General features: G+C 63.9%; 49 protein-coding genes (1 of these 49 running past the window's edge). 36 read left to right on the forward strand and 13 right to left on the reverse strand.

All coding sequences use genetic code 11. From position 1 onward, the window contains the following. Both ABFD92_15640 and ABFD92_15645 read left to right on the forward strand, forming a co-directional pair. Positions 1–184: hypothetical protein (locus ABFD92_15640; GenBank protein MEN6505970.1), on the forward strand; the 184-nt coding region annotated here is incomplete at its 5' end. A gap of 85 nt (positions 185–269) precedes the next feature. Next, complete coding sequence (locus ABFD92_15645; GenBank protein MEN6505971.1) at positions 270–1,856, forward strand: hypothetical protein; 1,587 nt, start codon at positions 270–272, stop codon at positions 1,854–1,856. Positions 1,857–1,920: 64 nt separating this feature from the next. Here the strand turns inward: ABFD92_15645 and ABFD92_15650 are convergent, their stop codons facing one another. From ABFD92_15650 to ABFD92_15665, 4 genes are all read right to left on the reverse strand, one after another. Beyond that, entirely contained in the window at positions 1,921–2,241 is a 321-nt protein-coding gene (locus ABFD92_15650) for a hypothetical protein (GenBank protein MEN6505972.1), read from the reverse strand. Between the two features lie 158 nt (positions 2,242–2,399). Further along, positions 2,400–4,805: a DNA translocase FtsK 4TM domain-containing protein gene (locus tag ABFD92_15655; GenBank protein MEN6505973.1), complete on the reverse strand. Its 2,406-nt coding sequence runs from the start codon at positions 4,803–4,805 to the stop codon at positions 2,400–2,402. Between the two features lie 107 nt (positions 4,806–4,912). Then, the gene (gene dut / locus ABFD92_15660; protein ID MEN6505974.1) at positions 4,913–5,368 is read right to left on the reverse strand and encodes a dUTP diphosphatase; all 456 of its coding nucleotides are present in this window, start codon (positions 5,366–5,368) and stop codon (positions 4,913–4,915) included. A 263-nt stretch (positions 5,369–5,631) separates the two neighbouring features. Further along, a complete protein-coding gene (locus ABFD92_15665) occupies positions 5,632–7,989 on the reverse strand; it encodes a PDZ domain-containing protein (GenBank protein MEN6505975.1) in 2,358 nt (785 codons plus the stop codon). A 422-nt stretch (positions 7,990–8,411) separates the two neighbouring features. On the opposite strand from ABFD92_15665, the gene ABFD92_15670 reads away from it, so the two are divergent. The 6 genes from ABFD92_15670 to ABFD92_15695 all read left to right on the forward strand — a co-directional run bounded on the left by ABFD92_15670 (position 8,412) and on the right by ABFD92_15695 (position 15,407). After that, positions 8,412–8,840, forward strand: a complete 429-nt coding sequence (locus ABFD92_15670) for a hypothetical protein (GenBank protein MEN6505976.1) — start codon at positions 8,412–8,414, stop codon at positions 8,838–8,840. Positions 8,841–8,945: 105 nt separating this feature from the next. Beyond that, complete coding sequence (locus ABFD92_15675) at positions 8,946–10,694, forward strand: right-handed parallel beta-helix repeat-containing protein (GenBank protein ID MEN6505977.1); 1,749 nt, start codon at positions 8,946–8,948, stop codon at positions 10,692–10,694. A 100-nt stretch (positions 10,695–10,794) separates the two neighbouring features. Then, complete coding sequence (locus tag ABFD92_15680) at positions 10,795–10,962, forward strand: hypothetical protein (protein ID MEN6505978.1); 168 nt, start codon at positions 10,795–10,797, stop codon at positions 10,960–10,962. Between the two features lie 401 nt (positions 10,963–11,363). Then, complete coding sequence (locus ABFD92_15685) at positions 11,364–13,979, forward strand: GH116 family glycosyl-hydrolase (GenBank protein MEN6505979.1); 2,616 nt, start codon at positions 11,364–11,366, stop codon at positions 13,977–13,979. Positions 13,980–14,064: 85 nt separating this feature from the next. Further along, positions 14,065–14,625: a hypothetical protein gene (locus ABFD92_15690; protein ID MEN6505980.1), complete on the forward strand. Its 561-nt coding sequence runs from the start codon at positions 14,065–14,067 to the stop codon at positions 14,623–14,625. Continuing rightward, on the forward strand, positions 14,622–15,407 hold the full coding sequence (locus tag ABFD92_15695; GenBank protein ID MEN6505981.1) for a carbon-nitrogen hydrolase family protein: 786 nt from the start codon (positions 14,622–14,624) through the stop codon (positions 15,405–15,407). The genes ABFD92_15690 and ABFD92_15695 overlap by 4 nt, the downstream gene beginning before the upstream one ends. 126 nt (positions 15,408–15,533) lie before the next feature. On the opposite strand, the gene ABFD92_15700 is transcribed toward ABFD92_15695, so the two are convergent. From ABFD92_15700 to ABFD92_15715, 4 genes are all read right to left on the reverse strand, one after another. Then, entirely contained in the window at positions 15,534–15,908 is a 375-nt protein-coding gene (locus ABFD92_15700; protein ID MEN6505982.1) for an STAS domain-containing protein, read from the reverse strand. A 211-nt stretch (positions 15,909–16,119) separates the two neighbouring features. After that, complete coding sequence (locus ABFD92_15705) at positions 16,120–16,479, reverse strand: STAS domain-containing protein (protein ID MEN6505983.1); 360 nt, start codon at positions 16,477–16,479, stop codon at positions 16,120–16,122. Positions 16,480–16,548: 69 nt separating this feature from the next. After that, positions 16,549–16,962, reverse strand: coding sequence for a hypothetical protein (locus ABFD92_15710; protein MEN6505984.1), 414 nt, complete (start codon positions 16,960–16,962; stop codon positions 16,549–16,551). 302 nt (positions 16,963–17,264) lie between these two features. After that, positions 17,265–19,094 (reverse strand): carbamoyltransferase, encoded by a 1,830-nt coding sequence (locus ABFD92_15715; GenBank protein MEN6505985.1) that lies wholly within the window; start codon positions 19,092–19,094, stop codon positions 17,265–17,267. Positions 19,095–19,238: 144 nt separating this feature from the next. Between ABFD92_15715 and ABFD92_15720 the strand changes: the two genes are divergently transcribed. The 11 genes from ABFD92_15720 to ABFD92_15770 all read left to right on the forward strand — a co-directional run bounded on the left by ABFD92_15720 (position 19,239) and on the right by ABFD92_15770 (position 30,493). Next, a complete protein-coding gene (locus tag ABFD92_15720; protein MEN6505986.1) occupies positions 19,239–19,529 on the forward strand; it encodes a hypothetical protein in 291 nt (96 codons plus the stop codon). Next, positions 19,516–20,094, forward strand: coding sequence for a hypothetical protein (locus ABFD92_15725; GenBank protein MEN6505987.1), 579 nt, complete (start codon positions 19,516–19,518; stop codon positions 20,092–20,094). The genes ABFD92_15720 and ABFD92_15725 overlap by 14 nt, the downstream gene beginning before the upstream one ends. A gap of 62 nt (positions 20,095–20,156) precedes the next feature. After that, positions 20,157–21,194 (forward strand): diguanylate cyclase, encoded by a 1,038-nt coding sequence (locus ABFD92_15730; GenBank protein MEN6505988.1) that lies wholly within the window; start codon positions 20,157–20,159, stop codon positions 21,192–21,194. A gap of 258 nt (positions 21,195–21,452) precedes the next feature. After that, positions 21,453–22,535, forward strand: coding sequence for a hypothetical protein (locus ABFD92_15735; GenBank protein ID MEN6505989.1), 1,083 nt, complete (start codon positions 21,453–21,455; stop codon positions 22,533–22,535). Between the two features lie 76 nt (positions 22,536–22,611). Continuing rightward, positions 22,612–24,468 carry an ATP-binding protein gene (locus ABFD92_15740; GenBank protein MEN6505990.1) on the forward strand — a complete coding sequence of 619 codons (1,857 nt, stop codon included), beginning with the start codon at positions 22,612–22,614 and terminating at the stop codon, positions 24,466–24,468. Beyond that, positions 24,458–25,153 (forward strand): response regulator, encoded by a 696-nt coding sequence (locus ABFD92_15745; GenBank protein MEN6505991.1) that lies wholly within the window; start codon positions 24,458–24,460, stop codon positions 25,151–25,153. The genes ABFD92_15740 and ABFD92_15745 overlap by 11 nt, the downstream gene beginning before the upstream one ends. A gap of 2 nt (positions 25,154–25,155) precedes the next feature. Continuing rightward, the gene (locus ABFD92_15750) at positions 25,156–25,590 is read left to right on the forward strand and encodes a TrkA family potassium uptake protein (GenBank protein ID MEN6505992.1); all 435 of its coding nucleotides are present in this window, start codon (positions 25,156–25,158) and stop codon (positions 25,588–25,590) included. Then, positions 25,587–26,249, forward strand: coding sequence for a TrkA family potassium uptake protein (locus ABFD92_15755; protein ID MEN6505993.1), 663 nt, complete (start codon positions 25,587–25,589; stop codon positions 26,247–26,249). Before ABFD92_15750 ends, ABFD92_15755 begins: the two co-directional genes overlap by 4 nt. A 9-nt stretch (positions 26,250–26,258) precedes the next feature. Then, on the forward strand, positions 26,259–27,734 hold the full coding sequence (locus ABFD92_15760; protein MEN6505994.1) for a TrkH family potassium uptake protein: 1,476 nt from the start codon (positions 26,259–26,261) through the stop codon (positions 27,732–27,734). Between the two features lie 87 nt (positions 27,735–27,821). Beyond that, entirely contained in the window at positions 27,822–29,021 is a 1,200-nt protein-coding gene (locus ABFD92_15765; GenBank protein ID MEN6505995.1) for an acetate kinase, read from the forward strand. A 161-nt stretch (positions 29,022–29,182) separates the two neighbouring features. Then, positions 29,183–30,493, forward strand: a complete 1,311-nt coding sequence (locus ABFD92_15770; GenBank protein ID MEN6505996.1) for a LysM peptidoglycan-binding domain-containing protein — start codon at positions 29,183–29,185, stop codon at positions 30,491–30,493. 25 nt (positions 30,494–30,518) lie between these two features. Here the strand turns inward: ABFD92_15770 and ABFD92_15775 are convergent, their stop codons facing one another. From ABFD92_15775 to ABFD92_15785, 3 genes are all read right to left on the reverse strand, one after another. Then, on the reverse strand, positions 30,519–32,795 hold the full coding sequence (locus ABFD92_15775) for a tetratricopeptide repeat protein (GenBank protein ID MEN6505997.1): 2,277 nt from the start codon (positions 32,793–32,795) through the stop codon (positions 30,519–30,521). Next, the gene (locus tag ABFD92_15780) at positions 32,792–35,155 is read right to left on the reverse strand and encodes a tetratricopeptide repeat protein (GenBank protein ID MEN6505998.1); all 2,364 of its coding nucleotides are present in this window, start codon (positions 35,153–35,155) and stop codon (positions 32,792–32,794) included. The genes ABFD92_15775 and ABFD92_15780 overlap by 4 nt, the downstream gene beginning before the upstream one ends. Positions 35,156–35,310: 155 nt before the next feature. Then, complete coding sequence (locus ABFD92_15785; protein ID MEN6505999.1) at positions 35,311–35,979, reverse strand: PEP-CTERM sorting domain-containing protein; 669 nt, start codon at positions 35,977–35,979, stop codon at positions 35,311–35,313. Positions 35,980–36,357: 378 nt separating this feature from the next. On the opposite strand from ABFD92_15785, the gene ABFD92_15790 reads away from it, so the two are divergent. The 6 genes from ABFD92_15790 (at position 36,358) to ABFD92_15815 (ending at position 46,915) form a co-directional block, all read left to right on the forward strand. Then, a complete protein-coding gene (locus ABFD92_15790; protein ID MEN6506000.1) occupies positions 36,358–38,079 on the forward strand; it encodes a flagellar basal body P-ring protein FlgI in 1,722 nt (573 codons plus the stop codon). 104 nt (positions 38,080–38,183) lie between these two features. Then, positions 38,184–41,798: a chromosome segregation protein SMC gene (gene smc, locus ABFD92_15795; protein MEN6506001.1), complete on the forward strand. Its 3,615-nt coding sequence runs from the start codon at positions 38,184–38,186 to the stop codon at positions 41,796–41,798. A gap of 39 nt (positions 41,799–41,837) precedes the next feature. Next, positions 41,838–42,371, forward strand: a complete 534-nt coding sequence (locus tag ABFD92_15800; protein MEN6506002.1) for a hypothetical protein — start codon at positions 41,838–41,840, stop codon at positions 42,369–42,371. Positions 42,372–43,253: 882 nt separating this feature from the next. After that, positions 43,254–44,207 carry an ankyrin repeat domain-containing protein gene (locus tag ABFD92_15805; GenBank protein MEN6506003.1) on the forward strand — a complete coding sequence of 318 codons (954 nt, stop codon included), beginning with the start codon at positions 43,254–43,256 and terminating at the stop codon, positions 44,205–44,207. 1,026 nt (positions 44,208–45,233) lie between these two features. Continuing rightward, positions 45,234–45,968 (forward strand): MBL fold metallo-hydrolase, encoded by a 735-nt coding sequence (locus ABFD92_15810; protein MEN6506004.1) that lies wholly within the window; start codon positions 45,234–45,236, stop codon positions 45,966–45,968. 548 nt (positions 45,969–46,516) lie between these two features. Continuing rightward, on the forward strand, positions 46,517–46,915 hold the full coding sequence (locus ABFD92_15815; GenBank protein ID MEN6506005.1) for a hypothetical protein: 399 nt from the start codon (positions 46,517–46,519) through the stop codon (positions 46,913–46,915). Between the two features lie 96 nt (positions 46,916–47,011). Here the strand turns inward: ABFD92_15815 and ABFD92_15820 are convergent, their stop codons facing one another. Beyond that, entirely contained in the window at positions 47,012–47,917 is a 906-nt protein-coding gene (locus ABFD92_15820) for a DUF1559 domain-containing protein (protein ID MEN6506006.1), read from the reverse strand. Positions 47,918–48,053: 136 nt separating this feature from the next. Then, the gene (locus ABFD92_15825) at positions 48,054–48,800 is read right to left on the reverse strand and encodes a HEAT repeat domain-containing protein (protein MEN6506007.1); all 747 of its coding nucleotides are present in this window, start codon (positions 48,798–48,800) and stop codon (positions 48,054–48,056) included. A gap of 187 nt (positions 48,801–48,987) precedes the next feature. Between ABFD92_15825 and ABFD92_15830 the strand changes: the two genes are divergently transcribed. The 11 genes from ABFD92_15830 to ABFD92_15880 form a co-directional block, all read left to right on the forward strand. Continuing rightward, positions 48,988–49,410: a prepilin-type N-terminal cleavage/methylation domain-containing protein gene (locus tag ABFD92_15830; protein ID MEN6506008.1), complete on the forward strand. Its 423-nt coding sequence runs from the start codon at positions 48,988–48,990 to the stop codon at positions 49,408–49,410. A 148-nt stretch (positions 49,411–49,558) separates the two neighbouring features. Next, a complete protein-coding gene (locus tag ABFD92_15835; GenBank protein MEN6506009.1) occupies positions 49,559–49,981 on the forward strand; it encodes a prepilin-type N-terminal cleavage/methylation domain-containing protein in 423 nt (140 codons plus the stop codon). Between the two features lie 119 nt (positions 49,982–50,100). After that, complete coding sequence (locus ABFD92_15840) at positions 50,101–50,523, forward strand: prepilin-type N-terminal cleavage/methylation domain-containing protein (protein MEN6506010.1); 423 nt, start codon at positions 50,101–50,103, stop codon at positions 50,521–50,523. Between the two features lie 453 nt (positions 50,524–50,976). Then, positions 50,977–52,458 carry a hypothetical protein gene (locus ABFD92_15845; protein ID MEN6506011.1) on the forward strand — a complete coding sequence of 494 codons (1,482 nt, stop codon included), beginning with the start codon at positions 50,977–50,979 and terminating at the stop codon, positions 52,456–52,458. Positions 52,459–52,462: 4 nt separating this feature from the next. Further along, positions 52,463–53,008, forward strand: a complete 546-nt coding sequence (locus ABFD92_15850; protein ID MEN6506012.1) for a GspMb/PilO family protein — start codon at positions 52,463–52,465, stop codon at positions 53,006–53,008. Then, the gene (locus ABFD92_15855; protein MEN6506013.1) at positions 53,001–53,636 is read left to right on the forward strand and encodes a hypothetical protein; all 636 of its coding nucleotides are present in this window, start codon (positions 53,001–53,003) and stop codon (positions 53,634–53,636) included. Before ABFD92_15850 ends, ABFD92_15855 begins: the two co-directional genes overlap by 8 nt. Beyond that, a complete protein-coding gene (locus tag ABFD92_15860) occupies positions 53,633–55,357 on the forward strand; it encodes a GspE/PulE family protein (GenBank protein ID MEN6506014.1) in 1,725 nt (574 codons plus the stop codon). Before ABFD92_15855 ends, ABFD92_15860 begins: the two co-directional genes overlap by 4 nt. A 12-nt stretch (positions 55,358–55,369) precedes the next feature. Beyond that, positions 55,370–56,494: a type II secretion system F family protein gene (locus tag ABFD92_15865; GenBank protein ID MEN6506015.1), complete on the forward strand. Its 1,125-nt coding sequence runs from the start codon at positions 55,370–55,372 to the stop codon at positions 56,492–56,494. Between the two features lie 9 nt (positions 56,495–56,503). Further along, complete coding sequence (locus tag ABFD92_15870) at positions 56,504–56,833, forward strand: PilZ domain-containing protein (protein ID MEN6506016.1); 330 nt, start codon at positions 56,504–56,506, stop codon at positions 56,831–56,833. 157 nt (positions 56,834–56,990) lie between these two features. Continuing rightward, the gene (locus ABFD92_15875) at positions 56,991–57,413 is read left to right on the forward strand and encodes a prepilin-type N-terminal cleavage/methylation domain-containing protein (protein ID MEN6506017.1); all 423 of its coding nucleotides are present in this window, start codon (positions 56,991–56,993) and stop codon (positions 57,411–57,413) included. 150 nt (positions 57,414–57,563) lie between these two features. Continuing rightward, positions 57,564–57,671: the 5' portion of a PilZ domain-containing protein gene (locus tag ABFD92_15880; protein ID MEN6506018.1), read on the forward strand. 660 nt of this gene lie beyond the right edge of the window; the window shows 108 of its 768 coding nt (coding positions 1–108); its start codon is at positions 57,564–57,566; its stop codon lies off the right edge, out of view.

Below are 57,671 nucleotides of genomic sequence, written 5' to 3' on the forward strand. Positions count from 1 at the left end.
CGTCGCCGTCGGCGTTAATCTGAAAAACAGACTGTCCATGCGCCCCGCTTCGCTAGTTTTCTGTAAGTCTTTTCGCTCAAAATACCTCTGCGGCCTCTGCGATCTCCGCGGTGAAATATCCGGGCTAAATGAAGAAGTAATTCGTTGTGTGAATTACTTCTTCATTTGGGGCCGTGTACCCTGACCAGCGCAAGTCCGCCGCGACTTTTCCCCAGGACTTCAATCCTGCGTCTTCTGTCTGCGCCGTCGACGAGCTATAATCCCGCCCCATGAGCGAAAAAACCATCATCGTCCCCGTGGACGGCGCGACCAACATCAAGCTCGAAACTCTGGACTTCGACTCGCTGGCCACGTTGGCGTCCGCCTCGGCGGCCTCGCCGGCCTGCACGCACGAGGGGCTGCTGTTCAACGATACCGGAGCCGAACTGGCCTGGTTCGACTCAGCCATCGCCGCTCTCCCCGAGGCGCTGCGGGCGGCTGCCGTCATCGCCCCGGTGGCCCGCGGATGTTCCGGCGGGTTGGTCGATGCGGACAACCGCTTGTGCGAAGTGCCCGGGCGGGACCTGACGCTGTCTTACAGCCAGCGCTTCGACGAGGAAGTGGAGCAGCGTTTCGCCGCCCTGGCGGGCCAGCGCGAGGAGTTCTTCGTCGAGACCGGCTCGATCCGCGACTTTCCCGGAAGCTTGACGCTGCTCAAGCGGTTCGTGTTCGAGGAGATGCGTCGCGGCGAGGCGCTGGCCCGCGCCAAGGCCTTCGGAATCTACGGCGTCCTGATGAGCGGGCACTATCTCGGCGGCGACTACCTCGGCGCCATCGCCGCGGCGGGCAACGAGCACAGCTATTGGATGTGCCACAGCGGCACGCGGAATGTTCAGGCCGCTCCCGGCACGCCCAGCACGGCCGCGGCGAAGGTGCCAGCGTTCGGGCGGCTGGTGCCTGCGCGGGCCGCCGTCGCGTATCGCGCGCTGGGGCAGATGCCCCAATCGCAGGCCGATGCGTTGGGTCTGTCCTGCAGGCCGACAATTGTTCCCGGCGGGCACGACACGTGCCTGTCTCACATCCCGATCATGTCGACGTTCCGCCAGGCGTTTCCGGAGATGGCGGATCGCCCTGTGATCCAGGTCGAGGGCGGGACGTGGACGATGATCGCCCAGATCGGCGGACGGGCGAAGCTCCCGGGCGACGGGTACGCGCGGGACATCCTCGTGCAGGGAACCGTGGACGGACAACCGGTGGTGACAGCGCGGTATGGCGGCGGGAATGATTTCAAACACGTTAAGGAATTGATCGCTCGGAGGACTGGTCCCTCAAGTGACCAGTCCAACGATCAGGGTGAGCGATTGATTGCGGAGATCGCCGCTGCTGCGGACTGCTTCGTCATTCCCAACATCGCCCCGGCGAATCATGGGACCGGACCGTTCCCGGACGTCAAGGGGCGGATCGTCAACGAGCAGGCGTTCTATGCAGATGCTGCGCGAGCAAGCGTCGTGCTTAACCTGACCACGGCGACTATGACCGCCCACCAGGTGCAGGCGATCGCCCAGGACGCGTCCGTCCCGCTGGTGCTGACGGCGGGGGCGTCGAAAGATCCATATTTCGGGCGATTGCTGGCGACGCTGACCGGCCGGGCGACCTACGCGATGTTCGACCGCGATGGCAATACCGTCGCCGAAACTACCACGCTCGGCGCGGCGATCTGCGCCAAGGCCGCCCTTGGGAATGTGCATCCGTATGACATGGATGTCAGCTCGCTGGGCGTGACGTATAAAGCCATGGCGCCGCTGGGAGCTTCCGCCGCCGAGGCGGTGCGGAGGTATCGCGGAAAGTTGATGACCCACGTATGCGCAGCGCCGTAGTCGTAGCTGCGCTTTGCTTTTCGAAAAGCTTCCAAAGCGGCAGCTAAGGCTGCCGCACTCCATATCAGCACAGCGGCCAGGCGTCGGTGGCTGGCGCCAGTTCGGCCACTTCTGCCACCTGTTCGACGAACATGATGACCGGTTCGCCCTTTACGCCGGCTCGCTGGATCATATCCTTGACCGAGTCGAGGTTCATGAACTCCTGTGCCCGCTGCTTGTCCTGGCACTGGAGCATGACGGTGACCCATTCGGGTGCGGCCTCGTCGCGGAATATCCATCCGCGACCGATGCCATACTCGCGCCTCAACTCATCCGACTCCTCGAAAACCCTCTTCCACTGTTCGAAATCGCCTATCTGGTGTCTGACAACAAGAAAGGTGTTCATGGCTCTACCCTCCTTAGAAATTCTAGGAGGATGAATGGATGGATGGATGGATGGATGGGGGGTGGCATGGCGACCCGCAAGAAACAACAACGCGTGTCGCCCATGCCACCGGGGCGGTTTCTTCAATTGGAAATTGGAAATCGGAAATTGGAAATGCTTCAGACGCTGGTCGGCGTGCCATCGGCGCTGCTGGCGCCGCTCTGGTCAGCCGCGATCGAATCTTTCATCTGGTGCCACTCGTCGATCGTCATGGTGACCTCGCGGGCCTGGCTGCCCTTGTATTCGCCCAGCAGTCCGGCCATCGCCATCTGGTCGATGATGCGGCTGGCGCGGGTGTAGCCCACGGCCAGACGCCGCTGCAGCAGCGAGACGCTTCCGCGTTTGGAGGCCAGGACGATCTCGACGGCCTGGTCGAACAGGTCGTCGCGCTCTCCGCTGTCGTCGCCGGAGGGGGAGGCGGACATGTTGGCCAGTTCGACGTTGTATTCGGGTTTGCGGGTCTTGCGAAGCTCGTTGACGACGGCCTTGATCTCGCTGTCGTCCACGTACGTGCCCTGGGCACGGGCCAGGGCGCTCTGACCGGGTTCCAGCAGGAGCATGTCGCCCTGTCCCAGGAGCACCTCGGCGCCGTTGTGGTCGAGTACGATGCGGCTTTCCTGGCGGCTGGCCACGCGGAAGCTGATGCGGCAGGGCATGTTGCTCTTGATGAGGCCGGTCACGACGTTGGCGCTGGGGCGCTGGGTGGCCAGGATCAGGTGGATGCCCACCGCGCGGGCCTTCTGGGCGATGCGGATGATGTGGCCTTCGACTTCCTTGGTCGAGGTCATGATCAGGTCGGCCAGTTCGTCGACGATGATCACGTAATACGGCAGGTGCGTCGTGGCGGTGGCCTTTTCCTCTTCGCTCTCGATGCCCAGGCGCTCGTAGATCTCCTTGGCGGTGAGCTTATTGAAACCGGCGATGTTCTTGACGTTGCATTCCTTGAGCAGCTCGTAGCGCTCGTCCATCTTGGTCGCGGCCCATTCGAGAATGCTCTCGGCCTTGGGCATCTCGTGGACGATGGGGCACAGCAGGTGGGGCACTTCTTCGAAGGCCGCCATCTCGACCATCTTGGGGTCCACCAGGATCAGCCGCACGTCCTCCGGCCGGCGCGTCATCAGCAGCGACATGATGATGGTGTTGATGCAGACGCTCTTGCCCGAGCCGGTGGTTCCGGCGATGAGCATGTGCGGCATGCGGGACAGGTCGGCCACGATCGCCTCGCCGCCGGCGTTCTTGCCCAGATACAGCGGCAGGGCCATCTCGCCCTCGGCCTCGGGCGCCAGGTCCATCAGGCTGCGGATGCGGACGATTTCCTTGTCCATGTTCGGCACTTCGATGCCGATGGTGTCTTTGTTGGGCAGCGGCGAAACCACGCGCACGCCGGGCACGGCCAGCGCGCGGGCGATGTCATTGGCCAGGCTCTGCACCTGGCTGACCTTGACGCCGGCCGACAGCGACAACTCGAACAGTGTGATCACCGGTCCGGTCTGGTACCCGACGACCTGGGCGGCGACGTTGAAATCGTCGAGCGTCTGCTGCAGCACCGCCTGCTTGATCTGGGCCTGGGCGTCCTGCTCGCGGGAGTAGTTCTGCGTGGGCTTGGCCAGCAGATCGGCTGAGGGCAGGATGTAGTCGTCTTTCTTCTTATCGGCCTTGGCGGGCTTGGGCGCCGGGCGAGGCACCTGCACGCGCGGTGCGGGGACCGGGACAGGGCGCAGCGGCGCAGGCGCGGGGCGCTCGACGAGCGGAACCTCGGCGGCCCTGGCCGGACCTGCCACAGCCGTTATCGCCGCGGGCTCGGCGGCCTTGGTCGCAGGCGTCGGGCGGGGCTTGAGCGTGACGATGGTCTTGTCAGCCGCCGGCACGGTCTGGGGCTGCGGGGCGGCCTTGAGGGCCGTCAGAACATCGGGCAGTTGCGGGCGGTTCTGCCAGGCCTTCTTGCCCAGGCCCGGAAGGCGAAGCACCAGGTTATCCGCCGCCAGCATCATCCCCGTACATAGCGAGACGACGACGACGATCCACGCGCCCCACGAGCCCAGGTGGGCCTTGAGCAAGCTGCCCAGACCCATGCCCAGGATACCCGCCGCCGCGTGGAACGGATCGCCCGCCGCGCCGGGACGCACCAGATGGGCGGCCGAACTGGTCGCCGCCACCAGCAGCAGCGTTCCGGCGATGCGCCAGGGCAGGTCCTTGATCTGACCGCCCAGGATGAGAATGAATGTCGCCACCGAAGCGAACAGCAGCCCCATGTACGCGCCGCCGCCGACCCAGTACCGCAGGAACCACGCCAGGTACGAACCGATAACGCCCGCGGCGTTGTGAACTTCAGGAGGATACTTCTGCCCGGACGGCTGATCGGTCGGGCTGAAACTCAGCAGGCTCAGCCATGCCAGCAGCACCAGGCCGCTCATGGCCAGGATGAAGCAGTATCGCACGAAGCGATGCTGCCCCTGCGGCGCCGGCGGAGCCGGCAGCTTTGCCGGCGCGGCGGGAGATTTCGACTTCTTGTCTTTCGTAGCCATCCGTGACTCTATTTCGGATTTTGGATTTCGGATTGCGGATTAGTACTCGGAGCCTGTCCGCAGCGGCGGGATCTAATCCGCAATCCGCGATCCCAAATCCGCAATTCTCACACACCTGTATGCCCGAACCCGCCGGCGCCTCGGGCGGTGGCGTCGAGATCGTCGACCACCTGCACCTGGGCCCGGGTCACCGGGGCGATCACCATTTGGGCGATCCGCATCCCGCGGCGAACCACGAACGGCTCGCTGCCGACGTTGCCCAGGATCACGCACACCTCGCCGCGGTAATCGGCGTCGATCGTGCCCGGCGCGTTGGGCAGCATCACGCCGTGCTTGAGCGCCAACCCGCTCCGCGGCCGAACCTGCGCCTCGTACCCGACCGGCATGGCCATGTAAAATCCGCACGGCACCAGCCGCACCTGGCCGGGGGCAACAGTCACATCCTCGTCGCAGGCGGCGCAGAGATCCATCCCGGCCGCGTGATCGCTCATGTACTGCGGCAGGGGCACGTCAAGGCAACCATCCTTGCGTTTGATCCTTATTTCTATCGGACTGACAGGCATAATCGCTCCAGACAAGGTTCGCTGCCAAACAACCGCGTCGAGCAAACTCGACCGCTAACTCTTCAATCCTCTTAATCGGTTCTTAATCCCGTTAATCCCGCACTCTCCGTCCCTGATCGTTCGCTTGCCCATGGCGACCCGCCGTGCGTGTCGCCATGCCACCCCTCCCGTTAGCGGCGGGGCTTGCCCCGCGCGGTTGTTTCCCCGATCCTGCGTCAGAGAAGAAACGCGCGAGGCAAGCCCCGCCCGTACTTCAAACTTCCTCAAATCGCTGCTTTGATCGTGATCATCTCGCCGCTTCGGCGGCGGAGGGAAATTGTGACGGTCTTGCCGGGCGGGGCGGCTTTGGTCAGCGCCGTCAGCGTGTTGATCGGCTTGCCGCTGATCTTGAGGATCACATCCATCGGCACGAATCCCGCCTTGGCGGCAGCGCTGTCGTCAGGCACCTTCGTCAGCGCCACGCCGATCTCTTCGCTGCGGCCCAGCGACGAGAGGATCTCGTAGCCCTTGACCGGCCGGACCGTGGCGTCCATCCAGGCGAGGGTTTCGGGTTCCTCGTCGGCCCCAGCCCTGGCAGGTGTGGGCAGCTTAGGAGTAGCGGCCTTGGCTTTCAGCGCGGGGCTGACGACGCCGAACTGGTCCATTGGGAAGTTCTTGAAGCCCAGCTTCAATGCCGGCGAGCCCTCCCGCACGCGGTAGTCGCCGGCCGCGGGGTCAACGAACATCGCATCGCCGGTCATCGAATGCTCATCGCGGGCCGATCCGGTCTTGGTCCACGGCTTGGGCTTTTTGCCCGGCGCGTGCAGGAGGTTGTGGTCCACTTCCTTGCCCCAGGGGGAAGCCACGTGGATGGGCTTGTACGGGCGCGAGACGATGTTGCGCCGGAAGACGTCGCCGCTGTTGGCGAACCACACGTGCGGGTGGAAGGAGTTGTCGACCATGATGTTGTTCTCGGCCGTGCGGTAGTAGCCCTCGCGCAGCTTGAGCCCGCCGTGGAGGCAGAGGTTGTTGTAGATGTGGTAGTTCGACGAGCCGTCGTCGAGGTCGATATCCCATCCGTGGTCGCAGCGGAAGCGGTTGTTTCGGATGATCGTGGTTTTACGGGCGTCCCAGAGCGACATTTCGGCAGGACCTTTGGGCCAGAAGCGGTCGCGCCCCCAGGAGTTGAACGAGCCGTGGTCGCCGGTCTCCAGCACGGTGTCGAAGACGTCGTTGAACTCCAGCACGTGCCCGCCCCAGCAGCCGTCGCCGATGTTGATACCCGCCCGCGGGATGCGATAGATGCTGTTGTGGGAGACGGTGATCTCCTCGGCCATGGCGATCTGAACGCCGGCGACCTGCTTCTCGAAGACGCCGATGTCGTGGATGAGATTATCGTGCGCGCGGCATTGCGCGGGGTAGAGATCGGCCTTGGGGCCAGGCGTTCGGTCGATCCGAGGCGCGGCGTCGTGGTCGAAATTGTAGCCCGCTTCGCGCACGGCCTTGGGGCTGCCGACGAAGCAGATCGCGCTGGCGCCGGCGGCGAAGATATGACAGCCGGAGGCTTCGAATCGCAGGTTGTGCTTGTTGACGAAGATCGCGTTGCCGCCGACGCTGTCGAAGGTGCAATTGCGCACGGCGCAGTCATGTGTGTTCTCGGCCAGCACGGCCCCGCAGCGATAAATCGTCCAGTCGCTTCGCAGCAGGGGCTCGCGGGTCTTCATGAACGTGCGGTTGGCGTGCGTGAACGTCAGCCCTTCGAAACTGACGAACTCGACGGGCTTGTCAGCCGAGCCGGCCATCTCGACGAGCGTCTCGAGCACGGGGGCTTCGATGACCGCGTCGGACAGGTCGATCGGCTTGCCGGTTCGCAGGGGCGGCATGACGTACAGCGTGCCGCTGGTGCGGTCGAGGTACCACTCGCCGGGGACGTCGAGCTCTTCGAGCACATTCTCGACAAAGCGGTACAGGTCGTGCGGCGGCGTGATGCGGTTGTTCTGCCAGCCGCCGTCGAGCACGGCCTGCCCGTCCTTCACGCCAGTGATGACGTAGTGCTGGCTGCCCCAGAGGTGCTTCTGCAGGGCGTGCATGTATCCGCCGGCCGGGTCGCGCCAGGTCTTCACCCGCTCGGGCGCAACGACGTCGGCAGCATGCCCGCCCCAGTTGCCGCCCTTGGGATCATAGTTGGGATAGCGAGCCAGAATCTGCCGCTTGCCGTTGACGAACAGTTCTTCAAACGGCCAGGCCCCGTCTTTGGCCTGCGGCACGGCGGCCTTGAAGATGCCGTTCTTCCAGGGCTTCCACGCCAGTTCCAGCCGCCGCCCGCCGCTGAGGACGACCTTCGCGCCCTCGGCCGCGCGATACATGACAGGCGAGTCTTTGCTGCCCGAGTCCGCCGCCGTCAGCTTGAACGTCTGCGGCAGGTAATACGTGCCGGACAGGAGGCTGACCGTGACCGGCTGGGGGGCCTTTCGCTTGATGGAGCGGACCATCGCCCGCGCCTTGTCCAGCGTCGCCAGAGGTTTCTCCCGGGAGCCGGGATTGGAATCGTCGCCGCGCGTGGATACAAAAAGTTCTTGTGCCATGGCCGAGGAAGATAGCAGAAGCAGACCCGCGATTGCCAACGCAATTCGGAGCATCATGCTCTCCTTTCGCCTATGTTCAACCCGCGCTCCTGCGCCGTGTGGCGGTGGGATAGTAAGCCCCAGAGGTCCCGAGTCTCTGACCCGGGATCGCGGTGACGTTGCACATTCATGGCACATTGTTGCACTTTTCACAGCGGTTTTGCGAACGTCCGCATGTACGAGAAAGATCGCTGCGCAGATCCCAATTTGGTGAGTCTCAAAAACCAGATGTCCAGAGGAAGAAGAATATTTTCTTGCTCCGCGCAAAAGCCGGTTTTCATGCTGCGCCAGGCCAAAAGAAGTTTCTGCCTCGGCGAGAATTCTTCTCCAGGCTGTCCAGGAACTATAATAGAGATGTAGAGGCAAGAGCAGGCGCCAAGGAAAGTCTTGGTGCCTTTTTTATTGTCTTGGCACGGGGTTCTATCTGAAGGAGTCTCTCGATGTCGGTATCTGAAGTCGTGCATGATGACAGGCTGTTGGTGCAGATGCTCGCTGACGGCGCGCCTTACCGTCAGATCGCCAAGATCACGGGGCTGTCGGTGTCGATGATCGGCAAGATCGCCCGCGGCGACAATCGCAGGGTGGTCTCGCACCAAGTCCATGAAGTCAAAGAGGCCCGCCGCCAGGCTCTTCGCGACGCGGCCGCCCGACGCGCCGCAGACCTGATGAACGCCCACGTGGAGGAGGGCCTCAAGGCCGGCGGCGAAACGGCGCGCAAGTGCCGCGAATTTATCATCGGCCACCTTCTGGAGCAGGACGACAACCCCGCCGACCTGTTCGACACCCTCCTGGCGGGCCCCGTCGACGCGGCGCGCCCGGCGGCAGGCATTAAACCCAAGGAAGCTCTTTGCTCCCAAGGGGCGGTCTAGATTAAGGGCAAGCGGGCGTTGCTTCTGGAGAATTTTCCCCCGTCCGATATCACGGGGTGCCGGGTTTCATCTGCTGGAATCGTAATTACTCAAGAGGCTGACAAGATGACGAATGGAACCATGCGGGTTTGGGCAGGACTTCTGGCTGTTGCGATTGGCTGCACGATGGCCGCCACGGCCGGGGCCGGCGAGTTGTACGTCAGCACCAAGGGCGCCGACACGGCTGCGGGCACCAAGGCCGCGCCGTTTGCCACCGTGAGCCGCGCGCAGCAGGAAGTCCGCAAGCTCATCGCGGCGGGGCTCAAGGAAGACGTTACTGTCCGGATCGCCCCGGGTGTGTACGAACTGGCGGCGCCGCTGGTGCTGGGGACCGAAGATTCCGGCACGGCTGAGCATAGCGTGACTTACGCCGCCGACGGCGGGGCGGTGGTGATCAGCGGCGGACGGCGCATCGGGGCTTTCAAGGCCGAGGGCAAGGTCTGGACGGCCGACGTGCCGGCCGCCCGCGAGGGCAAGTGGTACTTCCGCCAGCTCTTCGTCAATGGCCGGCGCGCGGTCCGCGCCCGCTCGGGCCAGACGAACATCCGCAAGGCGATCCTCCCACGCAGCCTCAGCAGCTATCGCATCTGGTTCAATAGCGGCGTGGCCGACTGGAAGAATGTCGGCGACGTGGAACTGATCTTCTTCGGCCATTGGGACGTCGGGCGCAAACGCCTGGAGTCGGCGTCGGCGGGCGGGCAGATGGTCGCGTTGGCCGGGCCTCACTTTCCGGCGCTGCTTCAAAACGCGGCCGTGCCGACGCTGCGGGCATACTTCGAGAACGCCCGCGAGCTGCTCGATGAACCCGGCGAGTGGTACCTCGACCGCACCAGCGGGCAGTTGAGCTACATGCCGCTGGCCGGGGAGTCGCCGGCGTCGGCCGAGGCGGTCGCCCCGGCGCTGGACCGCCTGGTGGAGCTCGCCGGCACAAGCGAAAAGCCCGTGCGCAACGTACACTTCCGCGGGCTGTCGTTCCAGCATGCCGACTGGGCGCCGCCGCCGTTCGGTTACCACGGTTTCCAGGCCGGGCGCTACGTCGCCGCTCGCAACGCTGAGCAGCGGCCGCACCCGGGTATCGAGGCGGCGCTGCGCTGGCGCGGCGCCGAGGGGTGCAGCCTCAAACAGTGCAGCGTGAGCTTCGTCGGCGGGGCCGGCGTGGACCTCGGCGAACGCTGCCGCGGCAACGTGATCGAGGGCTGCACGTTCCAGGACATCGGCGGCGGGGCAGTGTGCGTGGGGTCGGCCGTCAGTGACGAGGCCACCGTGGCGACGGGCAACCGCATCGAGGGCAACCTCGTCGAGCGCTGCGCGCTGGACTACCAGGGCGCGGTGGGGATCTGGGCGGGGTTCAGCCGCGGGACGGTGATCCGCCACAACGAGGTGCGCGAGTTGCCGTACACGGGCATCTCGGTCGGCTGGCAGTGGGGCGACAGCCCGACGGTCTGCCGCGACAACATCATCGAGTTCAACCTCGTGCATCACGTGATGAACATGCTCGGCGACGGTGGCGGCATCTACACGCTTGGGGCCCAGCCGGGTTCGGTGATCCGCGGCAACGTGATCCGCGACGTGCCTCGCAGCCCCTACCCGCGCGGGTACGCCAACTTCGGCCTGTACCTCGACCAGGGTTCCAAGGGCTTCAATGTGGCGGACAATCTGGTCTACAACATCGCCCAGGGCCCGCTGCGGATGAACCGGATCCCCAAGGAGAACCAGACCTGGGGCGAGAACGTCTTCGAAAATGGTCCCGCCCCCGAGACGCCCGCCGCGAAGGCGATCCTGAAGAAAGCCGGCCTGCCGGCGAAGCAAAATTGAAAAGACTCACCGCAGAGGTCGCAAAGAACGCAGAGAATGAAACATGGAAACACCGGTTCGATCGGGAGTGGGGTGGATAGACGCGGCATTTGATCTTTGCGTGCGCTTTCTCATGTGGCTGGCGGGCGTGCTGGGCATCAGCTACAACGAGATCAACGTCTGGATATTCTGCGTGCTCTGGCCGGTCCTCACGCTGGTGCTGATCGTGGCCGTCATCTGGCAATGGCGAAAGATTCGAGGCCTGAAGATGCAGCTCAGCAAAGTCTAGAATGGGGGCGCTTTGTCCGGGGAAGAAACAACGTCAGCCGCCGAAGAGCAGCAGGATTTTGTGTAATCCCGCCGCACGATCTCTTGCGTCCGAAGGACGCATATTCGTCGGCCCAGGGCAGAGCGCAGCGCCGCCCTGGGGAGTCGTTGCCCAATATGTTCTGAGCCCTGAAAGGGCGAAACATCATCGGGTGCCGCCCTTTCAGGGCTCGGACCGTGAGGCGAGCGAACCCAGGGCTGCGTCACTCGCTTCCGCTCGCGACTGCGCCCTGGGCTGGCGAATTGCAGGCCTTCGGCCTGCGTTATTCCATTATTCCATTACTCCATTATTCCATTTTTCCTGCCAACGGTGTAGTGTGGCCGCCTTGACCGCTGAGCGGTCTGTATAAAAGGATGGCATCGATGAGCAACTACTTCACGTACACCGGTTCGCGGCTGAACACGATCTCGTTTCCCCTGGGCGGCATCGGCACGGGGTGCGTCGGGTTGTCCGGCACGGGGCGGCTGGTCGACTGGGAAATCTTCAACAAGCCCAACAAGAACAGCATGCTGGGCTTTTCGCACTTCGCCATCAAGGCTGAGGCCGGCGGGCAACTGCTCGACAGCCGCGTCATGAACGGCGATCTGCCACCGCCGTACATGGGCGGCGGAATGGGCCCCGGGCGCGAGACGCTGGCCGGCGTGCCGCACTTTTCCAAGTGCGAGTTTCAAGGCGAGTTCCCCATCGCCAGGCTCACGCTGACCGACCGCAAGTTCCCCGGCGCCGTCACCGTCAAGGCGTTCAACCCGTTCATCCCGCTCAACGAGGACGACTCGGGCATCCCGGCGGCGTTCTTCGAGGTCGAGGTCAAGAACCCCACCAAAAAGAAGATCAACTACACGCTGTGCCTGACGGTGCAAAACCCGCTGGCCGGCGGGACGGCCAACACATTCGCCGCCAATGGCAAGATCAAGCAGATCAACCTGTCCAGCGTCTCGCTGCCCAAGGAAGACGTCAAGTACGGCGACATGACGGTGGCCACCGACGCGGCCGACGTGAGCTACCAGGAATACTGGTTCCGCGGCGCGTGGTTCGACAACCTGGGCGTCTACTGGCGCGACCTGCGAGAGCAGGGCAAGCTCAAGAACCGCACCTACACGCCGTCCGACAAGGCCGGCGGCGACCACGCGACGCTGGCGGCACACGTCACGGCAGCGCCGGGCAAGACCGTCAAGGCCCGCTTCGTCATCGCCTGGAACTTCCCCAACTGTGAGAACTACTGGAACCCGGTTCGCTGCGACAGCGGCGCCTGCTGCAACGACAGCACCAAGTGCGGCGACGGGATCAACCATGAGGCCAACCGCTGGAAGAACTATTACGCCACGCTCTTTGCCGACTCCAAGGCCACGGCGAACTACTGCCTGACGCAGTGGGACCGGCTCGAGAGCCAGACGCAGGCGTTCAAGGATGCGCTGTTCGGCTCGGACCTGCCCGCGGCGGCGATCGACGCGGTGTCGGCGAACATCTCGCTGCTCAAGAGCCCGACGTGCCTGCGGATCGACGACGGGACGTTCTACGGTTGGGAAGGCTGCCACTGCAACAGCGGTTGCTGCGAGGGAAGCTGCACGCACGTGTGGAACTACGCCTACGCCATGCCGTTCCTGTTCCCGCACCTGGAGCGGACGGTTCGCGACGCGGACTTCCAGTACAACTACGCCGACGACGGGAGTATGGGCTTCCGCATCCAACTGCCGCTGGGGCGAGCGCGCTCGACGATGCGCCCCTGCGTCGACGGGCAGTTCTGCGGCGTCGTCAAGGCGTATCGCGAATGGAAGATCTGCGGCGACGACGCCTGGCTCAAAGGCCACTGGCCCAAGATCAAGAAGAACATCGAGTGGGCCTGGTCGCCTGAAAATTACGACATGTGGGACCGCGACAAGGACGGCGTGCTCGAAGGCCGCCAGCACCACACCCTCGACGTCGAGCTGTTCGGCCCCAGCAGTTGGCTCAACAGCTTCTACCTCGCGGCCCTGAAGGCGGGCATCGAGATGGCCGAGTATCTCGGCGACGCGGCCGCGGCGGCCGAATATCGCGAGGTCTTCGACAAGGGCAAGGCCTGGGTCGACAAGAACCTCTTCAACGGCGAGTACTACCACCAGAAGATCGACGTGTCCGACAAGGGCATCCTGGACAAGCTCGCCGCCACCGGCCTGGAGCAGCACAAGGGCATCGACTATTACTGGGACGGCGAGCACGGCCAGATCAAGTACCAGATCGACCACGGCTGCGCGCTGGACCAGATCCTGGGCCAGTGGCACGCGAACCTCTGCGGCCTGGGCGACGTGCTCGACCCGGCGCAGGCGCGCAAGGCCGCCAAGTCGCTCTATCGCTACAACTTCAAGAAGTCGATGCGCGACGTGTTCAACGCCTGCCGCATCTACAGCCTCAACGACGAAGGCGGGCTGATGATCTGCGAATGGCCCAATGGCGCCGAAAAGCCGGCCTGCCCGCTGACCTACGCCGAAGAGACGATGAACGGCTTCGAGTACAGCGGCGCCATCACCATGATCCAGTACGGCCTGGTGAAGGAAGGCCTCGAGGCCGTCGCGGCTGTCCGCCAGCGGTATAACGGCGAGAACCGCAATCCGTGGGACGAGATCGAGTGCGGGCACAACTACGCCCGCTCGATGGCCAGCTTCGCCCTGCTTCCGGCGCTGAGCGGGTTCCAGTTCGACATGCCGCGCAAGACCATCGGCTTCAATCCGGTCATCGAGGGCAAGGGCGGCAAGTTCGACTGCCTCTGGTCGCTCGAAGGCGCCTGGGGCATGTTCCGCAAGTCGCGCAAGAGCGTGGCCGTCGAAGTTACCGCCGGCAAACTCACGCTGGCGGCGCTGAACCTGCCCTTCCTGGTCAAGAGCAAAATCAAGAGCGTGACGCTGGGCAAGAAGAAGGTCGTCTGCACGATCGAAGGCGGCCGGCTGGTCTTTGCCACGCCCGTGACCATCGATCCCAAGGCCGCACTGACAGTGACGATGTAATCGCCCCGACTGCGGTGCGGAAACGGTCTCTGGCGTTGCCTTGGGGCTTCGCTATAATTAGGCCGCCATAAGGTGGAGAACAGCAATGATCAGATTTGCATGGGTTCTGTTGGCCGCTGCGGCGGCGACCGGGTGCGGACAGGCGCCGCTGGAAGTGGGGCAGACGCGCCCGCTGGGACCGGTTTCGTATGATGACGCGTTCGAGGCCGCCAAAGCGGTCATGAACGAGTACTACACCGTGGAAACGGCCGACCCGGTCAGCGGGACGATCACCTCGGCGGGCAAGAACATCGAGCTGCCCAGCGAGCGGCTGATCTCTGGGGCTGTTGGGGCGCCGGGTTCGCCGGCCAGACAGCAGGCGCGGTTGATCATCACGCGCAGCGGCGACCTGGTCGAGGCTCGGGCGGTTGTGGCGATCCAGCGCCAGCAGGGGGAGATCTTCCGCCTGTATTCCGCCCAGCGCGAGAACTACAGCGGCTCGCCGGGCAATCGCAACCCCGGCGAACTCTACGGCGCGCCCTCCCTGCAGCAGCAGGAAGTGTGGGAGACTACCGGCTACGACAGCGAGACGGCCGACCGCATGCTCCAGAGCCTCTACGACAAGCTGCATCGCAAAGCCCCGACCACGCAGCGGTATACAAAGTGAGCATCAAGATCGCCGTCGTTCAGATGCCCATCATTCCCGGCGAGCCGGACATGAATCGCCGCAAGGCTCTGGACATGACGGCAGAGGCTCTGGCCGGCGGGGCGGATATCGTTCTACTGCCCGAGGGCATGCTCATGGGCTACACTTCCCGCATGCCCGATCTGGCCGAGCCCGTCAACGGCCCGACTACCCAGGCGTTTCAGTCGCTGCTGGCCGGGTCGCGCGCCATGGTGCTCTACGGTCTGACCGAGCGTGCCAACTATGACTGCTACCTCGCCGCCACCCTCGTCGGCGCCGGCGGCGTGATGGCGCACTATCGCAAGACGCACCTGTGGTGGGCGTCTGACGGCCTGCGCGAGGAAGCGGCATTCTTCAAGCCCGGGCACCACCTGACGACCTTCGACGTCAAGGGCTTCAAGGCCGGCGTGATGATCTGCTACGACGGCGACTTTCCCGAGCTGACCCGCACCTACGCCACGATGGGCTGCTCGATGGTCTTCTGGATGAACAACCGCGGCAGCCGCGGACACGGCGAAACAGCGCCGCTGTCGCTGGCCAATTCAATGATCATGGCCGCCTCGTGCCCCTGCGGCAAAGACGAAGCGGACCGCCCCTGCGGCGGCGGCAGCAATATCACCGGTCCTTACGGGAACCTGCTGGCCGAGATCTGGAACGATGAAGGCGTGATCTATGCCGACGTGGATCCCCAGGCCGCCCTCGATCACCGCAAGAGCAACCCCTGGTACCGAGGCCGCCGGCGGGAACTGTATAGACAGTTGTGAGTGGTGAGTGGTGAGTGGTGAGATTTCGGCCCGAAGGGCCGGCGGGGGGATAGTCGAGGGCAAGCGCAGCGCCCGCGCCGCCCCCTGAAAAGTTCACAACTCACCACTCACCACTCACCACTTTTCTTAATGAGCGATATACACGTCGAGCACGCGGAAGGCGCCGGTTCGGGTGTCGGCGAACTTGAGCAGTTTGTCGGGCTTGGTCATTTCAAGCATTTCGCGCATCTGCGGGCGCATGCCCAGGATCACGACGCTGCCGTCGATGGTGCGGGCCTTGTTGGCCAGCACCAGCAGCACGCCGATCATGCTGGAGGAGAGGAACTGGACGGAACTGAAGTCCAGCACGATGCGCCGGCACCGTTCCTGGTCGACGAGTTTGAACAGGTCGTTGCCCATGGTCTGCGCAGCGAGCGTGTCCAGGATCGACGTCTCGATGAACTTCACGACCGTCAGGTCCTGGTAGCGGGTCACCTGTAATGGATTGGTTGCTGTAAGCATATTGCCTTTCGTAGCGGCCCCGTAATAGCGGCGGTTGAACCCCGTAATGCAGCCTGAGCCTGCAGCGTTATCGCAGTGTCTTATGCGGAACCCCGTAACGTATGGCGGGTGCCCCCCGGGAACTCAGGCAGGTTTAGGGCAATACTATAACCGTGCCCTGGATGATATCTACCGCAGGAAGATATTTTTTTTCGTGCCGGCGACGCGAGCCTCAACCCTGCAGGCGCTTGAGCGCTTCTGGGCCGTCGGCGGCGAACGTCAGCACGCGGTCAAGATTGGCGATCTGGAAGACCTTCATCAATTGCGGCTTGAGCCCGCAGAGCACCACGCGCCCCTTGGCGGTCTGGGCTTTCTTGTGTACCGTCAGGAAGACGCCGATCATGCTCGAAGAGAGGTTCTGGAGATTGCGCAGGTCGAGGATGACCTTCGGGGTGACCAGGTCGGCCAGGGCGGCGTCGATCTCGCGACCGATGATATCGATTTCTACCGCGTCGAGCACGGAGGCGGATTTTAACGCCACCACCGTGACGCCGGAGGTTTGGGAGACGCTGATTTTGTTCTTGTCGGACATTTCCTGAATCCTCGGCTGCAGATAACGCTGGAAGGCGGGATTGTATCATCGTCAGATAGGAAGTGCGCCTCAAAATTGACGGAAGTATCGCCCGCTTTCGGCCCCGGCGTGGGCGCGCCAGTAGGTCGGGGCGCTTCGGTCGAACCGGCGGCACATCGGGTCGCGCCCGAGCAGGCGCATCAGCAGGCCGATCGGCGTCAGCACCAGGAAGTACACAGCCGCCAGAACCGCCGTCGAGACCGCCACGCCGATCGGATACGCCGCCAGCGTCAACGCCAGATAAGCCCCTCGCATGATCGGCGGACACAGCCAGCCCGCCGCCGGCACGAGGACAGCGAGGGCGGCCAGCACGCTCGCGGCCGCCGGGCTGTGCCATCGCCACATCGCCACGGCGGCCCAGACGCCGGCGAATACCAGCCACGCCAGGCCGAACTGGTCTAGTTGTTTGCGGGTCGGGGCAAGATTCAGTCGAATCAATGACATTTATACGGTCCCTTAGCGGTCGAGCCCGCCACGGCGGATCTTCGACTTGCTCGACGCGGTTGTTTCCCTGGTGCATCGCCGGGGAAACAACCGCGCGGGGCAAGCCCCGCCGCTAACATAGCAATCCTACATCCATCCATCCATCCATCCATCCATCCATTCATCCATTCATCCATCATCCCGCCGCGCATCCATGGCGACCCGCTTCGCGTGCCGCCACGCCACCCGCCCTCTGTGGCGGCGGCCGGAAAATTGGGACAGGCACCTCCGGCCTGCGGCCTGCGGAGCCAGTCCCTATTTTCCTAATCCAGGCTGAACTTCGCCAGGTACTCGTCGATCTTGTGCTCCGTGGCCTGGGGCTGATCCTTTTTCAGCAGCAGGCAGTTCTCGATCACCAGGGCGTCCATATTGGTGGCCATGAAGCACCGGTACGCGTCGGCGGGGGAGCAGACGATCGGCTCGCCCCGCACGTTGAAGCTGGTGTTGATAACGACGGGGCATCCGGTGGCGGCTTCGAAGGCCTTGAGCAAACGGTAGAACCGCCCGTGGCGCTGGTCGACGGTTTGAACGCGTGCGGAGTAATCCACGTGCGTGACGGCGGGGATCTGCGAGCGGGCGGTCTTGAGCTTGTCCAGACCGGCCGCCCCGTCGTCGGCGCCGTCGAGGCGTTTGTCCGCGGCCACCGGAGCCACCAGCAGCATGTAGGCGCTGTCCTGGTGGGGGCGCATCTGGAAGTACTGGTCGACCTTCTCCCGCAGCACGGCCGGGGCGAAGGGTCGGAACGACTCGCGGAACTTGATCTTGAGGTTGAGGGTCGACTGCATGTCGCGACTTCGCGCGTCGCCGAGGATGCTGCGGCTGCCCAGGGCGCGGGGGCCGAACTCCATGCGGCCTTGCATCCATCCGACGACGTTGCCCGAGGCGATCAGTGCGGCGGTGCGGCGGCAGAGTTCGTCTTCGTCGTCGATCAACTCGTAGGGCGCCTGTTGCTCATCAAGGAACGCCTGCACGGCGGGGGTTTCGAATCGCGGGCCCAGCAGCGTACCGTTCTGGCTGTCGGTCCGCCCAACCGTGCGCGGCTTGTCGAGCAGTTGGTGCCAGATGAACATCGCCGTGCCCAGCGCGCCGCCGGCGTCGCCCGCGGCCGGCTGAATCCAGATGTTTTCGAAAGGCCCTTCGCGCAGGATGCGGCCGTTGCCGACGCAGTTGAGCGCCACGCCGCCGGCGAGGCACAGATTGCGTTGCCCCGTCAAGGCATGGGCTTGGCGCACAATGGCCAGCATGATTTCTTCGCAAACCAGTTGCACCGAGGCGGCCAGGTCCATTTCGCGCTGCGTCAGGGGGCTTTCGGGGCGCCGCGGCGGGCCGCCGAACAGGCGGGCGAATTTGCGGTTGGTCATCGTCAGGCCCTGGCAATAGTTAAAGTACGACATGTCCATCCGGAACGAGCCGTCGGGCTTGATGTCCAGCAGCGTGTTGCGGATCGCGTCGGCATAGACCGGCCGGCCGTACGGCGCTAGGCCCATCAACTTGTACTCGCCGCTGTTGACCTTGAAACCGCAGAAATACGTGAACGCCGAATAGAGCAGTCCCAGCGAGTGCGGGAAGTGCAGCTCGTGCGAGAGGCTCACGCGGTTGCCCGCGCCGCGGCCGAGGCTGGCGGTGGCCCACTCGCCCACGCCGTCGAGGGTGACGACGGCGGCCTCTTCGAACGGCGAGGGGAAGAACGCGCTGGCGGCGTGCGATTCGTGGTGCTCGACGAAGACGCACCGCTTCTTGTAGGCCCCGCCGAGCCCGCGGCGGATCTCGCGGGGCAGGTGCAGCTTCTGTCCCAGCCATAGCGGGATGGCCTTGAGGAACGAGCGGAAACCTGCCGGTGCGAATGCCAGGTACGTCTCGAGGAGGCGCTCGAACTTCAGGAAGGGCTTGTCATAGAAGCCCACCAGGTCCAACTGCTGACCGGTCAGACCCGCCTCGGACAGGCAGTACTCGATGGCGCGGACGGGAAACTCGTGGTCATGCTTCTTGCGCGTGAAGCGCTCCTCCTGCGCCGCGGCCACCACGCGCCCGTCAACCACCAACGCGGCGGCGGAGTCGTGATAGAAAGCCGAGATTCCCAGAATCGCCGTCATGGGGATATCTTAACAGATTTGGCAAATTGTGATCGGTAATCGGTAATCAGAAATCAGTAATCAGAAATCAGTAATCAGTAATCAGAAATTAGTAATCAGGTTCGTCGTCTGTTCCAAGCGGTGGGGCGGGGTTATAATGCATCCATGGCCGGAGAATGCACAAGACCGGGCGGCTGCCCCAGGGATACCGATCCTGCCATTTACCGTCGGTGGATCGAAGGGCTGCGGCAGATGACATTTGAACAGCGGCTGACCAAGGCTATGAACCTGAGTCAAATGGTTATCAACATGTCGCGGCGGGCGATCGCCCTTGCCCATCCGCAATGGTCTGACGAAGAGGTCAAGATCGAGTTCGTGCGGCTGCATTATGGAGCCGAGCTTGCCAACGGCGTGCGCGAGAAACTCAAGGGGGAGCCGCACCATGAACTTCTCTGAAGCCGCCATTGCCATCAAGCCCATCATTGAGTGGTTCGATCAGGTTGGTGTTCCTTACTACGTGGGGGGATCCGTTGCCAGTTCCGCCTACGGCAAAGCCAGGTCGACCGTTGACGTTGACATTGTGGCCGATCTGAATCCTGATGACGTCCCAGTGATGGTTCGGGACTTCTCGGCCTCGTATTATCTTGCTGAAGAAAGCATTCGCCACGCCGTCCGCACTCGCGGCTCCTTTAATCTGATCCACCTGCAAACCATGCTGAAAGTGGATGTGTTTGTAGCAGGCGCCACGTTGCATGACCGCCAGGCGCTTGCCAGAAGACGACGGCGTCTTTTGCTGGACGCTGGCGAGGAGTTCTACTTTGCCTCTCCGGAAGACTTGATCCTGGCAAAACTGGCGTGGTTTCGCGATGGCGGGCAGGAATCCCGTAAACAATGGGACGACGTGCTGGGAATCGTTGAAGTGCAGGTCGATTCCCTGGATATGGAGTATCTCCGAAGCGAAGCTCAAGTCATGCATCTTGCCGATCTGCTTGAGCGAGCCCGCGTGGAGGCCGGCGAATAAGCGGCATTGCGCCGACGATTTGTCTGTTTCTTCCGATTGGGGCAACGCGTAGAATAGCTGCCATGGCGAAGGAAGAATCGCAAGTCGATCATGTCACGCCGATCATCGAGCGGTGCCTGGCGATGGACACCCTGGCCTCGGAGGTCTATCTGCAGTTGGCCGGCGCCTCGGCGGCGGCGAAGCTGCAGGAGTTCTGGAAGAAGATGGCCGACGAAGAATGCTCGCACATCGAGCACTGGCGGCGGATCCTGGTCTGGGCCAAGCGCGGCGCCATCCCCGACGTGTTCGAGAATCCCACTGTCATCGAGCGCGAGCTGGCGGTCGGCGAGAGCAAGGTGCGCGAGCTGCTGGACTCCAGCGGCAGCATTTCCGACGTGCAGAAGGCGTTCCTGATCGCCTACCGCCTGGAGTTCTACCTGCTGCATCCGGCGTTCAGCAAGCTCTTCCGTGTCGCCGACGTCTTTGCCGAGGGCTCGAATATCGAAGAGCAGTACGACCTGCACGTCCGCGAGTTCGTCGACATGATCAGCCTGTACGGCGCCACCTCGCCGGAACTGGACCTCATCGGCAACGTGCTGCAGCGCCTGTGGCAGTCCAACCGCGAGCTGACCACCCGCCATGCCGAAGATTTCCTCACCGGCGTGCTCAGCCGCCGCGGCCTCTACAGCATGATGACGCCGTTTTCATTCCTGGCCCAGCGCGCCAACCACCAGGTCGGGATCATGATGATCGACCTGGACGGCTTCAAACGCATCAATGACCTGCACGGGCATTTCGCCGGCGACCGTGTTCTGGAGACGCTGGCCGAGATCATCAAGACGCGCATCCGCCGCAGCGACCTGGTGGGGCGGTTCGGCGGCGACGAGTTCCTGGTCTTCCTCAGCCAGGTCACGCTCGACCAGCTCCGCACGGTGGGAAAGGAAATCTGCCACCGCTGCGCCGCGGCCGACCGCGTGCCCTCCTTCACCGTCAGCATCGGGGCCTCCCACGGCACCATCGGGATCAACGTCGAGAAAGACCTTGACCAACTCATCGACCTGGCCGACCGGCGTCTCTACCAGGCCAAGGCCTCCGGGCGCAACGCCGTGGTGGTGGACTGACGGGGAAAAGTCGCGGCGGAGGCACTAAATGAAGAAGTAATTCGTTTTCTTGAGTTACTTCTTCATTTGGGTCCATGTACGCTTGCTCAGCGCAAGTATTTATCAAAGCCAAACAACGGCTTTGAAAAATACTTGGTGCCTCCGCCGCGACTTTTCCCCGTGATCGAGGCATTACTGATTGATCAAGATTCTCCCGGCGGGGGCGATTGTCGTGGCATATAGTACAAGCGGATAAAACTACTACCCAGGGGGTTTACGATGAACCGTTTCGCATTTGCCTGCGCGTGCGCCGCATTGGGCGCGATGTCCATATTGTCCGGCTGTGACGCGTGCTTCCCGGGCAGCAGCTTTGAAAGCAGTCCCACGCCGCTGGTTACGACGCGGGTGACCGGCCTGCCCGAGGCCAAAGCGTCGCCGACAACCCGACCCGCCAACGGCGCGTGCGACCTGTCGGTCTCACGGTTCCTTCCCCCCGGCGACCGAACCTGTGCCGTCCTGGAAGTGCGCAAGACCGCCCCGGCCAACATCGAGTCCGCCTCCACCTTCACCTACCGCATTGAGGTGACCAACCTGACCCAATCGCCTCTGCAGGGCGTCATCGTCAAAGAAACGCTGCCCGGTCCGTTCGAGGTGGCCGGCGCGACGGCCGGCGCCACGCGAACCGGCAGCACGATCCAGTGGGATGTGGGCACGCTGGACGCTTCGGCGTCGCGTTCCTTCGCTATCCGCGGCACTTCGTCCAGTGGCGGAAATATCATGGGCTGCACGCGCGTGGATTACGACGTGGCCCCGGTCTGCCTGGACATGCAGGTCGCGCAGGCGGAATTGCTGCCGCCGGTGCCTTCGCAGGCGACCGCTTCGCCGCAGGCTCTGCCAGCCGAAAGTCACAGCCCCTCCCGCAGCGAACCGAGCCCATCGGCTTCCAACGCGTCGCGATGGGCTCAGGACGACTCCCGCCTGGCTATCAACATCTCCGCGCCCCCGCGTCAACGGGCCGGGCAGAATCTGGTATACGTGGTGCATGTCGCCAACAGCGGCCGAACCACGGTCTCGGGCGTGACGGTCACCAGCCTGCTGCCCCCCGGCGCCATGTTCATGGAGGCCAGCGACGGCGGAAGGCAGATGAACGGGCAGATCACCTGGAGCCTGAATTCGCTGGCGCCGGGTCAGACCCGGGAGTTCACCGTCATCCTTAAGGCTGATCGCCCCGGGACGCTGCACACCACCGCCGTGGCCACCGGCCGCAACGCCAGCGTCTCCGGCGAGGCCGTCACCCTGATCGAGCAGGGCTCGTCCGCTACGGCCGCCCCCGGACCGCAGCCCCAGGACAGCGACCGCTGAGGCACGTACAGTCGAAGAATGCTTTGAGGGGAGGGGAGTTGCTTCCGCAAGGGGAAATCGGATAATAAGCGGGATCATGGCGGCTACCCTCCGTAAACAGATCCTGGTTGGTTATGGTATTGGCCTGGCGCTGATCGTGGTGTTGCTGGCGTGGGCCATCCTGAACCTGGTCAATCTCGGCCAGGCCAGCGACGCGATCCTGCACGAGAACTATAGAAGTATTCTGGCCGCGGAGAATATGATCGACTCGATCGAGCGTCAGGATTCGGCGACGCTGCTGGTGATGCTCGATTATGACAGCGAGGGGCAGGCCCAGTTTCAGGCAAACCAGGACCAATTTCTGGAATGGATGGCCCGGGCCAAAGGCAATATCACCATCTCCGGCGAGGCCGATATCCTCGCCTCCGTTGAGTCGGGCTACTCTGCATACCTGGCCAACTTTTCCAAACTTCGCGAGTTGAGGAAGTCGGCTCCGCCCAAGGCCGGCCAATTCTATCACGAGTCCGTTCTGCCTTCGTTCACGCAGGTGCGGGACGCGGCGGTGCGGCTGCGTGATATCAACCAGCGCACCATGTTCGCCGCCAGCCGGAGAGCCTCGCAGGTGGCTGACAGGGCGATCTGGTCGACGCTCATTGTGGCCGCGGCGGCTATCGGACTGGGTTTGGGTTTCAGCCTGTTGCTGAGCAAACGGCTGGTTCGACCCATCCGGCAGATGATACGGGCCACCGAGGCGCTGGCCGAAGGCGACTACGACGTCCGGGCCTACGGCAGCGGCTCCGACGAGTTGGCCCGCCTGGCCAAAGACTTCAATGCCATGGCGGAGAAGCTCGGCCGTTATCACCGCCTTAACGTTGAGCGAATCATGACCGAGAAGCGCAAGAGCGATGCTGTCCTGGCCAGCATCGAGGATGGCGTGATGCTCGTGGATTCGCAGTTTCGTCTGACCAACATCAACCGCCAGGCGGGGGTCATTCTGGGCGTCAAGCCGGAAGAGGCCTCAGGCAGGCCATTCCTTGACGTGGTCAAGAACGAGCAGCTTTTCGACCTCGTCCGGCAGACGGCGAAATCGGGGCGTTCGCCGGAGGTTGAAGAAGGCCGCGACATTTTGACCCTTGGCGGCGAAGACTCGCCCAGGCACTATCTCGTGGGCATCACGCCGGTCGTCGGCGATGGCGCAGGGCCGTCGGGAGTGGTGCTGCTTTTGCGGGACGTGACGCGGATGAAGGAACTGGAGCGAATGAAGAGCGAGTTTGTGATGGCGGCGTCCCATGAACTCAAGACCCCGCTGCAAAGCCTTGGCATGAGCATCGAGTTGCTCAGGGAGGCCCCCGCCCACCTCGACGATAAGCAGCGACAATTGCTGGATGTGGCCGGGGAAGAGTTGGAGCGGCTGCGGAGCATGGTCAGCGACCTATTGGACCTGTCGAGGATCGAGGCGGGCAAAGTCGAGATGGAATTCGGCCGCGTCCCTCCCGCGCTGCTGGTCGACAAGGCCGTGGACGTATTCAAAGAGCAGTCCAGGAACAAGCACGTGGAACTGATTGGAGATGTCCCGCGGGAGATTCCGCACGTGCGGGCCGACATCAGCAAGATCACCTGGGTGCTGACGAACCTGATCGGCAACGCACTGCGGTACGCCCGGACCCGCATCACCGTCTCGGCCAGACACGGCGGGCCTTGGGTGTACCTGGCGGTGGAAGATGACGGGGAAGGCATACCGTTGGAATGTCAGAGCCGTATTTTCGAGAAGTTTGCGCAGGTCAAGAGCGCCCAGAGCGCCGGTGGGACGGGCCTGGGGCTGAATATCTGCCGGGAGATCGTGCGCGCTCACAAGGGGACGATCTGGCTGGATTCAACTCCCGGAAAAGGAACCGCCTTTACATTCACCTTGCCCCTGGCTGGGCAAGAACAGGAGATTCACCATGAACGCTAAACCCGTGCTCGTTGTTGACGACGAGAAGAACATCCGCTTGACGCTTTCCCAGGCTCTGGAAACGTTGGACCTGAAAGTTGACTGCGCCATCAACGGCGAAGAAGCGCTGGCGGCGCTGGAAAAGAAGAGCTACGGGTTGATCCTGCTAGACCTGAAGATGCCGGGAATGGACGGCATCGAGGTGTTGCGGCGGGTGCGCCAGAGCAGGCCCGACATCAAGGTCATTATCATCACCGCCCACGGCACCATTGAAAAAGCTGTCGAGGCTATGAAACTCGGGGCGGTGGACTTCATCCAGAAGCCCTTTGTCCCCAGGGAAATTCGCGATCTGGTAACGGCCGTCCTCGACCGAGATCGCATCGCCGCGGATGTCGCCCGGGGTTATGAGGATCATATTGAGTTGGCCAAGAAGAATATCGGCCAGCGGGAGTTCGAGGCGGCGCAAGAGCACGTGCGGCGGGCGATCAACGCCGATGCGACGAGGCCGGAAGCCTTTAATCTGCTCGGGGCGCTGCTGGAGATCAGCGGCAAGACGCTCGAAGCGCAGAAGAACTACCGCGCCGCGCTGGCGCTGGATCCGACGTATCGGCCTGCCGATGAGAACCTCAGCCGCACGACGGGGTTGACTTCCAAAGGAACGATCAGCATGGGATCATCCAAGGCCTCATCCAAAGAGGAACGCTAGCCATGGGCAACGACCTGTTCATCGTCATCATCGGCTGCGGGAGGCTCGGTTCACACCTGGCCAACAATCTCAGCCGGACAGGCCATGCCGTGGTGGTCGTTGACAGCAAGGAAGAAGCCTTGGGCAACCTCTCGGCCGAATACAGTGGCTTCCGCGTGCAGGGGGATGCGACGGAACTGGCCGTGCTGAAGCAGGCCAAGGCGGACAAGGCCGACGTGGTGATCGCCACGACGCGGGACGATAACGTCAACCTGATGGTGGTCCAGGTGGCTCGAAAAGTCTTTTCCGTCGCGCGGGTGCTGGCGCGGGTGTTCGATCCCTCCCGCAAGCCGATCTACCGCCAACTGGGCGTCGAGTCGATCTGTCCGACATCGATGGCCGGAGACGTGTTTCTGGAGACTATCGCGATTCCGGGCAGCTTGGGAGATCAGGGATGAAAGTTCTGATTGCCGGCGGCGGAAAAGCGGTCTACTTTTTGTGCCGGACGTTCCTGGCCAAAGGACATCACGTCACGCTGGTCAACGCCGACAGCGACGAGTGCATCCAGATGGCCCGCCGCCTCAAGCTTACCGTCGTCTGCGGCGACGCCAGCGACCCGGCGATTCTCGAGGAGGCCGGAGCGTATGGCGCCGACGCGGTGCTGGCCATCACGCCCCGTGACCAGGATAATCTGGCCATTTGCCAGTTGGCGGCGATGCAGCATCACGTGCCCCAGACGGTGGCGCTGGTGAACGACCCGGACAATGAAGTGGTCTTTGAGCAACTGGGCGTGAAAGCATTTTCCACCGCGCGGACCATCGCCAGCATTATCGAGCAGCACACGACGCTGGATGAAATCACCAACCTGATCCCCGCGGGGGAGGGCAAGGTCAACATCACCGAAGTTAAGCTGCAAACCGACGCGCCCGTGGTCGGCAAGACGCTGCGGGAACTGTCCCTGCCCAGCGACGCCCTGATCGCGGTCGTCCTGCGTCATACCGAGGCCATCGTTCCCCGCGGCGAGACGCAACTGCAGGCCGGCGACCGAATCGTCCTGATTACCCTGCCGTCCAACCACGGGCCCGTGCTCAAGGCCGTCACCGGCGAGTCCGACTGAGAGAAAGCCTTGAGAGAAGCCAGATATCTTCGACGGCGATATCAGACAATCCTCTCCTACCTGGGATTGATCCTGGTCCTTTGCGGACTGCTGATGCTCACGCCGCTGGCGGCGCTGATCGTCTGGCCGCAGGAGGGCTCGCAGGCGTGGAGCTTCATCCTGCCGGCGGTCCTCATGGGGGGCCTGGGGCTTGCGGCATGGCGATGGCCGCGCCACAGGAGCGAGGCGTTGTCCGTCCAGGAAGGCGGCGTGATCGTCCTCCTGAGTTGGATCCTCGTGAGCTTATTCTCCGCCTGGCCGCTGATGGCGTCGGCGGGGCTGAACTTCACTCAAGCCCTGTTCGAATCCGTCAGCGGCTGGACCACAACGGGGCTGTCGGTAGTCGACGTCGCCGGCGCCAGCCACATGATCCTGCTGTGGCGGAGCATCATGCAGTTGGCCGGCGGTGCGGGGTTGGCCATTATTGCCCTGTCAGCCCTTACCGGTCCGACCGGACCGGCGGTGTCTCTGGCCGAAGGGCGCGAGCAGCTTGTGCCGCACGTCCGGCAGTCGGCCAAATTGGTGACCCTGATCTACAGCGGATACGCGGTTGTAGGCACTGTCGCGCTGCGCCTGGCGGGAATGAACTGGTTCGACGCGGTCAATCAGTCCTTCCCCGCGGTGTCTACCGGAGGGTTCTCCAACCATGCCGAGGGCATTGCGTACTGGGATTCGCCGGCTGTCGAGGCGGTGCTGATCGTGCTGATGGTCATGGGGAACCTCAACTTCATCACCGCCTGGCTGCTGCTGCGCGGGAAGTTCCGGGCCATCTGCCGCAACGGCGAAGTGCGCCTGATGGCGCTCTTGATCCCGGTCTCGGCGCTGCTGGTGTTCCTGCTGACGGCCCGGGGTTTGTATCCGGCTTTGAGCAAGAGCATCCGCGTGGCGGTCTTTGAAACGGTTTCGGCCTTGACGACCACGGGCTTCTCTACCGTCAGCTATGGCGACTGGAATTCGTTTGGTTGGGGAACGCTCATCGTGTTGATGCTGATCGGCGGGGGCGCGTGCTCGACAGCCGGCGGGATCAAACAGTACCGGGTCTATCTGCTGTGGAAAGGCCTGATCTGGGAGATGCGCCGCGGACTGTTGCCCCGCAGGGCCGTCACGGCACAACCGGTATGGGAGGCGGAACAGCAGGTGTTCCTCGCCGACGGGCGTTTCCGCCAACTCGGGGTCTTCGTCTTCCTCTATCTGCTGACGTATGTTGCCGGGGCGGCGATTCTTGCCGCGCACGGATATGGGCTCAAGGAGTCGCTCTTCGAGTATGCCTCCGCTCTCGGGACTGTCGGGCTGTCGGTGGGCGTCACCTCGGCGGCCGCGCCCGCAGGCGTCCTCTGGGCCGAGACTGTCGGAATGCTCCTGGGTCGTCTGGAGTTCTTCGTCGTCTTCATCAGCGCGATCAAGCTGATTCGAGACGCCCGGGGGATGATCAGTGCCGAAGATTGAGGCTTTCGTGCTGACAAACGAGAACTTGACGATTGACACTGCTCCTTCCAACCAGTAGGACACTGACTTTATTGCGAGAGGAAAGACATGAAGGTTTTTGTGGTTAACTGCGGCAGTAGTTCGATCAAGTACCAGTTGTTCAGCATGGCCACCGAGTCGGTTCTGGCCAAGGGCATCGTCGAGCGGGTGGGGCAGGACGGGGCCAAGCTCACGCACACCAAGGGAAACGGGGATCGCTTGCAGAAGCAGGTCGAGGCCCCCAACCACTCCGCGGCGCTGGCGCTGGTCGTCGAGACCCTGCTGGACAAGGACGCCGGCGTGCTGTCGAGCATCGGCGAGATCGAGGGCGTCGGACACCGCGTGGTGCATGGCGGCGAAGCGATCTCCGCCTCGACGATCATCGACCAGCGCGTCATCGACATCATCAAAGACAACGCCCGCCTGGCCCCGCTGCACAACCCGGCGAACCTGTCGGGCATCGAAAGCGCGATGGCCGTCATCCCGCACGTGCCGCACGTGGCGGTCTTCGACACCGCCTTTCTGGCGACCTTGCCGCCGGTGGCGTACCGCTATGCCGTTCCGACGGAATGGTACACCGAGCACCACGTGCGGCGGTACGGGTTCCACGGGACCAGCCATCGTTTTGTGACGCAGCGGGCGGCCGAGATCCTGGGCAAGAGCGTCGACAAGGTCAACCTTATCACCGTGCATCTGGGCAACGGGTGCTCGATGACGGCGATATCCGGCGGCAAAGCGGTGGACCATTCGATGGGGATGACGCCGCTGGAGGGGCTGGTGATGGGCACGCGCAGCGGCGACATCGACCCGGCCATCGTGCTGTACATGCAGCGCGAGGGCGCCACGGCGCAGGAGATCGACAAGACGCTCAACAGCCGCTCGGGCCTGCTGGGGCTTTCGGGCAAGCTCAGCGACATGCGCGACCTGCTCGAGCAGGTCGACGCCGGCGACAAAAATGCGGAACTGGCCGTCGAGGTATTCGTCTATCGCATTGTGAAGTACATCGGCGCCTATCACGCGATCCTGCCCGGTCTTGACGCGGTGATACTCACCGGCGGCATAGGCGAGAACTCCCTGCCCGTGCGGCGGCGCATCTGCAAGGCGCTGGCACGCCTGGGCGCTGAGGGCGACAACCATCGCAACGAGCAGACCCGCGGCGGCAAGGCCGGCGCCATCACCACCGACGCGTCGCGCCTTGCGGTCTGGGTGGTTCCGACCAACGAGGAACTGATGATCGCGCGGGACACGGCGGCCTTGGCGGGAAAATAAGGTGGCACAGCCTTTCCAGGCTGTGAAGACACCACAGGCTGGAAAGCCTGTGCCACACAAATACTAGATGGAAACCGGCTTGCCCGTCCGATACAATAGCAATCGAAATCTGTTAAATGGTATTCGCCGGGCCATTCCTGGTTTGCATCGGGAGTTTATCTATGCGCACGGACCTGAAAATCGGAGTGGTGGTGGGATTGCTGGTCGCCACGGTGGCAGTGATCTGGATTGCGGTACGAACCGATCCCAAGGATAATAAGCCCGTTGCCGCGGCGCCGCCGGCTCCGGTCGAGACGGTGGTGACCCTCCGCGACCCGGTTCCGCTGGACGCGCCGGCTGCTCCGGAAACGCCTGCCGCCCCGGCAGAGCCCGCCCCGCAAACGCCGCCGGTTTCGGACCGCATCACCATCGACCCGCTGGTCATGACGCCGCCGGCAGCGCCGGCTACCCCCGCCACGCCCGCGGCGCCCCCGGCTGGCGACCCGCTGGCCGCCGCGCCTCCAGTTGCGCCTCCAGTTGCGCCTCCGGCTGCGCCTCAGACGCCGGTTGTTGAAGACATCACCCAGCAGCCGCCCGTCACGCGCAACGTTCCGGAGGTTCTCCAGCCGGATATTCGCGACACGACCCCGCCGGTGGTGACGCCGGTGGCGGGGGCGCCCTCGACCGATGCGACAACCACCCGCACCTACGTCGTCGCCGCCGGTGACAACGGGTTCTGGAGCGTGGCCAAAAAGATGTACGGTGACGGCAAGCACATGGATGTCGTCGCCAAGGCCAATCCGCAGGTTGATCCCGAGACCCTGCGACCGGGACAGAAGCTGACCATTCCGCCGCTGCCGCAGAAGGCCGCCCCCGCCGGCGGCGCGGCAGTGATCGGCGCCGGGCTCAGCGAGGTCGCGCCGTTGCCGGGCGGACAGCGTGTTTACGTCGTCAAGGAAGGCGACGCGGGGTTCTGGGGCGTTTCAGTGGCCGTCTACGGGCATGGCAAGTATTACAAGACCATCGAGAAGGCCAATCCCGGCGTCAACAGCGACTCGCTGTCGGTCGGAACCAAGTTGGTCGTCCCGCCCAAGCCTGAAGAGCAGCCCGCCGGCGCGGGTGTAACGGGTATCGCCGCGGGCGCCGCAGCCGATACGACTGCCGTCCCGGCCAACTACAGGACCTACGTGGTTGCCGACGGCGACGCGGGGTTCTGGGACGTGGCGGTCAAGATGTACAACGACGGCACGCTGTATCCGGCCATCGCCAAGGCCAACCCGGGCGTTCAGTCGCGCCGAATGCGGATCGGGCACAAGCTTCGCATTCCGCCGCTGGAAGAAGCCCGCAGGACCGTCGCCGGCGGCGCGTCTGTCGAAGACCGCCCGGCCGTGCCCTCGGGCGAACCGGCGCCGATCCGCGACGTGACCCCGCCGGATCGCCCCGCGACCCCGCGCGACAGCGACGACGTCAGCCGTCCCGATTTCGGCAGATAGCACACCCCCGCTCTGATCTGCGCGGTCAGGGGGGCGGCAGGCTGGCGTCGCGGTAGGGCCTGCCCTGGCGATAGCAGGTCAGTTGCCGCTCATAGTCAGCAATCATTTCCTTGTGCGTCGTCGCTGCCAGTTTGATGGCGTCCTGGCATGTCGAGACGGCCTGGGGGAACATGCCCGATTCGGCGTAAGCCGCCGCCAGCGTGGCCAGCAGCGTAGCGTTCTGGTGATCCGTCGCGGCGCAGGCCCGCCGGGCCAGTTCCACGGCGCCGGCGCCGCTGCGAAATTCGGCCTTGGGGTGCGTCGCGAGCACCCAGGCGAGGTTGTTGACCGTGCGCAGATCGTCAGGGGCGATCCGCAACGCCTGCCGGAAATGGTCAATGGCCTGGCCTGTCCGGCCGCGCAGAAGCAAAGCCAGTCCGAGGTCCGCATGGGCGGGGGCATAGTCGCCGTCGAGAGACGTGGCGGCCTGATACTGCTCGATGGCCGCGTCAGCCTCGCCGGCGGCGGACAGCGCCCGAGCGAGCAAGAAACGGGATTGGGCCTCGTGGGGGTTGGTCGTCACAACTTGACGGAAGTGGGCGACGGCCTCCTGAAAACGCCCCTGTCGCATTCTGGCCGATCCCAGTTCCGTGTTCGCCCATGCGTCGGTGGAACGGATGGCCAAAGCCGCCTGGAAGTCGGTCACCGCCTCCTCAAGATTGCCCTGTGCGGCGTGAACTTTTCCCAGGCCGACCCAAGGTTCGGTCATGTCGGGGCGCCGCCGCGTCACGCTCTCGAACAGCGCCGCGGCCTCGTGCAGCAGTGCTGACGAACGCTCAGATTCCCCCGCAAGGCGTGCCCGCTGTGCATCGAGCAGAAGGGCTTGGCCCAGGTTGCTCCAGGCATCGTAGCGGGTAGCGTCCAGTTGCACTGACCGTCGGTACTGTCCGATGGCCCGCTCCAGATTTCCCTGGCGCCTCAGGACGTGGCCGAGATGGTAGTGGGCGACCGAACTGGCGGGCCGATCGGCAATGGTCCGCTCCCAGAGGCCCTGCTCGCTGAGATAGTCGCTGTTGCGTTGGCGGGTTCTCCACCCCAGTGCCGCGCCGACGACCAGGACGAGCATCAAGGCGGCGATGGCCGCCAATGGGCTCTTCGAGGCTCGCAGCGCCTTGCTCCCCAGCCACCCGGCGCATCCGACGACCAGCACGATCACGCCCGCCAGCGGCAGATACATTCGATGTTCGAAGGCATTCTGTGAAAGAGGGTAGAAGCTCGAAGACGGCGCCAGAACGAGGAAGCACGCCGCGCCACAGAACCCCCACCATCGCCGGCGCCACGCCCCCCAGGCCGCCAGCATGAGCAGGGTGACGACCACCGCTGCCTGCAGCGCGATGCTTGCGGCGCTGTGGGCGAACGGCCACGTGTATTCCAGCACCAGCACGTCCGGCCAGGCGGCCAGACGCAGGTAATGCAGCAACACCTCGGGCTGTGTGGCAAGGTACTGCCATGTTCCCACTCGCTGATAGATTTCCCCGACGTTGCCCGATGTGGCCCGAAGCAGCCCGGCCAGGATGAGCCACGTAGCGGCCAAAGGCGCATAGAATCGCCACCGGTGTTGCAGGGCCTTCTTTACCGAGCCGCAGACGAATACGCAATCATAGAGCAACACAACCACCGGCGCCGATGCCATCACCTCTTTTGTGCCCATCCCCAACGCGCAGGCCGCGACTGACGCCGCGTACCACGGCCACGACCGCCGCGCCTCGAACCCGCGGATCGCGCAGTACAGCGTCAGCAGGTAGAGCAGGGCCATGAGCGATTCGGCCCGCTGAACGACGTAGGTGACAGCCGCCGTGGTCAAGGGGTGGAGGGCCCACAGCACACAGGCGGCCAGGGCGACCCAGACCGCCCTGGCAGATCCGTTGGCGGAGAACTGAGGCAGGCAGAGCGTTCGACGGATAATCCCCAACAGGACCAGCGCGGCAGCGAGATGAATGATAAGGTTGCCGGCGTGGAAGCTCCACGGGTCGGGACCGAAGAGGCTGCGGTTCAGGGCCAGCGTGAAACTCAGGACGGGGCGCCCGTCCACCGTGGCGCCCGTGTTCCACATGGGCAGCGACATCGCCTCGCCGGGCGGCCAGAGATGCCGAATGTGCGGGTTGTTGACGATGGCGACGTGATCGTCGTAAACGAACTGCCCGTGCAGACTGTTGGCGTAAGCTGCCAGCACAGACGCGGCGATCACTGCCGCCGCGACGAGGATCTGCCATCGGGCGGGCTTGAGGGGCGATTGGGATTGCCGCTTCGCGCGGGCGTTCATCGCGGTGGTTCCTCGCGGAAGCATTTTCCGCGGCGGTAGAGTTCCAGGCGCTGGCGAATGACGGCGGCGGCCTGGGCCTTGTTCTGCTCTTCCGCCAGGGCGACGGCGCGGGTGGCCGTTTCGACGGCCTCGGGAAACCGCCCGGCCTCGGCATAGGCGGCGGCTTGCACGTCCAGGATTTCGGGCAGGCGGTTTTGGGTCAGTGCGCAGGCGTGGGCGGCGAGTTCCACGGCGCGGGGGCCGTTTCGCACCTGGTCTTGCGGACAGGTTGCCAGCAGCCATGCCAGGTTGCCCGCGGCGTAGACGCTATCGCCGTCGACCGCCGCGGCGGATTGGAACTCCGCCAGCGCCTCGGCGCCGCGGCCTTGGGCGGACAGGGACAGCCCCAGCCCCACGCGGGCCTGGATGTCGCGGGGATTGGCCGCCACGGCCTGCTGGAAATACGTCTGGGCGCGGGCAGGTTGCTTTGCCTCCAGATCGATCTGCCCCAGGCGCACCATGGCGCGGACGTGGGCCTTGTCTGACGCCAGCACCCGCTGAAAGCTGGCGGCGGCCTCGGTCGTCTTGCCTCGCTGCAGGAGAATTTCGCCCAGACCGAAGTGGTAGACCGGATTGGCGGGGTCCAGGGCGATGGCCTGGCGGATGTGACTCTCGGCCTGGTCGAACTTGTTCAGGGCGGCCAGGGCATTGGCCATCGCGCTGTGGGCGCGGGAAAAGCGGCTGTCCCGTTGCAGGGCGCGTTGAAACTGTTCGACGGCCTGGGCGTTCTTTCCGGACATCTGGAGCGTGATGCCGCGGTTTGTCAGGCTGTCCGCCGTGCCGCCGTCGGGGTCCATGGCGTCGGCCTGGTCCAGCAGTCGTGACGACTCGTCGAACTTGCCCGCCCATCCGAGCACCTGCCCCAGCGTCCGCAGCGCGCGGGCGCGATCGTGCGGGGTGAGGGTGGCGTTGACTTCGCGCGTGACGCGTTCGATGGCTTCAGCGTCCAGCGCAATCGGCGAGCGGGCCACCTTTTCTGCGACCAACGCGTTCAACAGGCCCAGCGCCAGGTCCCGATGCTCCTCAATGGTCGGGTGGACATGGTCCAGAAACTGCTCGGCGCCGGTGATGCCGCCGGGGGCGTGGCCGGACACCCGCCGGGCGAAGTCCACCAGGGCCACGTTTCGAGTGCGGGCAATCTCGCGGACGGCCTGCTCAAACTCCGATGGCGCCCGAAGCGGACAGACATCTTCGTCGCGCGCCCGCAGCAGGGCAGCCAGGGCCGCCTCAGACTTGCCCTGCTTCTGCAGGGCTTTGCCCCGCACGTAGTGTGCCTCGGCGTATCGATCATCGATCGCCAGGGCGGCTTGGGCGGCGGCGGCCGCCTGGTCGAATTGCGAAGCGGCCATAGCCTGGCGTGCGGCCGCCATGTGCGTCTCGAATGTGGCGACGGCAGAAGCTGCCAGGCCGGCCTGGTGCTCGCTCTTGAAGGGGGAGCAGTCGGCCAGGTTCGAGGCGGGCACCACCAGTAAGGCGCGGGCCCCGGCCTGGTTCGCCAGGTCGATCATGCGATTGATATTGTGGCGGAAATGATCGATCGCCTCGCTCGGATGCAGCATCTCGCGCGAGTAGTCCGAAGGCCCGACCGACCGGTCCAGAAGCGTCTGGACTTCCGAGCCCATCAAGTCCCGCCCGTCGCGCGGACCGGTGTCCGCGGGTCGCAGCAGCCGCGATGCCGCAGAGTACGTCCGCGTGCGATTCAGAATACCGTACAGCGACCGCACCCACTGCGGGCGGGCCATCAGATCCCCGTACGTGCGGCGCTCCAGGAACTCGTTGTGTCCGGTGTGGATCACCAGAACGTCCGGCGAATAGCCCGCCAGTTCGTCCGTCAAGGCCGCCAGACGGTAGCTGGCATAGCTGATGCCGCCGACGTTGATGACTTCCCACTTTCGCGAAGGGTCGGCAATGGGCAGAAAGCGTCTCAACCACCCGCAATAGCTGGTCGAGTCTTCGTAGGGGCGCCCGAAGGTCGTTGACCCGCCAAGGCAAAAGATCCGGACCGCGCCGGCGGGCTTGTTCCGCGAGAACTGCTGCTCATTGAAATACCGCGCCTTGGCCGGCGAACGCGTCATCATGACCGTCCCGTCGGCGGCGACGTGCTCTACGAACAGCGGCGAGTATCCGGCAAATCCCACGTACGGATCGTCGGTCAGCGCCAGCGGTCTGGAGCCGGCCACCGCCAGCGACAGCTCGATCAAGCCCAGCAAGGCCGCCGTCACTGCCAGACCGAACAGGAGCTTTTTCCAGACGGGCATAGGCCGCCGGATGCGAGGCGCCTTCGGCGCGGGCTTGGGCAGGTTGGTTCGACGTCTGGACATCGGCGATGGATTCAACCGTCTATTATACTGTTCAGGGGTCGGAGCGGACCTACTGCAATGTCATTCATCGGCATGAAGTTGTCCGCGCGGTAACGCAAACGGGCGGCCCTGAAGCAGGACCGCCCGTTGGCTCGTGTGTACTGATCGGTGGCAATCTAGCGGCGTCTGCGGCGAATCAGCGCTGCCAAGCCGCCCAAAACCAGCAGACTCATCGTCGCCGGCTCGGGCACAGGCCCGGGCGTCTCCAGCAATTCAACGTCGTCAATCCACGACGTCGCCGTGTTGCTGGGATTGAGCGTGACCATGTGGACTTCCATCGCCTGTCCCAACTCGCCCATGGAGCCATCCACAACGTAGCTGCCGGAGTAGTTCAGCCAAGTGAGGCTTTGGTTGGCGGCGCCGGTGACACTGGCAACCACAACAAATCCACTGCCGGCGTTATAGCCAATCTCCAGCCGCCCGCCCATGTTGCCCGCCCCATTGGTGCTTGTCGTCCAGAACGAGAAATCAAACGTGTCGCCCATGTCAAACGTGACGGTGGGGATCTTCTGGGTCGCCGTAGGCGCATTCGTGCCGGCGGCCTGCATGGTCCATTTGGCATCGGAATACGTTTCGCCGGTGTGCGGGAGGTACCATGTGCCGCCGGTGGCTTCATACCAGCGCGTGATTCCCGCCCAGTCGTTGATGCCTCCACCTTGATCGTGGGTGGCTTGGCCGCCGGTGGAGACAAACGACGGGTTGCCGATCAAATTCGCCTCTGCCGCGCCCGAAAGGGCCAGCACCAATCCAACAGCCGATGTGACAAGAAAAGTTCGATTCATCATGATCTCCTTCTTAGAACCGTTCGTGCTCCAACGCCGAAACAACTCCGAAACATCTGCTCAAATACATGCTCCTGATTGAAGATGATATCACCAAAGCAAAAAACGTCAATGGCAAAATAAGGTCTTTTTCTAAAACGACACCCTGCCCCCCTAGTTTTGCATGTCGAAGCCTTCCTGTAGTCTGAGGCGTTCTCGCTTTGGTTGCGGCGATTATTTTGACTTGCATCTATACGACGCGGGCGTGGTAGGGTAGAATCCGCGTGTCTTATGGACGAGACACCACGGTTTCGCACTCGGCGGCAACGAGGGCGGCCAGGCCGCCGCTCGCGGCCTTTCTGTTGTCTTTTTCCTGACTGCCACACTCACGGGAGGTTTGCCATGCGCCCCATCTATGCACTGCTGGCCGCGGGCTTGTGTGTCTTCGTGCTCGGCTCGGGCTGTCATAACAAGAAGATCACCAAGTCAGCCACATCCGCCCCGGCCCCGCAGGTGTATCTGCCCGACACGGTTTCCCGCCACGCCCGCCTGATCGAGGGCGCGCCGGTGCCGGTCAAGGGGTACTGTGCGGTGGTGGGCCTGGGCAAGAACGGCTCGACGCAGGTGCCCGGGGCCCTGCAGAAATACCTCGTTCAGTACCTGCTCAAGGAAGGGCGGCTCAATTCCTATTTCCGAGGCACGCAAGACATCAGCCCGGCGCGTTTCCTGGCCGACGCGGACACGGCTGTGGTTCAGGTGACGGGCCTGATTCCCCCCGGGGCTCCGCGCGGGATGCGCATCGACGTCGAGGTCAAGGCCCTGCCGCAGACCGACACCCGCAGCCTCGAAGGCGGAACGCTGATGCCCGCCGAGATGCGCCTGGCCATCGGCGACATGGAACAGGCCGGCGAGGGCTCGACGGTTCAGGCGATCGCCGGCGGGGCGGTGTTCGTCAACCCGTTCCTGGACCCGACGCGGACGAGCGATCTGATCAAGTTTCGTGAAGGCGTGATCATCGGCGGCGGGCAGGTCGTCGAGTCGCGACCGGTGCGCCTGAGCCTGGTGTATCCGGATTTCGCGATGTGCCAGTTGATCCAGCGGCGCATCAACGAGCGGTTTCCCTACCGCGACGCGGTAGCCTCGGGCAAAGACTCCTCGATGCTCCAGTTGAACATCCCCCCCGAGATGCGCGACGACTACCGCCACTTCGTTGAGCTGGTGATGCACCTGCCCCTGCGCACCGAGATCGGGGCGTGGGAGGAGATGGCCCGCCAGATGCTCAAGGCCATCGACCAGCCCGGCGCTCGCTATGAAGACTACTCCCTGACCTGGGAAGCCATGGGGCGCCAGGTGATCTCGATCCTTCGCCCGGCGTACCGGTCGCGAAACCCGATCACCGCGTACTACACCGCCCGGGCGGGGCTGCGACTGGGCGACGCGATCGCCGCCGACGTGATCCTCTTCTACGCCCAGGACAAACGGTCGGGGCTGCAGATGGAGGCCATCGGCGAACTGGGGCGTCATCGCAACGTCTCCCGCGCGTCGATGGTGCTGCACCAGTTGCTCGACGACGAAGACGACCTGGTTCGCCAGGCGGCGTACGAGTCGCTCGACCGTCGCGGCGACCGCACCGTCATCACCCGCGTCACGGTGGCCGACGATTTCGAGATGGACATCGTCAAGACGGCAGTGCGGCCTTCCATTTACGTCTCCCGCACGCAGCGCCAGCGCCTGGTGCTGTTCGGCGGCGACCTTCCGGTCCGCCTGCCGCTGTTTTACGATTCGCCCGACCACACCGTCACGATCAACGCCCGGCCTGACCAGACCGAACTGAGCGTCTTTCGCAAACTGCCCCGCACGGGGGAATACAGCGGCACGGTCAAGGTCAAGCCCACCGTGCGGGAACTGGTCCTGGCGATGGGCAGCCCGCCCCATCGCGACGATGAAGGCAAGATGCGAGGCCTGTGGCTGACCTACAGCCAGATTGTCAGCGTTCTTTACCAAATGTGCCGCGAGCACGATATCAACGCCAAGTTCAACCTGCAGACGCCTTCGGCAGTATCCAAGGCCTTATACCATCAGACGCCGGGCTCCGGTCGCCCCGATACGCAGGCACCGCGATAAGCTGTAGCTTGACAAAGACGTGGCCCTACATGTAGTATGGGCTTCTTGTCAGGTTGGGGCTGGTGTGCGGCCGCTCTGACATCCGCTGCAGAGGATTTATTGCCATGAAACTCAGCAAACTGGTCCTGGCGGGCTTCAAGAGCTTCGCCGATCGAACGGAGTTCGATTTCGACGAGGGCATCAGTTGCGTCGTCGGACCCAATGGCTGCGGCAAGAGCAACATCGTCGACGCCATCAAGTGGGTGCTGGGCGAGCAGTCGGCCAAGAGCCTGCGCGGCAGCGAGATGATGGACGTGATCTTCAACGGCTCCTCCTCGCGCAAGGCCTGCGGCAGCGCCGAGGTCACGCTGGTCTTCGACAACTCCAGCGGCGTGCTGAAGAACCACCTCGAAGGCGGCGAGGCCCTGGGCGAGAGCGTCTCGATCGGGCGGCGGTTGTTCCGCAGCGGCCAGAGCGACTATCTCATCAATGGCACCCCCTGCCGGCTCAAGGACATCCGCGAACTGTTCATGGACACCGGCGTCGGGCACGACGCCTACGCCCTGATCGAGCAGGGGCGCGTCGAGGCGTTCCTGCAGGCCTCGCACGAGGACCGACGGGCGATCTTCGACGAGGCGGCCGGCATCAGCAAGTACAAGGCCCGCAAGAAAGAAGCCCTGCGCAAGCTCGAGCGCGTCGAGCAGAACCTCCTGCGCCTCGACGACGTCCTGGGCGAGCTGGAAAAGCGGCTGCGGTCGGTGAAGTACCAGGCCGGCAAGGCCAACAGCTTCCAGGCGTACACGCAGCAGCTCAAGGAGCTCAAGAGCCTGCACTTCCTGGCGCAGTACAGCGAGATGATCCAGCAGCGCGCCCAGCTCCAGGGGCGCCTCAACGAAAGCTCCGACGCCCTGGCTTTGGTCGCCCGCCGAATCGAGCAACTCGATGCCGCCGGCAGCGGCACCGAATATGAACTGGCCGATCTCGACCGCTCGCTGGCCGATCTGCAGGGACGCATCGCCGCCATGGCCGCCCAGATCGAAAGCAACCGCCAGCGCGCGGCGATGATGGCCGACAAGGCCCGCGAACTCCAGGACGCCATCGCCGCCGGCGCCTCGCGAGTGGAAACGCTCGAAGCCAAGGCCGACACCTGCCGCCAGGGACAGCAGGACTGCGCCGCCGGGCTCGAAGACGTCCACAACGAGATCGCCAGGCTCAGCCGCGATGTCGAAACCTCGCAAGAGGCCTTTCAGCGCGGCCAGAGCAGCGTGGCCGACCTGACCGCCCGGCTCGAGGACGAAAAGAGCGGCACGATCGACCTGCTGCGACGCACCGCCGGGTTGCACAACGAAATCAACGCCTCGTCGATCCGACGCGAGAACCTCTCCAGCCGCCGCACGAGCCTGGCCGACCGCGCCCAGCGCGTCTCGCGCGAGCTCGAAGAGTTCATCGCCCAGCGGGCCGCAGCCCAGGTCAAGCTCGACCAGGTCCAGGGCGTTCTCCAGGACGCCCAGACGCGCCTGGAAGAAACCCGCCGCTCGGCGGGGGAGCTTTCGGCCGGCGAGTCGACGCTGGCGGCGGAACTGGCGACCGTTCGCGAACAGCGCAGCGCCGCCGCGGGGCGCATCCAGGCCCTGCAGGAAATGCTCGACCGCCTCGACGGGGTCGACTCGGGAACGCGGCGGGTGCTCGAGGCCCGCGCCGACGGGCGCTTTGACGCCATCCGGGGCATCGTCGGGCAGTTCGTCCGAACCGACGTGCAGCACGCGCGGGTGGTCGAGGCGGCGCTGGCCGGGGCCGACCAGCAACTCGTCGTCGACCGCTTCAGCGACATCGAGACCCTCCACGCTCAACTGGCCGAACTCGTCGGCGAAAACGCCAGCATCGAACTGCTCGCCCTGGACCGCCTGGGACCCTGGCGCAGCGACCTGTCCGGTCAGCCGTGCCCGCAGGTGATCGCCCGGGCCATCGACCTGGTGCAGTTCGACGCCTGGATCGCCCCGGTCATGTGGCGACTGCTGGCCGGAACGCTCGTCACCGCCACGTTGGCCGATGCCGCCGCCGCGGCCGCGGTCCTGCCGGCGGGCCTGCGCTTCGTCACGCTGGCCGGCGAAGTGCTCGAAGCCGACGGCCTCGTGCGAATCGGCTCGACCCGCGGCGGGGGCATGATCTCCCGCAGCAGCGAGCTGAGCGAACTGCAGACGCAGGCGCAGACCCTCGGCCAGACGATTGAAACGCTCGAAGCCGACTGGCGCGCCACGCGCGACCGCAAGGACCACGTCGAGGGGCTCATCCATAGCCTCCGCACGGCGATCTACGAAGCCAACACCGAGCGCGTCGAGGCCCAGGGACGCCTCGCCGGCGTCAATGAATCCATCGCCCAGCTCCAGGGCGAACAGCCGGTCCTCGAAGGCGACCTGGCCAGCCTGGCCGAGGAAATCGAGCAGGCGATGGCCGCCCAGTTGCAGGCCCAGGAACAGGCCGCCCAGCTCGAAGAGCTCAACGCCCAGCGCCAGCAGCAGGTCGAGGCCCTGCAGGAGCAGATCGCCCAGGCCTCGCGACAGCAGGAAGAGCTGGGCCAAAGCCTCACCGACGCCAAGGTGCAACTGGCTCACATGCAGCAGAAGAAGCTGACCGTCGCCGAGACGGCCAACGCCCTGGTGCGCCAGGGTCAGCAGATCGCCCAGGACCTGGCCGCCGCGCAGGGGCAGATCGCCGAAGATCGCGGCCGCCTCGCCCAGGCCCAGGAAGCCGCTGCCGCCGCCGCGGACGCCGCGGCGACGATCGAGGCCGACAAGACCGCCCTGGCCGGCGAGATGGCCCACGTTGAGGAAAGCCGCACCGGCCTGCAGCAGAAGCTGCGCGAGATCCGCCAGCAGATCGCCGCCCAGCGCGTCGAACAAGAGTCTGCCGGCGAAAGGCTCAACGCCCTGCGCGTGGAGATGGGGCAGCTCGAAGCGCACGTGGCCGACCTGGTCGCCCGCGCCGGCGACGACATGGGCATGAACCTCGTCGAGCTGTCGCGCACGTACGAGCACGACGCCAACCGCGACTGGTCCGCCGTCGAGGCCGAGATCACCGAGCTCAAGGGCAAGATCGAACGCCTGGGCAACATCAACCTCGACGCCATCGCCGAGCAGGATGAGCTTGAAAAACGCCGCGAGTTCCTGGCCACCGAGCTGGCCGACGTGCGCGACTCGCAGCGCCAGATCGAGGAGCTCATCGAGCGGCTCAACACTGAAAGCCACGACCTGTTCGTCGAGACTTTCGAGATCGTCCGCCGCAATTTCCAGGAGCTCTTCCGCAAGCTCTTCGGCGGCGGCAGGGCGGACATCCTGCTGACGATGCCTGAGGACATTCTCGAGTCGGGCATCGAGATCGTCGCCCGCCCGCCCGGCAAAGAAACGCGCAGCCTTTCGCTGCTGTCCGGCGGCGAGAAGACGATGACGGCCCTGGCGCTGATGTTCAGCATGTTCCGCCACCGCCCGTGCCCGTTCTGTCTGCTGGACGAAGTGGACGCCGCCCTGGACGAGGCCAACACCGAGCGCTTCAGCATGCTCGTGCGCGACTTCATCGGGCACAGCCAGTTCATCATCATCTCCCACGCCAAGCGCACCATGAGCATGGCCAGCGTGCTCTACGGGGTGACGATGCAGGAACCCGGCGTCTCGCGGCGAATCAGCGTGAAGTTCGAAGACGTCGGCCACAAGCTCGACGCCCAGCTCGAACCGGTCGAGGCCTGACAGCTATAATTCTGGGACATTTAACTAAAGGGTAAAAACATGCAGACGCAGCCACCTCCCAGCCCGTATGTAATTCCTCAGCAGCGCAGCGGCTTGAGTGGGTTTGTCAAAGGTTTCACGATCGCCGACCTGGTGCTGTGCAGCGTGCGGGCGATCCTGGTTATCTTCAGTGTCATCGGCTGGGCCAGCCTTTCTCGCAGCAATGAGTTGTATCAGACGGCGGTTTTTGAAGTGCTTTCGGGGTTGGGGATCGCCCTGCTGGGGGTTCCGGGAAATATCCTGATCCTGATGAAGAAGAAGATCGGCTGCGCCTTGGGTTGGGGAAACATCGTCTTCACGGGCATGAGCATCGCCGTGGCGCTGTGGCAGGCCCCCATGCTCCACAAAATGCAGAGCGGCGCTGAGGCAGCGGGATTCATCGGCGGAGCGATTCTGGCGGTGCTGGTGCGGGTCGGCCTGCTGGTCATCTACATTGTGACGGTCGTTAGAGCCTCCAAAGAGATCGACGCCCTGTCGCAGCCGCAAGGAATCATGGAAATGCCGCCGGCTTCGCCGTACGCCCCCAGAGCCTGAGGGCAAGGCCAAAGAATTCATGTCACTGACGTTACCACGCCACAAAGGCGGGCTGGCATGGCGACACGCGTTGTTCAGCGGGCCTGCCTGCCGGCAAGGCAGGTCGCCATGGGTGTGCGTGTGGGTCCTTGCATCTCTTGGGGAAACAACCTGGCCACAGAGTGTCAGAGGATTCTGCATAATTCATCCGTCATGCGTTTTGGCCCCGGAGGGGCCGTCGTGCTTAGCCCGGATATTTCACCGCAGAGATCGCAGAGACCGCAGAGGTGTCTTGAATCAAAAGGCTTACAGAAACTTTACGGAGTGGGCCTCATGGACAGTCTGTTTTTCAGGTTATCGCCGCTCGCGACATTAGATGGTCTTGTTTTGAGCCAATTTCTTCTCTGCGTACTTTGCGGTCTCTGCGGTTCATGCAGTTTTCGTGCTTAGTCCAGGGGGCGGGGCGAGCGAAGCAAGCCCAAGCCCTGGGAATGATGCGTGGATTCAATGAGCCCCGCAGGGCGGCCGTGACGATCAGCCGGGATATTCAAGACACGAAAGGCGGCCTCGGACGTATGGTTGAGATTACCGACAACGAGAGTCACCGCAGAGAACGCAAAGCCCGCAAAGCTTGCGCGGAGCCAGCGCCAACGGCGACCCGGCGGGCAGCGAGCAAGCCCCTTGCCCAGACGCTGCGCCGGGGCGAGAATACAGGCAGACCGCCTGGGTCGGTGGGGTTCATGAAGGAGCTCGAGGCCGCCCTGGGCCGTCCCTTGCTCCCCAACCCCGGCGGCCGGCCGCGAAAGGCCAGGAAGACGAAAGAAGATGCGAAAACCTGTATGGCGCTAATGGCCCGGATATCCCCGGATATCAAAGGTCCTATCAGTAACGTCGAATGATGCGATGAAGATAGCTGCGCGACAGTTCGTCGGGTTGCTGCCGGGTGCCATCCTCCCTTGGTTTCTGGGGGGGTGCATTGTTGTTCCCACGGTTCCGATGAATGCTCCTGGTCATGGTCATACTTACAGAATCGTGGACGAACAGGGAAAGCCGATCGCGAAGGGATTTCTCGTGGTGGAGAGTTTCTATCGAGCCAATCCCGAGATGTTGCGGCTGTATCCAATTGAGGACGGAAAGGCCGTTGTTCCCGTTAAGATCGCCACACGATGTTCTGCGGGTGCTACCTTTCTGCCCTTTTGCATGTGGATATGGGTTTTCTACTTTGAAAACCCGTATGGGACCTACGTTTATCCGGTCTCCGAAGGGTTTCTGTACAAGGAGGGATGGAACGTCGCCCCTTGGGCCCCCCCCGGGAAACCCGGAGAGTTGATGGATGGCCTGACCCCGCCGCCGAGAGTGCTGCAGATGCGGAAGGTGCCGCCGGACCTCGAGCGGGAAGCCCTCGACTGGCTTGCTGGGCAGGGGCGCATGGTCGGTCAGCCCGAAGATGACCAAGCCGCGCGCGGCAAACTGAAGGGCTTTATCGACAAGCGGCTGGCGCAACTGCCGCCATCGAAGATCGTGCCCTTGGACAAGGCGATCCAGGAAAAGAATGCAACGGAGGTGCGCCGACTTCTGGACAACGGGGCAGATGTGAATCATTGCCATCTGGCCAACCACTGGCGGCCGATCTTTGAAGCCGTAGTGCGCGATGACAAGGAAATGGTCATGCTCCTGATCGAGCGCGGAGCCGAGGTGAATGTCGTGGATGCCCAAGGGGCTTCGCCTTTGGATAGAACGCAAAACGAGGATATCCGCAAGTTCCTGATCTCGCAGGGGGCTGTTTCAACGCTGAAGCACGATGATGCGCCTGCCATGCAACCAACAAGTCGCCCTTCAGGAAAGGCGGCTAAATGATCTTTTGGCGATCACTGATCTTGGTGTTCCCGCTGTTGTTTGCGGCCGGATGTCCCAGAAGCTCGATGGGACACTCGCCGTATGTCCATCTCTACTACAACGATCCTTCTTCGGGGCCGTTTGGGACAGATGCCTTAATTCATTCGTGGATATGAATCTGCCTTTTCCTATGTTCTTCGCTTTGGGGCGTGTTTCTGCACGTCCGCGCCGGGCTTTTTCCGATCCAGGGCGGCGTCCCGCCTTCGCCGAAGGCTACGCCGTGGCAGGCGCTGCCGCACTCCAGGGAGCTTGCTGCACGGTCCTGGCCACGTGGCGATGGGGACAGGCCCCTTCAGGGGCCTTCGTCCCGGCGAAGCCGGGCTTAGGCCAGGGCTTTTAGCCCTGGCACGGCGCGATGATTAATTCCCTTTTTCTTTCAGCACGCTTTAGCGTGCTTACCCCAAAAGCGCGCTAAAGCGTGCTGAGAGGAAAAACCAGAGATAAAAGAAAAGCGATGTGGCGCCCCTCGACCCGGCGAAAACGCCGGGGCTAGGCCCGCCTTCGGCGGGACGAAAGCCGCTAAAGCGGCTTGCCGGAAGGCCATGCGGTGCCTGGAACAGTCACCTATTATTGCTCTAAGAAATTGGGCGGCTGCGCACCTAGCGGGGGCTTGGGGCTGGCGGTGGGGGGCTACTATCAGTTGCCTCTGACGCGGGGAAAGTGCCCCTTGGAGTGCGGCGGCAGCGACGCCGCCCTGGATGTTTTTGGCGAACGCAAGATCCACATACACAATGAAACCCTATGCGATTGAAAGCTTCACTACGGCCATGACGCAGGCTGCAATTATGGCGTCCTCCTATTTCCGAGCAACAGCCAGGGCGGCGTCGCGGCCGCCGCACTCCAGGGTCGCTTTGCGGCGACGGAGGAATCGAGGAGTTCTTCCTCGATCCGTTTTCACAGGTTGGACATTTTGAGGCGTCTTCCCCGGGGAATAAAAGGGCTCGGCGGCAGGGGGGCGTATAACTATCACATCAGAAAGGCCCGAGCATGCAATACACTGTGACCGAACTGGCGGCCGATATCTTCCGCATCTCCACGTTTCATCCTGACTACCGCATCGAGTTTAACCAGTTCCTGATCCGCGACGACGAGCCATTCCTGATGCATACCGGCATGCGGGGCATGTTCCAGACCACGCTGGAGGGCGTGACCACGATCATCGACCCCTCGACGCTGCGGTGGATCGGATTCAGTCATTTCGAGTCCGACGAGTGCGGCGCCATGAACGACTGGTTGGCGGCCGCCCCGCGCGCCCAGGGGGTCTGCAGCTTCGTCGCGGCAATGGTGAACCTCGGCGACTTCGCCATCCGACCGCCGCGCCCGCTGGCCGATGGCGAGATACTCCCCCTGGGCCGCCACCGCCTGCAGTTCCTGGCCACGCCGCACCTGCCGCACGGCTGGGACGCGGGCCTGTTCTTCGACCAGACCCAGCGCACGCTGCTGTGCTCGGACCTGTTCTTCCAGGGAGGCAACTGCCCGCCGGTCGCCGGCCCGGAGATCATCGAGCGGGCGACCAAAGCCATCCGCGCCAGCCGCAGCGGCCCGCTGGCCCACGACATGCCCTACACCCCGCACACCGACAGCATGCTCAACCGCCTGGCCGCCCTGGACCCCCAAGCCATCGCCGCCATGCACGGCAGCTCATTCCAAGGCGACGGCCACAAGGCCCTGACCGCCCTTGCCGCCGAGATCAAATCGCTGCTGTCCACGCCCGAACCGTAGGACGAGGGCAGGTTTCGAATTTCGGATTGCGGATTGCGGATTACCGTTTGTACCCCTCGTCATGCGTGGAAGGTACGGGCGGTCTACGGGCCACAGCGACACAGAGCTCACAGAGCCGGAGAAGTCAAAGGTGGTGTTTTCTAATGCCCATCTTCTCGTTTTTCTCGGTGTCTCTGTGGCCCAACTTCTTTGTCAGTCTTGGGGCTAACGCCGCTGAAGCACGCGGAGCGGAATGTCGACTATTAGGGTCCGCGAATGCCACAACTGGATGGACATGAATGCGAAACCGCTGTGAAAAGTACAACAAAGTGCAAGGAAGTACAATTGTGGTACAGCCCGTACCTCTTTCGGGGAAGCGGTTTGCGGCGGGTTCCCTGCAAACCGCTGTGAAAAGTACAACAAAGTACAAGGAAGTACAACCATCGTCGCGATGCAAGGCGAAGCCCAAAGCTTTAAGGGTATCAGAATCAGGATCACTCGGGGCGCTACGACTATACTTCAATAGAAGAGGGCAAAGGAGCTTATCACACCCTCAGAAAGGAACTGTCATGCGATTTCCAACGCTTGTTGCCGCCGTCGCGATTACAGGGTTAGTCGGCTGCGCCAGTCCCCGCGGGGGCGGGCTGGCGAAGGAGGAGAGCTTCAAGATCGGAATCCCGATGTGGACGGTCAAGGTCAAACAAGGCGAGACCAAGACCGTCAACGTGAACCTCAGCCGGGGCGATTACTTCAAGCAGGACGTGCGTTTGCGATTGACGGCCTCGCCGGGAATCTCCGTCGAGCCGACGTCGGTGCTTGTCCGCGCGAGCGACCCGCCGGAGGTTCCGATCCGCATCAGCGCCCCGGCCAACGCCGCCCTGGGCAAGTACCGTGTGAATGTCGAAGGGACCCCCGAGCAAGGCGCCGCGACGGGCATCGACATCACTGTGGAAGTGGATGAACCGTAGGGGCGACGCATTGCGGATTTTGGATTTCGGATTGCGGATTGTCAGAAATGAGTTTTATCTCTGCGATCTCCGCGATCTCCGCGGTGAATCTCCGGATTAAGGCGCGAGGGCTTTTTCCGGATCGGCATAGAGGGTGGCGGGGCCGGCGTTTTCGGCCTGGATCGTCGCCAGGTCGGCAGCGCCTCGCCCGCGGGGAAACTTGCTGCCCTCGATGGAACCGACGTGCCCATCGGCAAAGACCACGTTGGCGACGTTTCCATGGCGGTACCCGATGCGGGAGTCGGCTGATCCGAGTTGGTTCTGCTTGTGCTTTCCGGCGTAGAGGCCGTCGGCCACGGCGACCAGGCGCGAGGGCGCCTTGAACGCCCAGCGGCTGGTCGGCTGGATGGTCACGCCATTGGTGCTGGGTCCATATCCGACGGAGGCGGTGTAGTACATGTCGGGCGTGACGGAGGTGACTGCGCCGATGGGGTTGTCGGCATTGATCCAGTAGGCGACTTTGAAGATGTTGTTGAACCCGCGGGCGGGAACAGTCGTGGCCACGTTGCCCGTGCCCGAGGCCGCCCGCACGTTGGGCCATTCCATCCAGCCCTTGGGGTTGTTCGGCTCGGTCCCGGTCTGTCCATCCTTCATGCCTTCGACGTCGATGGTGGCCGGGCAGTAGAAGACGTTGCCTCCGGAGGTGCGGCTGGTGGTCACGAGCTGGTCGCGGTCGAGCAGCGGACCCCATCCCTCCAGCGGGTTGTCCACGCCGCCGTCGGTTCCGGTCATCGTGTACGAAGGAACCACCAGGTCATTGTGGGCCCGCTGATACGCGCCCAGCCCGAACCCGATCTGCTTGAGGTTAGCCTGGCAGGCGGTGGATCGGGCCGCGACCAGGGCGTTGCCGACAATGGGCACGAGTATGGCCACCAGAACGGCGATAATGGCGATGACCACCAGCAACTCGACCAGGGTAAACCCGGCACCCTCGGCGTCGCGATGGCACGTGGTTCTTTCCAAAAGACATAACTCCTTTTGACGGGCATCACGCAACATGCGCGCCAAAAGGAGTTACGTCGGATTACCTGCCGTTTGGCCTGGTCCTTGCAGGCCGCCTGGACACTTCGTGTGCAAAGGCGCTGAATATCTGTGCAGATCAGTCCCGAGCGAATCTCTCTTCGATCTTCTTGACGGCGTTGAGGGCGGCTTTGCGGACGCCCTTGTCGACATCTTCGCGGGCGGCCTGTCTCAGGGCCGGCAGGGCCTGGGGGGCCAGCAACTTGCCCAGGCTGTTGGCGGATTCTTTGCGGACGTCCTTGCTGCCGTCGCGTGCCAGGGCCCGGGTCAGGGCGGCTACCACCGGGGGGGTATTGAAGTCGCGCAGTTCCTTGGCGGCTTTCTTGCGTTGTCCGTCATCGCCGCTGGTCAGCAGGGCGAGGTATTCGGCCGCACGGGGGTCTACGACTGTCAGCGGCCTGCGGACCACGGGCGCGGGCTGGACGACTACGGGCGGTTGCCCAGCAGGGGCGGCGATGGTCGCCGGAGGCGGCGGGGGCACGTAGGCCGGTTGTGTCGCCGGCGGTGGAGCGGGGGCTTCAACCACGACCTGCGGCGCCGGCTCGGCGGGGGCAACCTGAACCACCGGCGGGACATAGACATAGGTTGGCGCCGGAGGTGGCGGGGGCGTTACATATACCACCGCCGGAGCAGGGTAGTAATAAGGATAGCGGTACGGGCCATAGTAATAGCCGTAGTGCCCGTAATAAGGGCGCGGATGGTAGTACGGCGCATGGCCGCCGCCAACGCCGACACCGATGCCGATGGAGACGCGTGCGGCTGCGGGTTGGGCAGCGACCAGAAGAAACAGGGCAGTCAGGACAGGCAGGCAGATCCAGCGTTTCATGGGGCACCTCATTTTGTGTTGTTTCGCCGATTTCATTTCAGCATTTGCCGGCTTGAATTTCAAGTGGAGCGCGGCCGCACGGCGGTTACAGGATTTTGCGTCGCAATTCAAGAAAGGGGTGGAACTCGTCGAGAGAAAATCTGGAAACGGGACAAGGTTCCCGGAAGAACTATAAAGGAGACATGGCATGCGGAACAGACGCGGTTTTACGCTGGTTGAGTTGGCGGTGGTCGTGGTGATCATTGGCGTGTTGGCGGCCTTTGCCGTGCCGCGCTTCCTGGCGTCGGTGGAGCGGTCCAAGGCGGCTGAGGCGTTCAACTATCTTTCGTCCGTTCAGGCGGCGCAGGAGCGATTCCACGCCCGCCAGGGCACGTACGCCGACGATCTGGCAGACCTGGACATCAAGTTGACGACGCCGAAGTACTTCGCAACCGGCTCGATCGCGGCAGGCAAGACCAGCAGCCTTCAGGATTCCTGGTCGCTGACCCTGACCCGCAGCGGCGCTTCGGCCGGTTACGGCGAATACAGCGTGACCTTCACCGAAGAGGGCTACGACGGCGAGAACAGCACGATCAAGGATCATGCTGACATCAACCCGATGCAGACCTGATCGCGGCAGAACAACGATTTCACGGCGGGTCCCTCTCAGGGACCCGTTTTTTATTGGTTTTTTTCTCCGCGATTTTTGCCCCGGGTGAACTTGAAACCTACCTTGCCCTTGATCGCAGAACGCAAACTTTGCTCATAGGAGGCAAACCATGCAAAACAAACGCGGTTTCACGTTGGTCGAATTGGCCGTGGTCGTCGTGATCATCGGCGTTCTTGCCGCATTCGCGGTACCCCGGTTCCTGGCGTCGGTCGAGCGGTCCAAGGCCGCCGAGGCGTTCAACTTCCTCTCGTCGATCCAGGCGGCCCAGGAGCGGTACCACGCCCGCCAGGGCACCTACGCCGACGATCTGGCGGACCTGGACATCAAGCTGACGGCGCCCAAGTATTTCGCAGCGGGCACCATCGCCGCCGGAAAGACCAGCAGCCTGGAGGATTCGTGGACGCTGAGCCTGACTCGCAGCGGCGCATCGGCCGGCTACGGCGAGTATACCGTGACATTTACCGAAGAGGGTTTTGACACCACCAACAGCACGATCAGCGATCACGCCGACATCAACCCGATGCAGACGTGATAGCGAACGGGGGCGCGAATTCTTCTTGTCCTTAATGAACTGCGGGATTCAACGAACCGAAAGTTAACCTGTACGGGGCACACGGATGCCCCTGAACGTCCTCGAAAAGGAGACATGGCATGCGGAATAAGCGCGGATTCACCTTGGTGGAATTGGCAGTGGTCGTGGTCATCATCGGCGTTCTGGCGGCATTTGCGGTGCCCCGGTTCCTGGCGTCGGTCGAGCGGTCGAAAGCCGCCGAAGCGTTCAACTTCCTCTCATCGGTGCAGGCGGCCCAGGAGCGTTTCCACGCTCGCCAGGGCACGTATGCCGACGACCTGAAGGACCTGGACATCAAGATGACCGCCCCGAAGTACTTTGCCACCGGGACGGTGGCCGCGGGCAAGACCAGCAGCCTGCAGGATTCCTGGACGCTGACCCTGACCCGCAGCGGCGCCTCGGCCGGCTACGGCGAATACAGCGTGACCTTCACCGAAGAGGGCTACGACGGCGAGAACAGCACGATCAAGGATCATGCCGATATCAACCCGATGCAGACCTAACGGCAACCGGTTTTGAAATCGACGCAGACGCGTCCGGCCCATGCGGCGGGACGCGTCTGTGTCGTTTACCGGTAACCCGGAAACCGCATGCACCGCAGAGACCGCGGAGACCGCAGAGGGGCAAGAGCTCAAGGCCATGTGGGCAGGGTGGCATGGCGACGCACGTTTCTGTTTCTCGTGGGTCGCCATGATCAGCACGAGCCCCATGGCGACCCGCTGAAACAACGCGTGTCGCCTGCCACCCCGGTTCAACTTCTCTTGAACATTATGCCTCTGCGGTCTCTGCGATCTCCGCGGTGAATGGCTGTGACGGGAGCAAGAGGCTAAGGGGCATCGGGGGGGCGTTATTTAAGGGCGGGGCGGGAATGACCGACGTTGAAGACGTGTCTGACCTCGCGCAGGAGGTCCGGAATCATTCTCCAGCTTTGTGGCGTGGAGGTTTGTGAACCGTTAATGAAGTCCCTCAAGGACAAGATGAACTGGGCGATATCCGTCGGCGTCTATCTCACGGACGCCGCGATGACCATCGCCACGGTGGCCGCCGGCGTGGCGGGCAAGAAGGCCTCTACCGAGCAGGTCGCTTTCGAGCCCCAGGACGGTCCCGGCGAGGCATTGGCGGCCTGGCTCGAGACGAATCTTACCCCGGGCCAGCGCAGTGCCGCGTCGGTCTGCGTGGGCCTGGGCGCCGAGTTGATGTTCTTCACCACGCGCGTCGCCGAGGCTGAGGCGCAGGGTCTGGCCGGTGAGTCCGGCGCCGTTGCCGCCGCCGCCGACGCCGATGCCGACATCGTCAGCGACACCCTCAAGTCCAAGCTCAACGGCGCTACCATCAGCACCGTGGCCGCCTGCCAGAAGACGCGCGCCGACCAGATCTTCCAGGCCCTGACCCGCTCGGGCATCAAAGACTATCGCCTGGCGCCGGCCCCGTGGGCGGCGATCACCTCCGGCGAAGGGACCAAGGTCCCGCGCGGCTGGAAGACGTATATTCGCGTGCTTCTGGGACCGGCCGGCGGGCTGGCGGCGCTGGTGGCTTCGGGCAGACCGCTGCTGTGGCGGCGGTTCGTGCGAGGCAGCGACCCGGTGGCCAACATCATCTCGGCCATTCGCAACCTGCAGGTCCACGCGACGGTCAAGCTGGGCATCGCCGAGTTGTCGGGGGCAGTGGTTCAGGGCAGCGAGGAGGAAGGCCTGGGCGAGGGGCTGGAAAAAGAGACCGCCTTGCCGGTCGTGGTACACCGCGGCGGCGGCATGAGCGACGAAGGATACGCCTGCGCGCTGGCCGAGGCGGCCCGCAAACGCACCATCGAGTGGCTGGACATGTTCCGCACGATGAGACCGCCGGCCACCCTCAAGGAACTGTTCCCCAGGAAACTGGCGATCGCGATGCTCCTGATGGCCGGCGCCATCGGCGTGTACATGTGGAATCTGCAGAGCGACCTGGAAACGACCTACGCCTCCCTCAAAAGGCAGAATGCCTCGCACAAGTGGGCCGCCAAGCTGCGAACGAACGAGATCGAAAATGAGCGAAAGACGCTCGAAACCGAGGTGCAGGCCGTTCGCTCCTTCCTGTCGACGCGCGTGATCTGGAGCAACTACCTGGCCGACCTGCCCGGTCGCCTGCCGCCCAACGCCTGCCTGACCAACATCACCGGGGAATACGAATTGCAGATGAGCAAGGGCAAGAATCCCCGCAAGGCCAACCAGTCGCTGACGCTGCGGGGGATGGCGCGATTCCCCGACCGCGGGTCGGCGCCCAAGGAGATCGACCAGTTCCTTGAGTCGCTGCGCGAGGTGGCGATTCTCAAACGCGACTTCCCGCGACTCAACCTCGTCGAGATCAAGTGGCGCAAAGACGCCGCCAGCGATATCGCCCTGTTCACGATCCTGGGCCTGCCCAAGGAAAAGCGGGCCGCCGTCGCCGCGGAGAAAGGCTGATCGAATGTCCGTCGCCGCCGACAAAGCCAGACTCCTGCAGTACAAGGCCCATCTTGTCAAGGTCCTGGGCGACCCGGTCAAGATGCGATTGGCTATTGTCGCGGCCATCACGCTGGTGGCGGCCGTGGCGATCTACATGCCGCTGTCTGATGCGATCGAGCAGCAGCAGCGTCTGGTGGCGGCGGAGAAGAAGCGCCTCTCTCTGGTGCAGGACGTCGAGAGTCTGCGCAAACAGGTAACCGACTACCAGGATCGCATTGGTCAGCAGAGCGATACCAACGAGTGGGTGCAGTACCTTTTGGCCGGTTCGCGCGCAGCCAAGGTGAAGCTGCGCAATATGGAGTCGAAGCAACCGCAGGCGGTCGGCCCGTACAAGGCTGTCTCGCTGGCGGTGGAAGTCCAGGGGACATATCCGCAGATGAGGCAGTTCATCGAGTGGCTCGACCGCTCGGATCGCCTGCTGCGGGTGGACATGATGCGGATGGAGAAGATGCCCGATGTGATCGTAATGAAGGTCTACGTGCTGGGACTGGTTCGCAAAAGTGCTTAAGAAACTCAACAAGTTGGCGCCGTACCTTGCGGCGGGCATCATGGGCTACCTGGCGTACTGCGCCGGCGAAGGGGGCCCCGCGCGGGCGACGGCGGAGAAGCCCTCCCCGCTGATCACGCGCCAGATGCTGCGCCCGACGCTGATGAGCCCGCAGGGCAATGACGCCCCGCGCGATCCGTTCGAAGTGGACTGGTCCAGCTATCTCAACCGCGCTGCCCAGAAGATCGAGCCGCCCAAGCGGAGCCTGACGGCATCGACGCAGCCCGCCGATGCGCCGCTCGCGGCGGCCTCGGCGCCAGTCAAGATGACGGCGAGCCAGCCGGCGAGCCAGCCGGCGTCGCAACCCGCCTCGGCGCCGGTAGTGCCGCCGTTGCCGGCCAGCGCCGTGACGGGCATCTGCCTGGGCGAGGACATTCAGTTGGTCGTCGTCGGCGACATGATCTACAAGACCGGCGACACGATCGGCGGCAGCGATTCGGCGCGCGGCTGGGTGGTCGAGCGGATCGAGCCCGACGGGGCCGTTCTGCGATTCGGCGCCCTGACCCGGAAGATCGCCATGCCCGCCCCCAAGGGTCCGACGCCGACGGTCCCGCCCGTCCAGCTCCAAGGCAGGGAGAAATCGTCATGATCCAGGACGCGTCAGTCGGAACCCACCAGTCGCTGCTGGTGCGGCTGCTGCTGGACCGCAACCTGCTCCAACCGGCAGACATGAACGAGGTGCAGCAGGTCCTGAGCCAACCCAATACCTCCGTCGAGGAGGCGCTGGTCGGCGCCGAGATTGTCAGCGACGTAGTGATCGCCCAGGTCTACGCCGAGCACCTGCGCCTGCCCCTGGCGGGGCTGGACGACCCGCTGGCCTTCGACGCCGCCCTGGTCGAGCGGGTGGGCGAGAAAACCTGCCGCGAGCACCTGGTGCTGCCCCTCCAGGCCGTCGACGGCGCGCTCAATGTCGCCTTCGTCAACCCGACCGACTTGACTGTCTTCGAGCAGATCCAGATGCTCACGCACCTGGTGATCCTGCCGGTGGTGGCCCCGCTGAACCTGTTGACCGAGGCGCTGAATGAAGCCTTCGGAAAGCGCGACGTCATCAAAGAAATCAGCAAGGAGGCCAGCCGGACCATCGAGACGCCCGAGGAGTCCGATTCCGTCGACGAGGTGGTGGACTTGGACCGCCCCGTGCCCAAGGGGCGCGACAGCCACGTCATCCGCCTGGTCAACCACATCCTGTCCTGGGCCGTCCGCAACGGCGCCAGCGACATCCACATGGAGCCCTTCGAGAACTGCGTCAAGGTCCGAACCCGCGTCGACGGGCAGTTGCAGGAGTTTTCGCCGCCGCCGCGCGAGATGTACCTGCCGATGATCAGCCGCCTGAAGGTGCTCTCGAAGATGGACATCGCCGAGCGCCGCGTCCCGCAGGACGGGGCCATCGCCCTGACGGTCGACCAGAAGCGCGTTGACCTGCGCGTCAGCACCGTGCCCACCGTCTATGGCGAAAAGATGGTGCTGCGAATCCTCTCCAAGGGCGCCATCCCGCTGGACATGACCAAGCTGGGCTTCAGCCAGAAACAGGCCGACGACTTCCGCATCGCCGCCGAGAGCCCGCACGGGCTGCTGCTGGTGACCGGACCCACCGGAAGCGGAAAGAGCACCACCCTCTACGCCACGCTGAACCTGCTCAACAAACCCAACGTCAACGTGATGACCGTCGAGGACCCCGTCGAGTACAAGTTCGAGGGGCTCAACCAGGTCCACGTGCGGGCGCAGGTGGGGCTGACCTTCGCCTCGGCGCTGCGGGCCTTCCTGCGACAGGACCCCGACGTGATCATGGTCGGCGAGGTGCGCGACCAGGAGACCGCCCAGATCTGTCTGCGCGCCGCCCTGACCGGGCACATGGTGCTCTCGACGCTGCACACCAACGACGCCCTGGCGGCGATCAACCGCATGGCCGACATGGGCATCGAGCGGTTTCTGCTGGCTTCGGCGTTGAGGCTGGTCGAGGCCCAGCGCCTCGTGCGGCGCCTGTGCTCCAAGTGCAAGGAGGCGTACAAACTCGACCCCGAAACCGCGGCCAAGTGGAAGATGGACCCCGCGGCGGAGTATTTCCGCCCCAAGGGCTGCGACCTGTGCCGCAACACCGGATACAAGGGGCGGGTGGGGCTCTTCGAGGTCATCCGCATCACCCCGAAGCTGCGCGACATGATCAGCGAGAACGTCCCCCTGCCCGAACTGCGCCGCGAGGCGCAGAACCAGAACATGATGCTGCTGGCCGACGCGGGCCTGGACAAGGTCCGCAGCGGCGACACCAGCATGGAAGAAGCCCTCAGCGTCTCCATGGCGGAATCGGAGTAAACGATGGCCGAGATGACCATGACCTCAGGCGGCGTCAAGCAAGGCGGTTCGTGGCTGCAACGCCACGTGCGGACGGCGTCGAAGCTGCACCCGGCGATCAAGTCCGAAGACAAGCTGCGGTTCTTCCAGCAGCTCACGACGCTGTTTGCGGCCGGCACGCCGCTGCTGGAGGCGCTATGGATTTCGGCCCACCAGTCTCAGAGCGAGAAGATGCGGGGGGTCATCCGCACCATCGCCGAGCGGGTGGCGGGGGGGCTGACGCTGCACCAGGCGGCGGCGAGTTTTCCCAAGGTCTTCGACCGCCAGTGGATCGAGGTGATCAAGACCGGCGAGGCCAGCGGGCAACTGGGCCAGGTGCTGGCGAGCCTGACGGCCAATATCGTTGCGGTGCGCGAGATGCGGGGCAAGCTGATCTCGGCCATGATCTACCCGATCATCCTGCTGGGGGTGGCGATCCTGGCCATCACGATCATGCTCTGGAAGGTGGTACCGGTCTTCGCGGAGTTTTTCAAAGAGGCCGGCTCGAAGCTTCCGGCGATCACGCAGACGGTGATCGACCTGTCGGAGTTTCTGCAGGAAGACGGGTTGTACCTGTTCGGCGGGGTGATCGCCGTGGTGCTGGCGCTGCGGTATTACCTTCGCACGCCGGGCGGTCGGCGGACGTTTCAGAGCGTGCTGCTGACGACGCCGCTGCTGGGTGAGTGCGCCGTCGAGACGAACATGGAGCGGTTCGCCACCAACATGGTGCTGCTGCTCAACAGCGGCCTGCCGCTGCTGGAGGCGATCCACTCGATGCAGGGCGTGTTCCACAACAACGCGATCTACCGCGAGGCGTTTCTGCGGGTCTCGTCGCGCGTGGCCAGCGGCATCCGCCTGGCCTCGTCGCTGGAGGAGACGGGCCTGTTCACCTCGATGGTCGTCTCGATGGTGCGCGTGGGGGAGGAGTCGGGCGAGCTGGCGACCGTGCTGGGCCAGGTGGCGACGTACTACCGCAAGCGCGTCGAGGCGCTGCTGGAACGCATGACGGGCATGATCGAACCGGTGGTCATCCTGGGCATGGGCGTCACCGTGGCGGTCATCCTGACGTCGATCTACCTGCCCATGTTCCAGATGGCCTCGGGACCCGGTGGAAAGTGAGCCGCTGATATGATCGGTGCCCGCAGATATGAACGCGTCCCCCTGAGCATGGCCGTCGAGGTCAAAGACCTCGCCACCGCGCGCCTCTGCCGCGGGCGGTCGATCGACATCAGCCGCGGCGGCATGGGGCTGTTCGTGCCGTTCTTCATCGCCGCGGGAAGCCGCGTGCGCATCAGCGTCACCCTGGCGCGTCAGGGACGGCCGGTGGCGACCTGGGTCAACGCCGTCGTGCGCCGCGCCACGGCAGAAGACGGCGGCGCCGTTCTCGGCGTCGAGTTCGACACGGTGCTGGCCATGGCCACCCAGCCCGATCTGTGCGAGATGGTTGACGGACGATGATTCGTAGCCCCCTGACGAGGGGGAAAAGCCGCGGCTCTTCCCCGCGAAAGACCGCGAAGATTCCGCAAAAGTTACTTAAGTGAGCGGCCGCAGCGGCCGAAAGTCTCTATACAAGCTGCATAACGACTAAGCGTCGGATTGACTACAGGAGGTCAACATGCGCAAGAACAGTGGTTTTACGCTGGTGGAATTGGCCGTGGTCGTGGTGATCATCGGCGTGCTGGCGGCATTTGCCGTTCCGCGGTTCATGGCATCGGTTGAGCGGTCCAAGGCCGCTGAGGCGTTCAATTATCTCGCCTCCGTCCAGGCGTCTCAGGAGCGGTATCACGCACGCCAGGGCACCTATGCCGAAGACCTCGACGACCTGGACATCAAGCTCAGCACGCCCAAGTACTACACCGTCGGCAAGATCGGCGCGGGCAAGACCAGCAGCCTGGAAGATTCCTGGAAGCTGACGCTGACGCGCAGCGGCGCCTCGGCCGGCTACGGCGAGTACACCGTGACGTTCTGCGAAGAAGGGTTCGACACCACCAACAGCACCATCACCGATCTGCCGGCCATCAACCCGATGCAGACCTGATACGGCGGCGCAGCCTTTCGAGGCTGTGGCGGTGGCACAGCCTTTCCAGGCTGTGATGGTGGCACAGCCTTTCCAGGCTGTGATGGTGGCACAGCCTTTCCAGGCTGTGATGCACGGGCCCGAACGCCTGTGCCACTCCGGAGGGAGATCATGGAGAGCCTTCGCCGGCACCGGCGCCTGACGCAGATGGCGCCGGCGACCGTTCAACATGGCAGCGGCGCGCCGATCCCGGCGGCGCAGGTGTTCAACATCTCCGCC

This window comes from Planctomycetaceae bacterium, assembly GCA_039680605.1.
In the GTDB taxonomy this organism is placed as follows: Bacteria; Planctomycetota; Phycisphaerae; order SM23-33; family SM23-33; genus JAJFUU01.

Coding starts and splice junctions, on each gene's coding strand:
- ABFD92_15645 (MEN6505971.1), top strand. CDS start 270: ATGAGCGAAAAAACCATCATCGTCCCCGTGGACGGCGCGACCAACATC.
- ABFD92_15650 (MEN6505972.1), bottom strand. CDS start 2,241: ATGAACACCTTTCTTGTTGTCAGACACCAGATAGGCGATTTCGAACAG.
- ABFD92_15655 (MEN6505973.1), bottom strand. CDS start 4,805: ATGGCTACGAAAGACAAGAAGTCGAAATCTCCCGCCGCGCCGGCAAAG.
- dut (MEN6505974.1), bottom strand. CDS start 5,368: ATGCCTGTCAGTCCGATAGAAATAAGGATCAAACGCAAGGATGGTTGC.
- ABFD92_15665 (MEN6505975.1), bottom strand. CDS start 7,989: ATGATGCTCCGAATTGCGTTGGCAATCGCGGGTCTGCTTCTGCTATCT.
- ABFD92_15670 (MEN6505976.1), top strand. CDS start 8,412: ATGTCGGTATCTGAAGTCGTGCATGATGACAGGCTGTTGGTGCAGATG.
- ABFD92_15675 (MEN6505977.1), top strand. CDS start 8,946: ATGACGAATGGAACCATGCGGGTTTGGGCAGGACTTCTGGCTGTTGCG.
- ABFD92_15685 (MEN6505979.1), top strand. CDS start 11,364: ATGAGCAACTACTTCACGTACACCGGTTCGCGGCTGAACACGATCTCG.
- ABFD92_15690 (MEN6505980.1), top strand. CDS start 14,065: ATGATCAGATTTGCATGGGTTCTGTTGGCCGCTGCGGCGGCGACCGGG.
- ABFD92_15700 (MEN6505982.1), bottom strand. CDS start 15,908: ATGCTTACAGCAACCAATCCATTACAGGTGACCCGCTACCAGGACCTG.
- ABFD92_15705 (MEN6505983.1), bottom strand. CDS start 16,479: ATGTCCGACAAGAACAAAATCAGCGTCTCCCAAACCTCCGGCGTCACG.
- ABFD92_15710 (MEN6505984.1), bottom strand. CDS start 16,962: ATGTCATTGATTCGACTGAATCTTGCCCCGACCCGCAAACAACTAGAC.
- ABFD92_15715 (MEN6505985.1), bottom strand. CDS start 19,094: ATGACGGCGATTCTGGGAATCTCGGCTTTCTATCACGACTCCGCCGCC.
- ABFD92_15720 (MEN6505986.1), top strand. CDS start 19,239: ATGGCCGGAGAATGCACAAGACCGGGCGGCTGCCCCAGGGATACCGAT.
- ABFD92_15725 (MEN6505987.1), top strand. CDS start 19,516: ATGAACTTCTCTGAAGCCGCCATTGCCATCAAGCCCATCATTGAGTGG.
- ABFD92_15730 (MEN6505988.1), top strand. CDS start 20,157: ATGGCGAAGGAAGAATCGCAAGTCGATCATGTCACGCCGATCATCGAG.
- ABFD92_15735 (MEN6505989.1), top strand. CDS start 21,453: ATGAACCGTTTCGCATTTGCCTGCGCGTGCGCCGCATTGGGCGCGATG.
- ABFD92_15740 (MEN6505990.1), top strand. CDS start 22,612: ATGGCGGCTACCCTCCGTAAACAGATCCTGGTTGGTTATGGTATTGGC.
- ABFD92_15745 (MEN6505991.1), top strand. CDS start 24,458: ATGAACGCTAAACCCGTGCTCGTTGTTGACGACGAGAAGAACATCCGC.
- ABFD92_15750 (MEN6505992.1), top strand. CDS start 25,156: ATGGGCAACGACCTGTTCATCGTCATCATCGGCTGCGGGAGGCTCGGT.
- ABFD92_15755 (MEN6505993.1), top strand. CDS start 25,587: ATGAAAGTTCTGATTGCCGGCGGCGGAAAAGCGGTCTACTTTTTGTGC.
- ABFD92_15765 (MEN6505995.1), top strand. CDS start 27,822: ATGAAGGTTTTTGTGGTTAACTGCGGCAGTAGTTCGATCAAGTACCAG.
- ABFD92_15770 (MEN6505996.1), top strand. CDS start 29,183: ATGCGCACGGACCTGAAAATCGGAGTGGTGGTGGGATTGCTGGTCGCC.
- ABFD92_15775 (MEN6505997.1), bottom strand. CDS start 32,795: ATGAACGCCCGCGCGAAGCGGCAATCCCAATCGCCCCTCAAGCCCGCC.
- ABFD92_15780 (MEN6505998.1), bottom strand. CDS start 35,155: ATGTCCAGACGTCGAACCAACCTGCCCAAGCCCGCGCCGAAGGCGCCT.
- ABFD92_15785 (MEN6505999.1), bottom strand. CDS start 35,979: ATGATGAATCGAACTTTTCTTGTCACATCGGCTGTTGGATTGGTGCTG.
- ABFD92_15790 (MEN6506000.1), top strand. CDS start 36,358: ATGCGCCCCATCTATGCACTGCTGGCCGCGGGCTTGTGTGTCTTCGTG.
- smc (MEN6506001.1), top strand. CDS start 38,184: ATGAAACTCAGCAAACTGGTCCTGGCGGGCTTCAAGAGCTTCGCCGAT.
- ABFD92_15800 (MEN6506002.1), top strand. CDS start 41,838: ATGCAGACGCAGCCACCTCCCAGCCCGTATGTAATTCCTCAGCAGCGC.
- ABFD92_15805 (MEN6506003.1), top strand. CDS start 43,254: ATGAAGATAGCTGCGCGACAGTTCGTCGGGTTGCTGCCGGGTGCCATC.
- ABFD92_15810 (MEN6506004.1), top strand. CDS start 45,234: ATGCAATACACTGTGACCGAACTGGCGGCCGATATCTTCCGCATCTCC.
- ABFD92_15815 (MEN6506005.1), top strand. CDS start 46,517: ATGCGATTTCCAACGCTTGTTGCCGCCGTCGCGATTACAGGGTTAGTC.
- ABFD92_15825 (MEN6506007.1), bottom strand. CDS start 48,800: ATGAAACGCTGGATCTGCCTGCCTGTCCTGACTGCCCTGTTTCTTCTG.
- ABFD92_15830 (MEN6506008.1), top strand. CDS start 48,988: ATGCGGAACAGACGCGGTTTTACGCTGGTTGAGTTGGCGGTGGTCGTG.
- ABFD92_15835 (MEN6506009.1), top strand. CDS start 49,559: ATGCAAAACAAACGCGGTTTCACGTTGGTCGAATTGGCCGTGGTCGTC.
- ABFD92_15840 (MEN6506010.1), top strand. CDS start 50,101: ATGCGGAATAAGCGCGGATTCACCTTGGTGGAATTGGCAGTGGTCGTG.
- ABFD92_15845 (MEN6506011.1), top strand. CDS start 50,977: ATGAAGTCCCTCAAGGACAAGATGAACTGGGCGATATCCGTCGGCGTC.
- ABFD92_15850 (MEN6506012.1), top strand. CDS start 52,463: ATGTCCGTCGCCGCCGACAAAGCCAGACTCCTGCAGTACAAGGCCCAT.
- ABFD92_15860 (MEN6506014.1), top strand. CDS start 53,633: ATGATCCAGGACGCGTCAGTCGGAACCCACCAGTCGCTGCTGGTGCGG.
- ABFD92_15865 (MEN6506015.1), top strand. CDS start 55,370: ATGACCATGACCTCAGGCGGCGTCAAGCAAGGCGGTTCGTGGCTGCAA.
- ABFD92_15870 (MEN6506016.1), top strand. CDS start 56,504: ATGATCGGTGCCCGCAGATATGAACGCGTCCCCCTGAGCATGGCCGTC.
- ABFD92_15875 (MEN6506017.1), top strand. CDS start 56,991: ATGCGCAAGAACAGTGGTTTTACGCTGGTGGAATTGGCCGTGGTCGTG.